The sequence below is a fragment of the Kitasatospora sp. NPDC049258 genome (assembly GCF_040678895.1).
Lineage (GTDB): Bacteria > Actinomycetota > Actinomycetes > Streptomycetales > Streptomycetaceae > Kitasatospora.
The window spans coordinates 1-55,462 of the sequence record NZ_JBFAQT010000044.1 but is presented as its reverse complement, the minus strand read 5'-3'; the positions used below and the strand labels follow the sequence as shown (position 1 = coordinate 55,462).

General features: G+C 72.3%; 56 protein-coding genes and 1 pseudogene. 17 read left to right on the top strand and 40 right to left on the bottom strand.

Annotation, left to right across the window (positions count from 1 at the left end):
• Window positions 1–126: 126 nt before the first annotated feature.
• The 5 genes from folK to AB0K43_RS27100 form a co-directional block, all read right to left on the bottom strand.
• Window positions 127–726: a 2-amino-4-hydroxy-6-hydroxymethyldihydropteridine diphosphokinase gene (folK, locus tag AB0K43_RS27120; RefSeq protein ID WP_363644207.1), complete on the bottom strand. Its 600-nt coding sequence runs from the start codon at window positions 724–726 to the stop codon at window positions 127–129.
• Between the two features lie 61 nt (window positions 727–787).
• Window positions 788–1,147: a dihydroneopterin aldolase gene (folB, locus tag AB0K43_RS27115; RefSeq protein ID WP_363644215.1), complete on the bottom strand. Its 360-nt coding sequence runs from the start codon at window positions 1,145–1,147 to the stop codon at window positions 788–790.
• Between the two features lie 226 nt (window positions 1,148–1,373).
• Complete coding sequence (locus AB0K43_RS27110; protein WP_363644205.1) at window positions 1,374–1,877, bottom strand: nuclear transport factor 2 family protein; 504 nt, start codon at window positions 1,875–1,877, stop codon at window positions 1,374–1,376.
• 3 nt (window positions 1,878–1,880) lie between these two features.
• A complete protein-coding gene (folP, locus tag AB0K43_RS27105; protein ID WP_363644203.1) occupies window positions 1,881–2,738 on the bottom strand; it encodes a dihydropteroate synthase in 858 nt (285 codons plus the stop codon).
• Window positions 2,739–2,860: 122 nt separating this feature from the next.
• Entirely contained in the window at window positions 2,861–4,720 is a 1,860-nt protein-coding gene (locus tag AB0K43_RS27100) for a phosphatidylglycerol lysyltransferase domain-containing protein (RefSeq protein ID WP_363644201.1), read from the bottom strand.
• Between the two features lie 484 nt (window positions 4,721–5,204).
• Here AB0K43_RS27100 and AB0K43_RS27095 point away from each other — a divergent pair, with 484 nt between their 5' ends.
• Entirely contained in the window at window positions 5,205–6,389 is a 1,185-nt protein-coding gene (locus AB0K43_RS27095; protein ID WP_363644199.1) for an alpha/beta hydrolase-fold protein, read from the top strand.
• 69 nt (window positions 6,390–6,458) lie between these two features.
• On the opposite strand, the gene folE is transcribed toward AB0K43_RS27095, so the two are convergent.
• From folE to dacB, 6 genes are all read right to left on the bottom strand, one after another.
• Window positions 6,459–7,064: a GTP cyclohydrolase I FolE gene (gene folE, locus AB0K43_RS27090; protein WP_363644197.1), complete on the bottom strand. Its 606-nt coding sequence runs from the start codon at window positions 7,062–7,064 to the stop codon at window positions 6,459–6,461.
• 122 nt (window positions 7,065–7,186) lie between these two features.
• Window positions 7,187–9,226 carry an ATP-dependent zinc metalloprotease FtsH gene (gene ftsH / locus AB0K43_RS27085; protein WP_363644195.1) on the bottom strand — a complete coding sequence of 680 codons (2,040 nt, stop codon included), beginning with the start codon at window positions 9,224–9,226 and terminating at the stop codon, window positions 7,187–7,189.
• Between the two features lie 220 nt (window positions 9,227–9,446).
• Window positions 9,447–10,001, bottom strand: a complete 555-nt coding sequence (hpt, locus tag AB0K43_RS27080; RefSeq protein WP_363644194.1) for a hypoxanthine phosphoribosyltransferase — start codon at window positions 9,999–10,001, stop codon at window positions 9,447–9,449.
• A 65-nt stretch (window positions 10,002–10,066) separates the two neighbouring features.
• On the bottom strand, window positions 10,067–11,203 hold the full coding sequence (gene tilS / locus AB0K43_RS27075; protein WP_363644192.1) for a tRNA lysidine(34) synthetase TilS: 1,137 nt from the start codon (window positions 11,201–11,203) through the stop codon (window positions 10,067–10,069).
• A 317-nt stretch (window positions 11,204–11,520) separates the two neighbouring features.
• On the bottom strand, window positions 11,521–12,681 hold the full coding sequence (locus AB0K43_RS27070) for a zinc-dependent metalloprotease (RefSeq protein WP_363644190.1): 1,161 nt from the start codon (window positions 12,679–12,681) through the stop codon (window positions 11,521–11,523).
• Window positions 12,682–12,753: 72 nt separating this feature from the next.
• Window positions 12,754–14,193, bottom strand: a complete 1,440-nt coding sequence (dacB, locus tag AB0K43_RS27065; protein WP_363644188.1) for a D-alanyl-D-alanine carboxypeptidase/D-alanyl-D-alanine-endopeptidase — start codon at window positions 14,191–14,193, stop codon at window positions 12,754–12,756.
• A 76-nt stretch (window positions 14,194–14,269) separates the two neighbouring features.
• On the opposite strand from dacB, the gene AB0K43_RS27060 reads away from it, so the two are divergent.
• Both AB0K43_RS27060 and AB0K43_RS27055 read left to right on the top strand, forming a co-directional pair.
• Window positions 14,270–14,761: an inorganic diphosphatase gene (locus AB0K43_RS27060; protein ID WP_350637425.1), complete on the top strand. Its 492-nt coding sequence runs from the start codon at window positions 14,270–14,272 to the stop codon at window positions 14,759–14,761.
• A 197-nt stretch (window positions 14,762–14,958) separates the two neighbouring features.
• A complete protein-coding gene (locus AB0K43_RS27055; protein WP_363644186.1) occupies window positions 14,959–15,630 on the top strand; it encodes a biliverdin-producing heme oxygenase in 672 nt (223 codons plus the stop codon).
• A gap of 147 nt (window positions 15,631–15,777) precedes the next feature.
• Here AB0K43_RS27055 and AB0K43_RS27050 read toward each other — a convergent pair whose 3' ends face one another.
• Window positions 15,778–16,209: an HtaA domain-containing protein gene (locus tag AB0K43_RS27050; protein WP_363644213.1), complete on the bottom strand. Its 432-nt coding sequence runs from the start codon at window positions 16,207–16,209 to the stop codon at window positions 15,778–15,780.
• A gap of 33 nt (window positions 16,210–16,242) precedes the next feature.
• Between AB0K43_RS27050 and AB0K43_RS27045 the strand changes: the two are divergent.
• A pseudogene (locus tag AB0K43_RS27045) lies at window positions 16,243–16,569 on the top strand (hemin ABC transporter ATP-binding protein); the annotation flags it as partial.
• Here AB0K43_RS27045 and AB0K43_RS27040 read toward each other — a convergent pair.
• From AB0K43_RS27040 to AB0K43_RS27030, 3 genes are all read right to left on the bottom strand, one after another.
• The gene (locus AB0K43_RS27040; RefSeq protein ID WP_363644184.1) at window positions 16,524–16,739 is read right to left on the bottom strand and encodes a dodecin; all 216 of its coding nucleotides are present in this window, start codon (window positions 16,737–16,739) and stop codon (window positions 16,524–16,526) included. The pseudogene AB0K43_RS27045 and the gene AB0K43_RS27040 overlap by 46 nt on opposite strands.
• A 104-nt stretch (window positions 16,740–16,843) precedes the next feature.
• On the bottom strand, window positions 16,844–17,794 hold the full coding sequence (locus AB0K43_RS27035) for an asparaginase (RefSeq protein ID WP_363644182.1): 951 nt from the start codon (window positions 17,792–17,794) through the stop codon (window positions 16,844–16,846).
• A 73-nt stretch (window positions 17,795–17,867) separates the two neighbouring features.
• Complete coding sequence (locus AB0K43_RS27030) at window positions 17,868–18,413, bottom strand: ABC transporter substrate-binding protein (protein ID WP_363644180.1); 546 nt, start codon at window positions 18,411–18,413, stop codon at window positions 17,868–17,870.
• Between the two features lie 358 nt (window positions 18,414–18,771).
• On the opposite strand from AB0K43_RS27030, the gene dtd reads away from it, so the two are divergent.
• Window positions 18,772–19,209 (top strand): D-aminoacyl-tRNA deacylase, encoded by a 438-nt coding sequence (gene dtd, locus AB0K43_RS27025; RefSeq protein ID WP_363644178.1) that lies wholly within the window; start codon window positions 18,772–18,774, stop codon window positions 19,207–19,209.
• A gap of 1 nt (window position 19,210) precedes the next feature.
• Here the strand turns inward: dtd and AB0K43_RS27020 are convergent, their stop codons facing one another.
• From AB0K43_RS27020 to AB0K43_RS27010, 3 genes are all read right to left on the bottom strand, one after another.
• Window positions 19,211–20,176 carry a glycine cleavage T C-terminal barrel domain-containing protein gene (locus tag AB0K43_RS27020; RefSeq protein WP_363644176.1) on the bottom strand — a complete coding sequence of 322 codons (966 nt, stop codon included), beginning with the start codon at window positions 20,174–20,176 and terminating at the stop codon, window positions 19,211–19,213.
• A 42-nt stretch (window positions 20,177–20,218) separates the two neighbouring features.
• Window positions 20,219–20,689, bottom strand: coding sequence for a Fur family transcriptional regulator (locus AB0K43_RS27015; RefSeq protein ID WP_363644174.1), 471 nt, complete (start codon window positions 20,687–20,689; stop codon window positions 20,219–20,221).
• A gap of 89 nt (window positions 20,690–20,778) precedes the next feature.
• On the bottom strand, window positions 20,779–21,363 hold the full coding sequence (locus AB0K43_RS27010) for an FABP family protein (protein WP_363644172.1): 585 nt from the start codon (window positions 21,361–21,363) through the stop codon (window positions 20,779–20,781).
• A gap of 272 nt (window positions 21,364–21,635) precedes the next feature.
• On the opposite strand from AB0K43_RS27010, the gene AB0K43_RS27005 reads away from it, so the two are divergent.
• Window positions 21,636–21,998, top strand: coding sequence for a DsrE family protein (locus tag AB0K43_RS27005; RefSeq protein WP_363644170.1), 363 nt, complete (start codon window positions 21,636–21,638; stop codon window positions 21,996–21,998).
• A gap of 41 nt (window positions 21,999–22,039) precedes the next feature.
• Here AB0K43_RS27005 and AB0K43_RS27000 read toward each other — a convergent pair whose 3' ends face one another.
• The 6 genes from AB0K43_RS27000 to AB0K43_RS26975 form a co-directional block, all read right to left on the bottom strand.
• Window positions 22,040–22,312: a DUF3099 domain-containing protein gene (locus tag AB0K43_RS27000; protein WP_363644168.1), complete on the bottom strand. Its 273-nt coding sequence runs from the start codon at window positions 22,310–22,312 to the stop codon at window positions 22,040–22,042.
• Between the two features lie 69 nt (window positions 22,313–22,381).
• Window positions 22,382–22,672, bottom strand: a complete 291-nt coding sequence (locus AB0K43_RS26995; protein ID WP_350637440.1) for a DUF1416 domain-containing protein — start codon at window positions 22,670–22,672, stop codon at window positions 22,382–22,384.
• Between the two features lie 34 nt (window positions 22,673–22,706).
• Window positions 22,707–23,543 carry a sulfurtransferase gene (locus tag AB0K43_RS26990; protein WP_363644166.1) on the bottom strand — a complete coding sequence of 279 codons (837 nt, stop codon included), beginning with the start codon at window positions 23,541–23,543 and terminating at the stop codon, window positions 22,707–22,709.
• A 217-nt stretch (window positions 23,544–23,760) separates the two neighbouring features.
• A complete protein-coding gene (locus AB0K43_RS26985) occupies window positions 23,761–23,841 on the bottom strand; it encodes a putative leader peptide (RefSeq protein WP_350637490.1) in 81 nt (26 codons plus the stop codon).
• A gap of 245 nt (window positions 23,842–24,086) precedes the next feature.
• Window positions 24,087–24,758 carry a DUF2993 domain-containing protein gene (locus AB0K43_RS26980; protein WP_363644164.1) on the bottom strand — a complete coding sequence of 224 codons (672 nt, stop codon included), beginning with the start codon at window positions 24,756–24,758 and terminating at the stop codon, window positions 24,087–24,089.
• A 133-nt stretch (window positions 24,759–24,891) separates the two neighbouring features.
• Window positions 24,892–25,197, bottom strand: coding sequence for a MoaD/ThiS family protein (locus AB0K43_RS26975; RefSeq protein ID WP_363644162.1), 306 nt, complete (start codon window positions 25,195–25,197; stop codon window positions 24,892–24,894).
• A 662-nt stretch (window positions 25,198–25,859) separates the two neighbouring features.
• Here AB0K43_RS26975 and AB0K43_RS26970 point away from each other — a divergent pair.
• The 5 genes from AB0K43_RS26970 (at window position 25,860) to AB0K43_RS26950 (ending at window position 31,460) form a co-directional block, all read left to right on the top strand.
• Window positions 25,860–26,597, top strand: a complete 738-nt coding sequence (locus AB0K43_RS26970) for a response regulator transcription factor (RefSeq protein ID WP_363644160.1) — start codon at window positions 25,860–25,862, stop codon at window positions 26,595–26,597.
• Between the two features lie 133 nt (window positions 26,598–26,730).
• The gene (locus AB0K43_RS26965) at window positions 26,731–27,774 is read left to right on the top strand and encodes a LacI family DNA-binding transcriptional regulator (RefSeq protein ID WP_363644158.1); all 1,044 of its coding nucleotides are present in this window, start codon (window positions 26,731–26,733) and stop codon (window positions 27,772–27,774) included.
• 127 nt (window positions 27,775–27,901) lie between these two features.
• Complete coding sequence (locus AB0K43_RS26960; RefSeq protein WP_363644156.1) at window positions 27,902–29,113, top strand: trypsin-like peptidase domain-containing protein; 1,212 nt, start codon at window positions 27,902–27,904, stop codon at window positions 29,111–29,113.
• Between the two features lie 59 nt (window positions 29,114–29,172).
• Window positions 29,173–29,946, top strand: coding sequence for a response regulator transcription factor (locus AB0K43_RS26955; RefSeq protein WP_363644154.1), 774 nt, complete (start codon window positions 29,173–29,175; stop codon window positions 29,944–29,946).
• Complete coding sequence (locus tag AB0K43_RS26950; protein WP_363644152.1) at window positions 29,943–31,460, top strand: HAMP domain-containing sensor histidine kinase; 1,518 nt, start codon at window positions 29,943–29,945, stop codon at window positions 31,458–31,460. The genes AB0K43_RS26955 and AB0K43_RS26950 overlap by 4 nt, the downstream gene beginning before the upstream one ends.
• Window positions 31,461–31,533: 73 nt before the next feature.
• Here the strand turns inward: AB0K43_RS26950 and AB0K43_RS26945 are convergent, their stop codons facing one another.
• From AB0K43_RS26945 to AB0K43_RS26920, 6 genes are all read right to left on the bottom strand, one after another.
• Window positions 31,534–33,339: a bifunctional metallophosphatase/5'-nucleotidase gene (locus AB0K43_RS26945; RefSeq protein WP_363644150.1), complete on the bottom strand. Its 1,806-nt coding sequence runs from the start codon at window positions 33,337–33,339 to the stop codon at window positions 31,534–31,536.
• Window positions 33,340–33,578: 239 nt separating this feature from the next.
• On the bottom strand, window positions 33,579–34,928 hold the full coding sequence (locus AB0K43_RS26940) for an ATP-binding protein (protein ID WP_363644148.1): 1,350 nt from the start codon (window positions 34,926–34,928) through the stop codon (window positions 33,579–33,581).
• A gap of 18 nt (window positions 34,929–34,946) precedes the next feature.
• Entirely contained in the window at window positions 34,947–36,521 is a 1,575-nt protein-coding gene (locus AB0K43_RS26935; RefSeq protein WP_363644146.1) for an SCO6880 family protein, read from the bottom strand.
• A 7-nt stretch (window positions 36,522–36,528) separates the two neighbouring features.
• Window positions 36,529–37,806, bottom strand: a complete 1,278-nt coding sequence (locus AB0K43_RS26930) for a hypothetical protein (RefSeq protein ID WP_363644144.1) — start codon at window positions 37,804–37,806, stop codon at window positions 36,529–36,531.
• On the bottom strand, window positions 37,796–38,617 hold the full coding sequence (locus tag AB0K43_RS26925; RefSeq protein WP_363644142.1) for a hypothetical protein: 822 nt from the start codon (window positions 38,615–38,617) through the stop codon (window positions 37,796–37,798). Before AB0K43_RS26925 ends, AB0K43_RS26930 begins: the two co-directional genes overlap by 11 nt.
• A 104-nt stretch (window positions 38,618–38,721) precedes the next feature.
• Entirely contained in the window at window positions 38,722–39,072 is a 351-nt protein-coding gene (locus tag AB0K43_RS26920; RefSeq protein WP_350637454.1) for a hypothetical protein, read from the bottom strand.
• Window positions 39,073–39,321: 249 nt separating this feature from the next.
• Here AB0K43_RS26920 and AB0K43_RS26915 point away from each other — a divergent pair, with 249 nt between their 5' ends.
• Window positions 39,322–40,518, top strand: coding sequence for a bifunctional lytic transglycosylase/C40 family peptidase (locus AB0K43_RS26915; RefSeq protein WP_363644139.1), 1,197 nt, complete (start codon window positions 39,322–39,324; stop codon window positions 40,516–40,518).
• A gap of 146 nt (window positions 40,519–40,664) precedes the next feature.
• Window positions 40,665–41,393, top strand: coding sequence for a phosphatase PAP2 family protein (locus tag AB0K43_RS26910; RefSeq protein ID WP_363644137.1), 729 nt, complete (start codon window positions 40,665–40,667; stop codon window positions 41,391–41,393).
• A 12-nt stretch (window positions 41,394–41,405) separates the two neighbouring features.
• On the opposite strand, the gene AB0K43_RS26905 is transcribed toward AB0K43_RS26910, so the two are convergent.
• A complete protein-coding gene (locus AB0K43_RS26905) occupies window positions 41,406–41,612 on the bottom strand; it encodes a hypothetical protein (RefSeq protein ID WP_363644134.1) in 207 nt (68 codons plus the stop codon).
• A 159-nt stretch (window positions 41,613–41,771) separates the two neighbouring features.
• Here AB0K43_RS26905 and AB0K43_RS26900 point away from each other — a divergent pair, with 159 nt between their 5' ends.
• Entirely contained in the window at window positions 41,772–42,638 is an 867-nt protein-coding gene (locus tag AB0K43_RS26900) for a hypothetical protein (protein WP_363644132.1), read from the top strand.
• Window positions 42,639–42,764: 126 nt separating this feature from the next.
• Window positions 42,765–42,962: a hypothetical protein gene (locus AB0K43_RS26895; RefSeq protein WP_363644130.1), complete on the top strand. Its 198-nt coding sequence runs from the start codon at window positions 42,765–42,767 to the stop codon at window positions 42,960–42,962.
• A gap of 31 nt (window positions 42,963–42,993) precedes the next feature.
• Here the strand turns inward: AB0K43_RS26895 and AB0K43_RS26890 are convergent, their stop codons facing one another.
• Window positions 42,994–43,425 (bottom strand): metal-sensitive transcriptional regulator, encoded by a 432-nt coding sequence (locus AB0K43_RS26890; RefSeq protein WP_363644128.1) that lies wholly within the window; start codon window positions 43,423–43,425, stop codon window positions 42,994–42,996.
• A 235-nt stretch (window positions 43,426–43,660) separates the two neighbouring features.
• Here AB0K43_RS26890 and AB0K43_RS26885 point away from each other — a divergent pair, with 235 nt between their 5' ends.
• Together AB0K43_RS26885 and AB0K43_RS26880 are read left to right on the top strand one after the other, a co-directional pair.
• Window positions 43,661–44,281 (top strand): DUF47 family protein, encoded by a 621-nt coding sequence (locus AB0K43_RS26885; protein ID WP_350637459.1) that lies wholly within the window; start codon window positions 43,661–43,663, stop codon window positions 44,279–44,281.
• A gap of 5 nt (window positions 44,282–44,286) precedes the next feature.
• The gene (locus tag AB0K43_RS26880; protein ID WP_363644126.1) at window positions 44,287–45,282 is read left to right on the top strand and encodes an inorganic phosphate transporter; all 996 of its coding nucleotides are present in this window, start codon (window positions 44,287–44,289) and stop codon (window positions 45,280–45,282) included.
• A 169-nt stretch (window positions 45,283–45,451) separates the two neighbouring features.
• Here AB0K43_RS26880 and pstB read toward each other — a convergent pair whose 3' ends face one another.
• The 8 genes from pstB to mshD form a co-directional block, all read right to left on the bottom strand.
• Window positions 45,452–46,228, bottom strand: a complete 777-nt coding sequence (gene pstB / locus AB0K43_RS26875) for a phosphate ABC transporter ATP-binding protein PstB (RefSeq protein WP_363644124.1) — start codon at window positions 46,226–46,228, stop codon at window positions 45,452–45,454.
• A gap of 41 nt (window positions 46,229–46,269) precedes the next feature.
• Window positions 46,270–47,340: a phosphate ABC transporter permease PstA gene (gene pstA / locus AB0K43_RS26870; RefSeq protein WP_363644122.1), complete on the bottom strand. Its 1,071-nt coding sequence runs from the start codon at window positions 47,338–47,340 to the stop codon at window positions 46,270–46,272.
• Entirely contained in the window at window positions 47,337–48,320 is a 984-nt protein-coding gene (pstC, locus tag AB0K43_RS26865; RefSeq protein ID WP_363644120.1) for a phosphate ABC transporter permease subunit PstC, read from the bottom strand. Before pstC ends, pstA begins: the two co-directional genes overlap by 4 nt.
• A 164-nt stretch (window positions 48,321–48,484) precedes the next feature.
• Window positions 48,485–49,618 carry a phosphate ABC transporter substrate-binding protein PstS gene (pstS, locus tag AB0K43_RS26860; protein ID WP_363644118.1) on the bottom strand — a complete coding sequence of 378 codons (1,134 nt, stop codon included), beginning with the start codon at window positions 49,616–49,618 and terminating at the stop codon, window positions 48,485–48,487.
• 261 nt (window positions 49,619–49,879) lie between these two features.
• On the bottom strand, window positions 49,880–50,413 hold the full coding sequence (locus tag AB0K43_RS26855; protein ID WP_363644116.1) for an NUDIX hydrolase: 534 nt from the start codon (window positions 50,411–50,413) through the stop codon (window positions 49,880–49,882).
• Window positions 50,414–51,475: a CHAD domain-containing protein gene (locus tag AB0K43_RS26850; protein ID WP_363644114.1), complete on the bottom strand. Its 1,062-nt coding sequence runs from the start codon at window positions 51,473–51,475 to the stop codon at window positions 50,414–50,416.
• A gap of 94 nt (window positions 51,476–51,569) precedes the next feature.
• The gene (locus AB0K43_RS26845) at window positions 51,570–54,077 is read right to left on the bottom strand and encodes an RNA degradosome polyphosphate kinase (protein WP_363644112.1); all 2,508 of its coding nucleotides are present in this window, start codon (window positions 54,075–54,077) and stop codon (window positions 51,570–51,572) included.
• A gap of 231 nt (window positions 54,078–54,308) precedes the next feature.
• Complete coding sequence (mshD, locus tag AB0K43_RS26840) at window positions 54,309–55,283, bottom strand: mycothiol synthase (RefSeq protein WP_363644110.1); 975 nt, start codon at window positions 55,281–55,283, stop codon at window positions 54,309–54,311.
• Window positions 55,284–55,462: the final 179 nt, after the last annotated feature.

Below are 55,462 nucleotides of genomic sequence, written 5' to 3'. Positions count from 1 at the left end.
GTCCCTTCCCGACAATCGCGGCGGCTGACGGCGGCCAGGACACCGTACCGGGCGGGGCCGCCGCGGTACCTACTCGTACGGCCGTGGCCGGTGGAAGGTTCCCGGCCCCGGCGCCCCGGACCGGTGCTACTCGGGCAGCCGGAGCTGGATGTCCTCGCGGCGCCACACCACCTGGCCGGGCTGCCCGACCAGGACGTCCAGCAGCGCACCGACCGGGCCCTGGCCCGGTACCTCGGCCGCCGGGTCGGCGTCCTGCCAGGGAGCGAGCACGAAGGCCCGCTCGTGCGCCCGCGGGTGCGGCAGCAGCAGCACCGGGTCGTCGCTGGTCACGCCCTCGTAGGAGAGGATGTCGACGTCCAGGGTGCGCGCGCCCCAGCGCACCTCGCGGACCCGGCCGAAGGCGTCCTCGACCGCGTTGGCGCGGTCCAGCAGGTCGCGCGGCGGCAGGCTGGTCCGCAGCACGGCGACGGCGTTGAAGTAGTTCGGCTGCTCGCCGGGGCCGCCGAGGGCCTCGGTCTCGAACACGGCCGAGACGGCGGTGATCCGGATGCCGGGGGTGTCCGCGAGCGCGTCCACCGCGCCCTGCAGGGTCTCCAGCCGGTTGCCGAGGTTGCTGCCGAGGGCGACCACGGCCGAGCGGGTGGTGTGCAGGGTGGATTCGGCGCAGTCCACCCGGCGCTCCAGGTCGAACGTGGTCGGCGAGGCGGTCGGGTCGCTGGTGCTCATCAAAATCCCTCTGCTCGGGGCGGCGGGAGGCTGCGGCCGCTGGACATGGGGGCGGCGCACGTCATGCGCGGCCCCGGTGAATGGTGATGGTGACGTCGTCGAACGGGACGGTGATCGGGGCGTCCGGCTTGTGCACGGTGACCTCGACCTCCTCGACGACCTCGTGGCTGAGGCACTGGTCGGCAATCCGCTGGGCGAGGGTCTCGATCAGGTCGACCGGATCACCGGCGATGACCGCGGTGACCTCCTCGGCGATGATCCCGTAGTGGGCCGTACGCGTGAGGTCGTCGCCCGCGGCGGCCGGCCGGGTGTCCAGATGGAGCACGAGGTCGACGACGAAGGTCTGCCCCTCGATCCGCTCGCGCTCGAAGACGCCGTGGTGGCCGCGGGCACGCAGGCCCCGCAGGGTGACGCGGTCCAGCAAACGAATCACTGCTCCCAGATTCGGTCCCCGCGCGGGGCAGGGTGGTGGCGGGCTCCGTCGCCCGCTGCCCCCGAATCTACCCGCGGGCACCGACACCGCCTGACCGTCTACCCGGCGCGCCCGCGCGCCACGCGCGCCGCTTCGGCGATTGACGTGAACGTTCGGTGCCGTCCGGCGGACATCCGGGCGCCCACCGGGCCCGCGCCCGGGCCGCTCGGCGAGGTCAGTCCTCGTCCTCGTCGTCGCCGCTGGTCAGGACGGGTGAGCCATGGTGCGACCAGAGCCGCCAGCCGTCCGCCGTGCGGCGGAACAGGTTGGTCGAGACGACCTTGCCGCCGACCAGCGGGCCCAGCTCGCCCTCCTCTTCGGCCTCGCCGCCGGAGAGGATGTTCTCGGTGCAGGTGACCAGCGCCACATCACCTTGCACCTCCACCTCGACATCGGTCAGGAAGAACTGGATGTACTCGGTGTTCATCATGATCAACATGTACGAACGGGTGACCTGGGCCCGGCCGCGCAGCACCGGCCAGCCGGGGTGGACGCACACCACGCCGTTCTTGTCGTCCGCGTCCGCCGCGCCCAGCCAGATCGCCTCGACGGCCTCCAGATCCCCGGTCTCCAGCGCCTCGTAGAGGGCCTGGTTGGCGGCCAGCACCGCGTCGCGGTCCAGCTCCGGAGCCGCCGCCGGGTTGTTGCTCCGGTCGTTGCCGCTCACCGCTTCTGCCACGCCTTACCCCCTCTGTGCGGCCTGCTCCCAGGCCGCGACCACTCGGACGGCGTCGGCCGTACCGGCCACGTCGTGCACCCGGACGGCCCAGGCGCCCGCCCGGGCCGAGAGCACCGAGACGGCCGCCGTGGCGTCGTCGCGCTGCCGGGCCGGGCGCGGCTCCCCGGTTTCCGGGTTGGCGAGCAGCGTACCCAGGAAGCGCTTGCGGGATGCGGCGACCAGGACCGGGCGGCCCAGCGCGGTCAGCACGTCGAGGCGGCCCAGCAGCGCCCAGTTGTGCGCGCTGGTCTTCGCGAAGCCGAGACCGGGGTCGAGGATCAGCTGCTCCTCCTTGACCCCGGCGGCCAGCAGGGCGGTCATCCGCGCGGCCAGCTCGGCCGCCACGTCGGCCACCACGTCCCGGTAGACCGCGAGGCGGTCCATGTCGGCGGACTGGCCGCGCCAGTGCATCACCACGAACGGGGCGCCGGTCCCGGCGACCACCTCGGGCATGGCCGGATCGGCGAGGCCGCCCGAGACGTCGTTCACCAGGCGGGCGCCGGCGGCGACGGCCTGCTCGGCCACGCTCGCCCGCATGGTGTCGACGGAGACCACCACACCGGCCGCCGCCAGCTCGCGGACCACCGGGATCACCCGGCGCAGCTCCTCCTCCTCGGTGACCCGCTGCGCGCCGGGGCGGGTGGACTCGCCGCCGACGTCCACCAGGTCCGCCCCGCGGGCCGTCAACGCCAGACCGTGCGCCACCGCGGCGGCGGGATCGAGCCACAGGCCGCCGTCGGAGAAGGAGTCGGGGGTCACGTTGACGACCCCCATCACGGCGCATCGGCCGAGGCTGGGGAGTCCGGGGAGAGGGTTGTTCATGAAGTCATTATCGAGCGGCGAGGGCGGGACCGACGGAAAGCCGATGACGGCTGACAGATTCTGAAATCCGTCAGCCGTCATCGGTCGATCGTCATCGGTCGATCGTCATCGCTCGGCCGCCGTCAGGCCGCCTCGGTCACCGTGCCGACCTTCACCGACTCCGGCATCAGCCCCTGCCGCTGCCGCTTGCGCCCGAACCGCGGCATGCCCAGCGTGATGAAGGCCTCCGCCTGCATCGCCGCGAAGCCGATCCGCGGCAGGTCCCGGGTCGCCGGGTAGACCAGGAACCGCGGCTCCCACTCCGGCTGGAACTTGGCGTTGAACTTGTACAGCGACTCGATCTGGAACCAGCGCGAGAGGAACACCAGCAGCCCGCGCCAGGCGCGCAGCACCGGCCCCGCGCCGATCCGCTCACCGCGCGCCAGCGCCGAGCGGAACATCGCGAAGTTCAGCGACACCCGCCGCACGCCCAGCGCCGGCACCTCCTGGAGGGCCGCCACGATCAGCAGCTCGTTCAGCCCCGGGTCGGCCTCCCGGTCGCGCCGCATCAGCTCCAGCGAGATCCCGTCCGGGCCCCACGGCACGAAGTGCAGCACCGCCTTGAGGTCGTCCCCGGTGCCGGCCGCCTCGTCACCCGCCGCGGCGCCCTCCGGCGCCTTGTGCGCGGTGACCACGACGCACTCGTCGTCACCGATGTCGCCGAACCGCCCGAGCGCCATCGAGAACCCGCGCTCGGTGTCGGTGCCGCGCCAGCGCGCCGCCGCGTCCGCGATCTGCCGCTTCTCGGCCTGGCTCAGGTCGCCGACCCGGCGGACCTTGCAGGAGTAGCCGTTGCGCTCGATCCGCTTGACCATCTGCCGGACGTTGCGCATCGCCCGCCCGGAGAGCGAGAAGGCCGCCGTGTCCACGATCGCCTCGTCGCCCAGCTCCAGCGCGTCCAGCCCGGCCTCCCGGGTCCAGACCTCGCCGCCCACCTCGCTGCAGCCCATCACGGCCGGCACCCAGGCGTGCTCGCGGGCCTCGGCCATGAAGACCTTGATCGCGCCGGGCCAGGCCTCCACGTCGCCGACCGGGTCACCGGAGGCCAGCATCACGCCGGACACCACCCGGTAGGAGATCGCCGCCTTGCCCGAGGGCGAGAACAGCACGCTCTTGTCCCGGCGCAGCGCGAAGTAGCCCAGCGAGTCCCGCTGCCCGTGCCGGGCCAGCAGCTCCCGCACCCGGACCTCGTCCTCGGGGGTCAGCTCGGGCTCCGGCTTCTCCGGGCGCAGCGCCAGGTAGCCGGTGGTGAACGCGGTCAGCAGCCCGAGGGCGCCGAGCGAGTACGCGACCAGGTCGGCGATCCGCTCGCTGCCGTACCGGATCGGCCCGTCGAAGCCGAACAGGCCGTACACCGTCTCCTGCAGGCGCTCGGCCAGGCTGGGGTCGCCCAGCTCCGACTTCGGGTGCACCGAGACGATCAGCAGCCCGAGCCCGAGGCTGACCAGCGACATCGCGACCAGGTTGGCCACCGCCCGCCAGCGGGTGCGCGGGTCGGCCTTGGCGTAGAACTCCCGGCGGTGGATCAGCACCACCACGAACAGCACCAGCGACACCACGCACGGCCCCGGCTGGTGCCAGCGCAGCGCCTGCAGCGCGGCGCCGAGCGGCAGCAGCACGCAGACCGCGCGCCAGGCCCGGCGCTTGCGGCGGCGCAGCGCGTGCGCCAGCAGCACCAGCAGCAGGCCGATCATCAGGGTGCCGACCGCGGCCAGCGTGGTGGTCGCCCCGGGCAGCTGCCCGGCGAAGGTGTGCACCTTGGTGTGGCGCAGCTTGGGGAAGATCGCGCTGCAGATGTCCAGCAGCCCGATCAGCAGGCAGGCGTAGCCCACCGCTCCGGGCAGCCAGGCCCTGGGCACGGCGGCGGCTTGGGTACGGAGCGTCTGCAGACCCCGGCGGCGGGGCTGCTCGGGCGACGGCTCAACGGACACGGGAACGCTCATGGAAGCTCAGCCTAGAGGCTGTCTGGGGCTGTCCTGTCACTCCGGAGGAGGAACTGTGATGGACCTTCATGGCTATTCCTTGGTCTGGCAATCCGCACGTCAAGAAAGCCCCAACGGGCGGCCAAAGCCGCCCGGGGACAGGGGTTCCCTGGGCCGTCGGAGCCTGGGGACGGGTGATGCCGCGGGCCCGTCCGTCCGGCGGGACGGCCTGCCGGACGGGCCGCGGCAGCGGGAGAACAGAGAGACGGGTGCCACCCGCGGAACGAGCGGCACGGGTCCAGCATCGCCGCACCGGCGCTCCAGAACCCCCGCCGACGCGACACACACGGTGGACGCCGCATTCTAGGGCTTCGGTTGCGCCCTCCCCCAGCCGCGGGGCGAACCGGGCCCGACGCCCGGTCAGGCTAGCTCCGCTGGCCGGAGCTGACAGCCCAACGCACGATGAACCCTGGCCCGACAACTTCCCCAGGGAGGGCGACCCCGGATGAAACTGACCAGCAGCGCGCTGGTGTACTCGCTGACCGTGCTGGCCGCCGTCGGGCTGCTCGCCACGCTCTGGCTCTGGCCCAGGCTGGCCCGCCAGCGCCCGCTGCCGGTGCTCGGCCGGCTGGCCCTGCTGAGCGTGGTTCAGGTCGCGGTGCTCTCGGTGCTCGGGCTCACGGTGAACAACTCCTTCGGCTTCTACACCTCCTGGGACGACCTGCTGCGCCCCGGCGGCGCCCCGCTGGCGCTGGCCGCCGCGGCGTCCCCCCGCGGCGCCGCGCCCGACCTCACCAAGCTGGTCCAGCCGACCACCGAGGGCGGCATGGAGACCGTCAAGGACCTGCTCCCCGCCGGCACCCCCCAGGAGGTCGGCAAGGTGGAGTCGATCCGGGTGAACGGGCCCGCCTCCGGCCTGTCCGACCAGGTCTTCGTCTACCTGCCGCCGGAGTACTTCGCCCCGGAGTACGCCAAGATGCGCTTCCCCGCGGTGCTGGCGATCGGCGGCTTCCCCGGCACCTCGCTGCACCTGCTGGACGGGCTGAGGCTGCCGCAGACCGTCACCGAGCTGCACCGGGCCGGCCAGGTCACCCCGTCCGTGATCGTGATGGCCCGGCCGACCGTCGCCCCGCCGCGCAACACCGAGTGCGTGGACGTGCCCGGCGGGCCGCTCACCGAGACCTGGTTCGCCAAGGACCTGCCGAACGCCGTCCGCTCCGCCTACCGGGTGCGCGACTCCGAGAACTCCTGGGGCGTGCTCGGCTACTCCACCGGCGGCAGCTGCGCGCTGCGCCTGGCCCTGCGCTTCCCCGACCGCTTCGCCGCCGCGGCGGCCCTGCACGCGGACTACCAGGTGCCGAACGACTACTCCACCGGCGGCGACCTCTTCCACGGGGACACCGCCCTGGCCAGCCAGTCCGACCTGCTGTGGCGGCTGCGCAACCTGCCGGCCCCGAAGTCATCCCTGCTGGTGGTGAGCACCAGGACGGAGGAGAACTTCAAGGCGACCGAGGACTTCCTGGCCCTCGCCCGGCAGGTGGCGGAGGCCCACCCGGAGTTCAAGGTGGACTCCACCTTCCTGGACGACGGCGGCCACAACTTCGACTCCTGGCAGCGCGAGCTGCCGGCGGCGCTGAAGTGGCTGGGCGACCGGCTGGGCACCTTCGAGTGGGTCAACGACCGCTCCTGACGACCACTCCCGACGGCCTCACCCGGGCCTCTGCCTGGCAGGCCGACGAGCCCGGGTGCGCCGACGCGATCAGCGCCCGATGATGAGGCTCATCGCCTCGGCCCGGGTGGCCGGGTCGCGCAGCTGGCCGCGCACCGCGGAGGTGATGGTCTTGGCGCCGGGCTTGCGGATGCCCCGCATCGACATGCACATGTGCTCGCACTCGATCACCACGATGGCGCCGCGCGGCTCCAGGATCCGCATCAGCGAGTCGGCGACCTGGCTGGTCAGGCGCTCCTGAACCTGGGGGCGGCGGGCGTAGACGTCGACCAGCCGGGCGAGCTTGGACAGACCGGTGATCTTGCCGCTGGTGGACGGGATGTAGCCGACGTGCGCCACGCCCCGGAACGGCACCAGGTGGTGCTCGCAGGTGGAGAACACCTCGATGTCCTTGACCAGCACCATCTCGTCGTGGCCGAGGTCGAAGGTGGTGGTGAGGACGTCCTCCGGCCGCTGCCGGAGCCCCGCGAATATCTCCTGGTAGGCCCGCGCCACCCGGGCCGGGGTCTCCAGCAGACCCTCGCGGTCCGGGTCCTCGCCGACCGCGATCAGCAGCTCGCGGATCGCGTCCTCGGCACGCTTCTGGTCGAAGGGCCCGACGGCGGCTTCACCCTCAAGAGTCACCGGGTCGATCATGCGTGCCTCGCTTGGCTGGCGGAATTGGACGGGGGAACTGCACCGAGCAGCACGAATGCCGCGCCTCCAGGGTACAAACCCCGGTGACGCGGCATCCATTCCGATCGGACGGGCCGGGTGGATCAGCTCTCGGCCGGGCCCTCCGGCAGCTTGCGCACGTCCACCGCGGGGGCGTCGACGGCCGGCACGGCGATGCCGTTGCTGAGCGCGAGCTCCTTCGGGGACTGCACGGGCGGCCGGGTGGACGGAGTGCGCCGGGAGGAGCCCGTCCAGGCCGGACGGTGCGGACGCTTGATCACGTGAGTGAAGATCTCCGCGATCTGCTCCTTGTTCAGCGTCTCCTTCTCCAGCAGCTCCAGGACGAGGTTGTCGAGCACGTCGCGGTTCTCGACCAGGATCTCCCAGGCCTCGTTGTGCGCCGTCTCGATGAGCTTCTTGACCTCCTCGTCCACCAGCCCGGCGACCTCTTCCGAGTAGTCGCGCTGGTGACCCATCTCACGGCCGAGGAACGGCTCGGACTCGCTGGAGCCGAACTTGATCGCGCCGAGGCGCTCGCTCATGCCGTACTGGGTGACCATGGCCCGCGCGGTGGCGGTGGCCTTCTCGATGTCGTTCGAGGCGCCGGTGGTCGGGTCGTGGAAGACCAGCTCCTCCGCCGCCCGGCCGCCCAGCATGTAGGCCAGCTGGTCGAGCATCTCGTTGCGGGTGGTGGAGTACTTGTCCTCGTCCGGCAGCACCATGGTGTAGCCGAGCGCCCGGCCCCGGGACAGGATGGTGATCTTGTGCACCGGGTCGGAGTAGTTGCACGCCGCCGCCACCAGGGCGTGGCCGCCCTCGTGGTACGCGGTGATCTTCTTCTCCTTGTCGGACATGATCCGGCTGCGCTTCTGCGGGCCGGCCACCACACGGTCGATGGCCTCGTCCAGGAGGAAGTTGTCGATCAGCTTCTTGTCCGAGCGGGCGGTCAGCAGGGCGGCCTCGTTGAGGACGTTGCTGAGGTCCGCGCCGGTGAAGCCGGGGGTGCGCTTGGCGACGGCCGAGAGGTCGACGTCGGGCGCGATCGGCTTGCCCTTCTGGTGCACCTTGAGGATGTCCAGCCGGCCCTGGAGGTCGGGGCGGTCGACCGCGATCTGCCGGTCGAACCGGCCCGGGCGCAGCAGCGCCGGGTCCAGGATGTCCGGACGGTTGGTGGCCGCGATCAGGATCACGCCGCCCTTGACGTCGAAGCCGTCCATCTCGACCAGCAGCTGGTTGAGGGTCTGCTCGCGCTCGTCGTGGCCACCGCCGAGACCCGCACCGCGGTGCCGGCCGACGGCGTCGATCTCGTCGACGAAGATGATCGCCGGCGCGTTCGCCTTGGCCTGCTCGAACAGGTCGCGGACCCGGGAGGCACCGACACCGACGAACATCTCGACGAAGTCGGAGCCGGAGATCGAGTAGAACGGCACCCCGGCCTCGCCCGCGACGGCGCGCGCCAGCAGGGTCTTGCCGGTCCCGGGCGGGCCGTAGAGCAGCACACCCTTGGGGATCTTGGCGCCGACGGCCTGGAACTTGGACGGCTCCTGCAGGAACTCCTTGATCTCCTGGAGCTCCTCCACCGCCTCGTCCGCACCGGCCACGTCGGAGAACGTGGTCTTCGGGGTGTCCTTGGTGAGCAGCTTGGCCTTGGACTTGCCGAACTGCATGACCCGCGAGCCGCCGCCCTGCATCTGGTTCATCAGGAACAGGAAGACCAGGACGATGATCACGATCGGCAGCATCGAGAGCAGCAGACTCATGAAGGTCGACTGCTTCTCGGGGCTGATCGTGTAGTTGTCGGGCAGCTGTCCGTCGGCGAACTGCTTCTGCAGCGTGTCCGCGACGTCCTTGGCCTGCGAGTCCGAGACGTAGGACGCCTGGAACTTGCTGCCCGAGGGCTGCTTGCCGGAGCCGTTGGTCGGGAGCTTCTGCCCGTCCTTGAGCTGGATCTTGATCAGGTTCGAGTCACCCGTGGTGATCTCGGCCGACTTCACCTGGGTCTTGTCGATCGCGGCCACGACCTGGCCGGTGTCCACCGTCTTGTAGCCGCCGGAGTCCGAAACGACCTGCATCAGCACAACGACGGCGAGAGCGGCCAGCACGATCCACATGATCGGCGCACGGAAGTATCGCTTGACGTCCATCCATGCGGGGCGTTGCCGCCCCGTCCCTCCTGCCACTCAACGGCGCTGCGCGACTGGGGCCGCGGGCGCATACCGGGTATGTGCTCATGAGAAGAGCGGTTTATTGGACCGTACCGCAGTCCCACCCACCCACGGCGGGAGCACGACGGCACGGCGTATTTTCCTACCCCGGCTCAACGGGCGGGAACGGCGCACCGTTCCCACCCGTAGCCCGAACGGTTCAGCCCCCGTAGACGTGCGGTGCCAGGGTGCCGATGAAGGGCAGGTTGCGCAGTTTCTCGGCGTAGTCCAGGCCGTAGCCGACCACGAACTCGTTGGGGATGTCGAACCCGACGTACTTGACGTCGATGGTGACCTTCGCCGCATCCGGCTTGCGCAGCAGCGTGCAGACCTCCAGCGAGGCCGGGCCGCGCGAACCCAGGTTGCCGAGCAGCCAGGACAGCGTCAGACCGGAGTCGATGATGTCCTCGACGATCAGCACGTCCCGGCCCGCGATGTCGGTGTCGAGGTCCTTGAGGATCCGCACCACACCGGAGGACTTGGTGCCCATCCCGTACGAGGAGACGGCCATCCAGTCCATGGTGACCTGCGAGTGCAGGGCCCGGGCGAGGTCGGCCATCACCATCACGGCGCCCTTGAGCACGCCGACGATCAGCAGGTCCCGACCGGCGTAGTCCTGGTCGATCCGCTGGGCCAGTTCGGCCAGCTTGGCATCGATCTCGTCCTTGCTGATGAGCACCTTCGCCAGGTCGGCGCCCATGTCGTTCTGATCCACCGGGGATACGTCCTCAAACGTTCGGGGTCTGGGTTCGGCGGCGGCCCTGGGACCAGCGGACGGGCTCACGCCCGCTGATCGCCCTGTCGCCGAAAGACCAGCGTGCCACACCGGCGGACGGCTTCCACTCCCCCGGGTAGGTGCAGCGGCCCCTGACCGCGCCAGCCGGTGACCAGCAGGTCGACCGACTCCAGGTGCCGGGCGAACAGGTCACCGGCCGGGCAGCCCGCGCGCAGCGCCGCCCGGCGCAGCACCCGGCGGCGCACCGCGGGCGGCAGACCGGTGAGTTTGGCGACGTCCAGCGCGCCTTCGGCCGTTCGGAGATCGGGCTCGGCCAGCGCGGCCCACTGGTCGAGGGCGTCGGCGTCGTCGCGGAACAGCCGGGCGGTCCTGGCCAGCGCCTCGACCACCCCGCCGCCCAGGTGCTTCTCCAGCACCGGCAGCACCTCGTGGCGCACCCGGGAGCGGGTGTAGGCGGGGTCGGTGTTGTGCGGATCGTCCCAGACCGGGATGGACTGGGCGGTGCAGGCCTGCCGGGTGGCGGCGCGGTCCAGCTCCAGCAGCGGGCGCCGGTAGCGGCCCTTCTGCGCGGGCATCCCGGCCAGCGAGCGGGAGCCGGAGCCGCGGGCCAGGCCCAGCAGCACCGTCTCGGCCTGGTCGTCGCGGGTGTGGCCGAGCAGCACGGCCAGCGCGCCGAGCCGGTCGGCCGCCGCGTCCAGCGCGGCGTAGCGGGCGTCCCGCGCGGCGTTCTCCGGGCCGCCGTCCCGGCCGACCCGGACCCCGATCGCCTCGACCGGGTCGAGGCCGAGCTCGCCGAGCCGCTCGGCGACCTGCTGCGCGCGCTCGGCCGAACCGGCCTGCAGTCCGTGGTCGACGGTGACGGCGCCGACCCGCAGGCCGAGCTTGGGCGCCTCGAAGGCGGTGGCGGTGGCCAGCGCCATCGAGTCCGCGCCGCCGCTGACCGCGACCAGCACCAGCGGGGAGCCCGGCGCCGCCGGGGTGCGGGGCAGGCCCGAGGGGTGGCGCCGGGCGTTGCCGATCAGGGTGGTGGCGCCGGCCAGGGCGGCCTCGGGCGCGGCGGCCGGCCGCAGTCGCGGCGCGCGGACCGGGGAGCCCGGCACGACACCGGCCTCGGCGGCGAGTTCGGCGAGGGTACGGCGGACGGCGAGGCGTATCGCCGCGACAGCAGGATGTGGGCCCACGGGGATGCACTCCTTGGCGGAGGGGGGAACGGGCAGGCCGGAGGCAGCGCCACCGGGTACGGGGAGACACCCGGTCAGCTCTCTGTCACCATGCGCTCACAGATGGTCGCAGAATCCGGCCACCGGCTACGCCACCCGCGCCACCGGTACGACCACCGTCCCACGTACGGGTGAATGGAAAAACGTTCATTCGGGCTCCATCTGTACGGCTGCGCCCACCCGTGCGAGCGTCGGGCGGCCGACCCGCGCCGCCCGGGCCCGCCGCGGGCCCGCCCACCGGACCGGCCGCAGGCCCGCCGCGGACCGGACCCGGCCGGTCAGCCGACCACCCGGGCCACCCAGGCGGCCGGGTCGTGGATCTCGTCCTTGGTCGGCAGGGTGTTCGGCGAGGTCCACACCCGGTTGAAGCCCGCCATCCCGACCCGGTCGACCACGCCGCGCACGAAGACCGCGCCGTCCTGGTACTGGCGCAGCTTGGCGTCCATGCCGAGCAGCCGGCGCAGCACCAGGTCGAGCCGGCCGGCGCCGCGGTCCCGGCGCTGCTGGAACTTCTCCCGGATCTCCGCGACCGAGGGCACCACGGCCGGGCCCACCCCGTCCATCACCACGTCGGCGTGGCCCTCCAGCAGCGACATCACCGCGGTGAGCCGGGCCAGGATCTCGCGCTGCGCGGGCGACTGGACGGCCTCCAGCAGGGTGCTGGGCCCGGAGCCGTCGCCCCGGCCGCCGAGGCCCGGCACGCTGCCCCCGAAGGCCTCCCTGGCCCGCTCCAGCAGCGCGCCCGGGTCGACGTCTGCCTGCACCAGGAAGGCCTGCACCTCGGACTGGATGTGGTCGCGCAGCCACGGCACCGCGGTGAACTGGGTCCGGTGGGTCTCCTCGTGCAGGCAGACCCAGAGCCGGAAGTCGTGCGGGTCGACGTCCAGCTCGCGCTCGACCTGCACGATGTTGGGCGCCACCAGCAGCAGCCGGCCGGGGCCGGGCAGATCGGGGCCGCGGCGCGGCTTGTCGAACAGCCCGGCCGGGCTGTCCGGCGGCGCCGGCAGCTTGGCGGGCGCGAAGGTCTCGTACTGGCCGAGCACCTTGGTGGACAGGAAGGCCAGCACCGCGCCGACCTCGACCCCGGTGGCCTTCTCCCCCAGCGAGCCGAGCACCGCCGAGCCCTCGCCGCGCCGGGCCTGGAGCTTGTCCACCAGCGGCTGCACGATGGTGCGGAACCCCGCCACGTTGGCCCGGACCCAGCCCGGCCGGTCGACCACCAGGACGGGGGTGGCCACCGCCTCGGCCAGGCTGCTGGACTGCATCCGGGTGAACTCCCGGACGTGCTCCTCGGCCTCCAGCGCGTGCCGGCGCAGCTCGGCGACGACCGTGCGGGCCTCCTCCCGGGAGACCTCCGGGCCCGGCCGGACCAGCCGGGTCGCGGTCGCGACCGCGAGATCCCAGTCGACCATGTCTGCCCTGCTGCTCGCGCTCGTCATGCCCTCACGGTACGTGCTCGGACCCGCCTGGGGGAGGGAGTCCGCACCAGGTGGCACGGGGGCCCGTCGCGGTCAGTGGCAGCCGCAGGCGGCGAGCCTGGCGACGATCCGGTCGACCGCGGTCCGGGCCGGATCCGCGGCGGCCGTGGTCTTCGTCATCAGCGCGAAGACCAGCACCCGGCCGTCGGCGTCCACCACGGTGCCGGCCAGGGTGTTGACGCCGGAGAGGGTGCCGGTCTTGGCCCGGACGATGCCGGAGGCCTCCCCCGCCCCCGACCGGGCGCCGAACCGGCTCACCAGGGTGCCGGTGAAGCCGGCGATCGGCAGGCCGGTGAGCACCGGGCGCAGCTCGGGGTGGTCCTTGGCGGCGGCCACCGCGAGCAGCTGGACCAGGGTGCTCGGCGGGATCAGGTTGGCGGTGCTCAGCCCGCTGCCGTCGTTCAGCACCAGGCCGGCGGTCGGGACCCCGAGCTTGCCGACGGTCTCGGTGACGGCCGTGGCGGCGCCCTCGAAGCTGGGGCTGCGGTGGGCGGCGATCGCCACCTGGCGGGCCACCGCCTCGGCGATGGTGTTGTCCGAGTGGGTCAGCAGCCGCTCGACCAGCCGGGCCAGGGTGGGCGAGCGGACGCTGCCCAAGGTCCGGGCGTCGGGCGCCGCGGTGGCGGCGGCGGGGCGGCCCTGGACGGTGACGCCCTGGGCCTTGAGCAGGGCCGTGAAGGCGTCCGCCGCCTGGGCGGCCGGGTCCAGCACCCGGGCCGGTGCGTCGGCCTGCGAGCGGGGCTCGACCTTGCCCTCGTCCACCATCAACGCGGTGACCGGGGCGACGTTGTAGTCGTCGTTCTCCATGTGCCGGACCTGGCCGGTGTAGAGCGAGTTGTCGTAGCCGAGCTTCACGCTGCTCACCCCGGCCGCCTTCAGGGCGGCGGCGGTCTGCGCGGCCAGGTCGGTCATCGAGGCCGGGGCGTTGTCCGGGTCCACGGCGAGGCCGCCGACCTGCACCTGGTCGGCGGGGAGGGCGGTGAGGGTCGGGTCGCCGCCGCCGACCAGGGTGATCTCGCCCGGCGCGGCGCCGGCCACCACCCGGGTCTCGATCCGGCGGTCGGCCGGCAGCAGCGCGAGGGCCGCCACCGAGGTGGCCAGCTTGGTGGTGGAGGCGGGGGTGGCCGGGGTGTTCTCGCCGGAGCCGAACAGCAGCCGGCCGGTGGCGGCGTCCGCGACGGCGAAGTTCAGGGTGCCCAGCGACTTGTCCTGCAGCAGCGGGGCGAGCGCCTGCTGCACGCCCGGCCCGGTGGGCAGGGTGTCGGCGGAGTCCGTCACCGGGGTCAGCACGGCACCGCCCGGCGGCGGGCCGGTCGCCGCGCCGGTGGCCTCACCGCTGCTCTGCCCGGGCGCCGGCGAGGGCGCCGCGAACGCCCGGCCGACCCCCGCCGTCAGACCCGAGGTCGCGAGGGCCGCCCCCAGCACACCCGCGACCGCAGACCTGCGCAGCCGTCCCACCCCTGCACCGTTCACCGACCGGCCCCTTTCCAGAGCACACCTTGCCGTAGGAGACACTTGGATTCTGTCAGTCCCTACCTTGGAGGAACCGTTGGAGTTCGACGTCCTGATCGAGATCCCGAAGGGCTCGCGGAACAAGTACGAGGTCGACCATGAGACCGGCCGCCTCCGTCTGGACCGGATGCTCTTCACCTCGACCCGCTACCCGGCCGACTACGGCTACGTCGAGGGCACCCTGGGCGAGGACGGCGACCCGCTGGACGCGCTGGTCATCCTGGACGAGCCGACCTTCCCCGGCTGCCTGATCAAGTGCCGCGCGATCGGTATGTTCCACATGACCGACGAGGCCGGCGGCGACGACAAGCTGCTCTGCGTCCCGGCGACCGACCCGCGCTGGGAGCACCTGCGGGACATCCACCACGTGTCGGAGTTCGACCGCCTGGAGATCCAGCACTTCTTCGAGGTCTACAAGGACCTCGAGCCCGGCAAGTCCGTCGAGGGCGCCAACTGGGTGGGCCGGGTCGAGGCCGAGGCCGAGATCGTGGCCTCGATCAAGCGGCTGAAGGACCAGGGCGGTCACTGAACCGCCGGCCCCCTCGTTCCCACGAGGTGACCGGAAGGCCGGGACGGGCACTGCGCCCGACCCGGCCTTTCCCATGTCCGGCGGCGGGCCCCACCGGCGGGCAGGTCTTACCGACAGGGTGTCGGCAAGACGTTGACTTAGGTAAGCCTAACCATGAGAATCGGGGAACAGTCGACCCCGACCACGGAGGCCACCGCATGTCCGAGTCCGTGCCGCCCACCGCCTTCTCCACCGTGCTGCGCACGGCCAGCAGCGAGGAGCACGAGGCCGCCGAGCACTCCTCGTTCATGGGCCACCTGCTGAACGGCCGGCTGGGGGTCGACGCCTACGCCCAGCTCTCCGGCCAACTCTGGTTCGTCTACCGCGCGCTGGAGGGCCGGGCGGCCGAGCTCGCGGCGGACCCGGTGGTCGGGCCGCTGATCGACCCGGCGCTGTTCCGTACGGCCGCGCTGGAGCGCGACCTGGCCCACCTGCTCGGCGCCGACTGGCGCTCGGGCCTGCGCCCGCTGCCCGCCACCGCCGCCTACGCGGCCCGGCTGGAGGAGCTCGCCGACACCTGGCCGAACGGCTACCTCGCCCACCACTACACCCGCTACCTGGGCGACCTGTCGGGCGGTCAGATCATCCGCGGCGCGGCCGAGCGGACCTGGGGCTTCGAGCGCAAGGGCGCCGGGGTGGAGTTCTACGTCTTCGCCGAGGTCGCCAACCCCGCCGCGTACAAGCGCGAGTACCGGGAGAAGCTGGACGCGGCCGGTCTCGCGATGGACGAGGTGGAGCGCCGCCGGGTGGTCGAGGAGTGCAAGCGGGCCTTCACCCTGAACGGCGCCGTCTTCGCCGACCTGGACACCCGGTACCCGCTGAGCGCCTGAGTCGCACCCTCCGCCGCACCGCTTCCGAGCCGCCAGGTCGTCACCGACCCGGCGGCTCAGGGCTTTTTGGGTGCTGCCAGGGCCGCCGCGGGCCGCCGGCACGGCGATCCCCGGCGGGCGGGCCGCCGGGGGTCGGGTGGGCTCGGGTCAGCTGTCGCCGGTGGTGCGACGGCGGCGCAGCAAGGCGGTGGTGCCGCCACCCAGCAGGAGCAGTCCGGCCGCGGTGGCGACCAGCGGCACGAACGGGGTGTCGGTGCCCGTGGAGGCCAGCACCCCGTCGGCGCCACCGGTGGTCGAGCCGCTGACGGTGAGGACCGGGCCGGGCTGGCCGGTCGGCGCCGCCGTGGTGGCGGGCGAGGTCGGCCGGCCGGTGACCGGTGCGGTCGGGGTGCCGGACGGCAGCGCCGCGCCCTTCTCGAAGGCCAGCGCGATGGTGACCGGGTCCAGCTCGGCGCCGGCCTGGTAGAAGCCGCCGAAGGCCGGGGCGCCCTGCTCGGTGAGGGTGGCGGGCAGCTCGGCCAGCGTCACCACACCGTTGACCGCGGTGAAGCTCGCCTTGGCGAGGTCGAGCGCGGCCACCGGCACCGCGGTCAGCTCGGTGGTCCTGCCGTCGCGCTCGACCTGCGCCACCAGGAGCTGGTGCTGCGCCTGGCCCGGCAGCGGGCCGCCGCGGGGGACGCGGTGGTGGTGGTGGTGCTGCACGACCTGTCGCTGGCGGCGGCCTACGCCGACCGGGTGGTCCTGCTGGCGGCCGGGCGGGCGGTGGCCGACGGCCCGGTGCGCGAGGTGCTCACCGGGCCGCTGCTGAGCGAGGTCTACGGCCACCCCGTCGAGGTGCTGGACCACCCGCGCACCGGGGTGCCGCTGGTGCTGCCCGACCGGACGGTGGCGGCTCAGCCCTCGTCGTCCAGCCGGAAGCCGACCTTCAGCCCGACCTGAAAGTGCTCGATCCGGCCGTCCGCGATGTGCCCGCGCACCTGGACCACCTCGAACCAGTCCAGGTTGCGCAGGGTCCGGGCGGCCCGGTCGACGCCGTTCCTGATCGCCTGGTCGACGCCCTCGCTGGAGGAGCCGACGATCTCGGTGACGCGGTAGATGTGGTCCGACATGGCACTCTCCTGAACGGTCCGGTACGGCGTGGGCGACGGCCCCCCGGTCCACCGTGCCGCACCCCGCCGGACCCCGCGCGCCGGAGCCGTCCGCCCGGGGACGGTCAGAACGCGGCCCGTACCTCGCCGACCACCGCGCCGCCGCCGTGCAGCGGCTGCGCGCCGATCCGGTCCAGCACCTCGTGCTCGATGCCCAGCCGGCGCAGCGCCTCGGCCAGCACCGGGCCGCTTGCCCGCTCCGTACCGTCCTCGATCTTGAAGGCGAGCGCCCGGCCGTCCGCCAGCGCGACCACCTGGACGGCCTCCGCGCCCATCTTGGACAGCGCCCCGGGCACGGCCCGCATCAGCCAGGTGTCGATCCGGCGGGTGCCGGCCACGTACTCGGGGTGCGCCCGCATCGCGTCGGCCACCCGGCGCGGCGCGGTGCCGGGCTCGGCGAGCAGCAGCGCCCGGTAGCCGCGGGCCAGGCCGGTCAGCGAGACGGCGAGCAGCGGGGCGCCGCAGCCGTCGGTGCCGAGGTGGGTGGGCTGCTCGCCGGTGGCCTCCTGCAGCGCCTCGCGGGCCAGCAGCTGGATCGGGTGGGCCGGGTCGAGGTAGCTCGCGGTGTCCCAGCCGTTGGCGGCGCAGGCGGCCAGCCAGCCGGCGTGCTTGCCGGAGCAGTCCATCAGGATCGGGCTGCGCTCGCCGCCCCGGCGCAGCAGCTGCTCGGCCTCGGTCCGGTCCAGCGGGAGGTCGGCCGGGGTCCTCAGGTCGGCCTCGGTCAGCCCGGCCTCGGCGAGTATTCGCCGCACGGCCTCGAGGTGAAACGTTTCCGCCGAGTGGCTGGAGGCAGCCAGCGCCAGCAGCTCGCCCTCGATCGCCAGCCCGGCCCGCAGGGTGGCCACGGCCTGGAAGGGCTTGGCGGTGGACCGCGGGAAGATCGGCGCGTCCGGGTCGCCGAGGGCGAGGTCGACCGTGCCGTCGGCGGCCAGCAGGACCAGCGAGCCGCGGTGGCGGCTCTCGGTGAAGCCGGAGCGGACGACCTCGGCGAGTACGGGCAGGGTGGACTGCGGCATGGGGTGACTCCAGGGATTCCAGGGGCACAGGGTGAGGGTGGCCCGGCCGCCGCCCCACCCCCGACGGGCACCGTCAGCCCCCGGTGAGCAGGTCGTCGACCCGTGCTTCCCCCTCACGGTACCTGCGGGTGATCTCCGCGCTGCAGTCGTCCGCCGTCCGCTGGAGCAGCTGGCGGCGGCCGGAGACCTCGCGCTCGTGCTCGGCCAGTCGCTCCACGGCCGCCAGCAGCTCGGCGGTGGGGTGCGCGGCCAGATCGGCCAGCTGCACGTCGCCCATCAGCTCGTCGGCCTCCGTCCTGGCCTGCTGGCTGCGCGGCGGGCCGAGGGTGACGTGCCGGGCCGGGCGCCGCACCGAGGAGGGCGCGTCGGCCAGGATGGCCGGCAGCCGGTCCAGCAGCGCGCCGACGTCCAGCAGCACCGGTGCCGCGTCGTCGAGCGGCACCTCACGGCGGTCGAGCTCGGCGCGCAGGATGTCCATCCGGCCGTGCAGCAGCCGGCGCAGGTACGAGAGGTCGGCCTCCTGCTCCTGGGCGTCCCGCCGGAGCGCGCGCAGCTCATCCAGACCCAACCGGCCGATCCCGCCGGCCTGCTCCCGGGCCGTACCGCTCGCGTCCATCATCCAGCCACCTGCCGTGATCCGATCCCGCCCTGAATCCCGTACGGGGTCCGTACGGGAGCACGCCCGGTCCGCCCCGAGGGTTCCCCCGGTCTCCCGCTTCCACCCGCTCGGGCGATGCCGCCCGGTACGGATGTACGAGCCGCCCGCGCCCGGCGGGCCGGCGCACCGTGCGGCGCCGTCCGACAGCGTGCCACCCCGGCCGGGCATGTGCACGCCTCAGCACCCGAACGGCCCCCTGGCGAACGGGGGTGGCTGATACGACCGGCGCAATCCCCTGGCACGCCCGCGCCCGTAGGGGCGCACTGCACGCCACCCCGGCGCGCGCCGAAGCGCTACGCGCCTCCGGCACAATGGCCGCATGCGAGCAGTGGTGCAGCGGGTGGCCGAGGCCGCCGTGACGGTGGACGGCGAGTGCGTCGGGGAGATCTCGGGCCCGGGGCTGTGCGTCCTGGTGGGGGTGACCCACCAGGACACCGCGGCCCAGGCGGCCCAACTGGCCCGGAAACTCTGGACGGTCCGGCTCTTCGCCGCCGCGGACGGGGTGGAGCGGTCCTGCTCCGACCTCGCCGCGCCGCTCCTGGTGATCAGTCAGTTCACGCTGTACGGCGACGCCCGCAAGGGCCGCCGCCCGACCTGGAACGCGGCCGCGCCGGGCCCGGTCGCCGAGCCGCTGGTGGATGCGGTGGTGGCCGAACTGCGGGCGCTGGGCGCCGAGGTGGCCACCGGGCGGTTCGGCGCGGACATGAAGGTGTCGCTGGTGAACGACGGCCCGTTCACCGTCCTGCTGGAGGTCTGACCTACTGCGGGACGACGACGTCCTGCGAGGCCGGCACGGTGCCGGCCAGCAGCACGGCGTCCACCGGTACGTTCCGCTTGACCAGCGCGAGCGCGATCGGCCCGAGCTCGTGGTGGCGGGCCGATGAGGTGACGAAGCCGACCGGGCGGCCCTCGCCGCCGTCGGTGGCCAGCCGGACCTCGGCGCCGTGCGCGGGCAGCTTCTCCTCGGTGCCGTCCAGGTGCAGGAAGACCAGGCGGCGCGGCGGGCGGCCCAGGTTGTGCACCCGGGCGACCGTCTCCTGACCGCGGTAGCAGCCCTTCTGCAGGTGGACGGCGCTGTCCAGCCAGTCCACCTCGTGCGGGATGGTGCGGTGGTCGGTCTCGAAGCCGAGCCGGGGCCGGTGCCCCTCCACCCGGAGCGCCTCGTAGGCCCAGATCCCGGCCGCCGGCCCGTAGCCCGCGGTGCGCCCGGCCAGCTCGGCGCGCGGCAGGAAGAGATCCCGCCCGTAGGGGAGTTCACGCACCGCGGCGGCGCCGTCGGCGGAGGCGGTGGAGCCGGCCGGCAGGTGCACGAGGGCGAAGTCGGCGCTCGCGTCGGTGACCTCGACCCGGTAGAAGAACTTCATGCTCTCCAGGTAGCCGATCAGCGCCTGCTGGGTGCCCGGCTCGACATGCGCCCAGGTGGTGGTCCCGTCGTCGACCAGGTAGAGCGCGTGCTCCACGTGGCCGTTCGGGGAGAGCACCAGCGCCTCGGTGGCCTGCTGCGGGGGCAGCTCGCTGACGTGCTGGGTGAGCAGCAGGTGCAGCCAGGCGAGCCGGTCGTCGCCGGTCACCGTGACCACGCCGCGGTGCGAGAGGTCGACGAAGCCGCGGCCCTCGGCGAGCTCGCGCTGCTCGCGGAAGATGTTGCCGTAGTGGGCGGCGACGCCCTCGTCGGCCCCCTCGGCGGGGACGGCACCGGGCAGGGCAAGCAGCGGGCTCTTCATACCGGCCAGCTTAGACCGACCCGCACCGGGGGCGTCGGGCGGTCAACGGGCGTGGGACTGCTCCCGCTTCGCGGTGCAGTCGGCGCAGCGGCCGAAGATGGCGAAGTGCTTGAGGTCGGTGTCGAAGCCGTGCTCGGCGCGCAGGCTGTCGATCAGCGGGGCGGCGATCGCGGTGTCGGTCTCGGTGATCTTGTCGCAGTCCCGGCAGACCAGGTGCAGGTGGGTGTGCCGGCCGGCCAGGTGGTAGGTGGGGGCGCCGTGGCCGAGGTGGGCGTGCGAGACCAGGCCGAGCTCCTCCAGCAGCTCCAGCGTGCGGTACACGGTGGAGATGTTGACCCCGCTGGCGGTCTTGCGGACCTGGGAGAGGATCTCGTCCGGCGTCGCGTGGTCCAGGGTGTCCACCGCCTCCAGCACCAGCTGCCGCTGCGGGGTGAGCCGGTAGCCGCGCTCGCGCAGGTCGGTCTTCCAGTCGGCGAGGCCCTGGAGCTCTGCGGGGGTGTCGGTCTTGGCCACGGTGTCGTCCCTGCCGGTCGAGGTCGTGAGACAAGTGTAGGGACCGACCGGGCGGTCGGTCCCTCAGCTTGCGGCACAGCGGGAGCGGATCAGCGGAAGAAGGCGATGCCGTCGTCCGGAAGGTCCGCGATGTCCTGGATCAGCTTCGCCGGGTTGAGCACCTTCTTCAGCTGCGCCGACATGTAGGGGCGCAGCGGCACCTCGGGCGCGGTCTTCTCGCCGACCCAGAGCAGCTCCTCGCCGACCAGGCCGAACAGCCGCTTGCCGCCGGTGTACGGGGCCGAGCCCTCGATCCGGGCGACCGCGTCGGTGGCCAGGTCGATCTGCGGCTTGCCGTCGTGCAGGCGGCCGTACCAGATCTCCACGGTGCCGTCGTCGCGGACCGAGGAGACCTCGATCTCGCGCTCGCCGGTGCTGCCGTGCTGGTTGCTGGTGACCCGCCAGAAGGCGTGCTCGTTCTCCAGCGGGCGGACCTTCTCGCCCTGCTCGTTCAGCACCCAGGTGCGGGAGCGGAACTCCAGGAAGGCGCGGCCGTCGTGCCGGAAAACGACCTCCTGGCCGAAATTGCACTTCTCGCTGCCGGGGAAGTCGTGCACACCGGCGCCCTCCCAGGTACCCAGGAGGAAGGCCAGCGGGACGACGTCCTTGTGGAGGTCTGAAGGGATCTCGATCATGTTCCTGGTCACTGTCGTCGGGACGGGTTCGCCATCAACCGTACGGCAGTCGAGGTCAGCGCTGGCCCTGGTACAGCTTCATCACCGAGAAGATCGCGAACCAGGTGATCAGCACGGCCATCAGAGCCAGCAGGCTGTCGAAGAAGATTTCGAGACCGGACACGGGGTGCTCCCATTGACGGCGTTGGCATACAGGGCGGACGCGGCCGAGTCTATCCGGCGGTGATCCCGCGCTCACGGTGAGCCCCACCACGTCGGGCTAGGGTGTCGCCATGTCGAAGAAGCTGGTCATCAAGGTCACCGCCGGGGCGGACGCGCCGGAGCGCTGCTCGCAGGCGTTCACGGTGGCCGCCGTCGCGGTCGCCAGCGGCGTCGAGGTCTCGCTCTGGCTGACCGGGGAGTCGTCCTGGTTCGCGCTGCCCGGCCGGGCGGCGGAGTTCGAGCTGCCGCACGCGGCCCCGCTGCCGGACCTGCTGGAGTCCGTGCTGGCGGCCGGCACGGTGACCCTGTGCACCCAGTGCGCGGCGCGACGCGGGATCGGCGAGCAGGACACCGTCGAGGGCGTCCGGATCGCGGGCGCCCAGGTCTTCGTCAGCGAGATCATGGCCGACGGCGCGCAGGCGCTCGTCTACTGAGCCGGGCGGCCAGGGCTTGTCCGACGCTTGTCGGACAAGCCCTAGCGCCGCTGCTCGTGGTCGGGGTGGTCCCGGTCGTGGCCGGGGTCGTCCCACTTGGGGTCGTCCCAGCGCGGGTCGTTCCACCAGTCGTCCTCGGGGTCGCGCCGGTTGGCGAAGATCGCCGCCAGCGGCGGGATCACCATCGCGACCACGCACATCCCGATCGCGGCGGGCACCGACCAGAACCGCACCACGCCCCAGGCCAGGACGAACAGGCCGAGGCAGACCCCCATCATCACGAAGTAGCGCACGTGGCGCCGGTGTGCCCGCACCTCTCCAGGGTATGACCGAGGGCCCCCACCCGGGCAGGGTGAGGGCCCTCGGCCGTGGATCCGGTCGGGTCAGACCGCGATCGCGATCTCGGTCAGCTCGCCCTGGGCGGCGACCACCACCCGGTCGACGCTCGCGCCGGGGACCAGGGCGCGCAGCGTCCAGGTGCCGGGGCGGGCGAAGAACCGGAACTGCCCGGTGGCCGAGGTGGGCACCTCCGCCGTGAAATCGCCGTTCTGGTCGAGCAGGCGCACGTAGCCGTGCACCGGCTCCTCGTCTCGGGTCACCGAACCCTGAATGATCGTCTCGCTGGCCACGTCAACTCCTGCCAGGTCCGGGCCGCCGGCCTTCGCACCGCACATGTCTGTCTTCCCTCTCTTACGGTGGAGCCGAGGCTCAGTTGTCGCCGAGCGCGATCGGCACGCCCACGAGGCTGCCGTACTCGGTCCAGGAGCCGTCGTAGTTCTTCACGTTCGGCTGCTCGAGCAGCTCGTGCAGCACGAACCAGGTGAGCGCGGAGCGCTCGCCGATCCGGCAGTAGGCGATGGTGTCCTTGGCCAGGTCGACGCCCTCGGCGGTGTAGAGCTCGCGCAGCTCGTCGTCGCTCTTGAAGGTGCCGTCGTCGTTGGCGTTCTTCGCCCACGGGATGTTGCGGGCGCTCGGCACGTGGCCCGGGCGCTGCGACTGCTCCTGCGGCAGGTGGGCCGGGGCGAGCAGGCGGCCGGAGAACTCGTCGGGCGAGCGCACGTCGACCAGGTTCAGGGTGCCGATCGCGTCCAGGACGTCGTCGCGGAAGGCGCGGATCGAGGAGTCCACGGCCTGGGCCCGGTACTCGGTGCGGGCCCGCTCGGGCTGCTCGACGACCAGCTCGCGGGAGTCCAGCTCCCACTTCTTGCGGCCGCCGTCCAGCAGCCGGACGTCGCCGTGGCCGTACAGCTTGAAGTACCAGTAGGCGTACGAGGCGAACCAGTTGTTGTTGCCGCCGTAGAGCACCACGGTGTCGTCGTTGGCGATGCCCTTGGCGCTGAGCAGCGCCTCGAAGCCGGCCTGGTCGATGAAGTCGCGGCGGACCGGGTCCTGGAGGTCCTTCTTCCAGTCGATCCGGACGGCGTTGCGGATGTGGTTCTTGTCGTACGCGGAGGTGTCCTCGTCGACCTCGACGACGACGACCTTCGGGTCGTCCAGGCGGGCCTGGACCCAGTCGGCGTCTACCAGGACGTCGCTGCGGCTCATGGTGGTTTCTCCATCCGGGGGCGGTTGGCGGAAGAGGCTGTTCAGGGGGCGCCGAGCAGCACCCGTCCGGACATCTGTCCGAATACTGGGACAGGGCGGAGCATGGGTGGCCTGGGCCGGTGAGGCTGGAGCTGGAGGTGCGAACGCCGCCCACTATCGCGGGTCGGGCCGTCGCAGCGGGTCGGGCGAGCCGGAGATGCCGGTCAGAACTGCCCGGTCAGCGCATTCGACACAGGCAGGTGGACACGCGGCACAGGTCTACCGCCCGCCGCTTTGTGAGATCCGCCTGTCGCTTCATGACGACGATGCTAGGGACCTTCCGGGGCCGCTGTCATCAGCGTGTCGAATGCTGAGACCAGAACGACCGAATACCGGGATTCTGCCCGATGGCACCCTTGGCGCACCTCGCCGGCCGGGCCGACCGGGCGCCGGACGGGCCCGACAGGAGGGCTGCGCGCACCGACGCTGGACAGCCCGTCTCGCGGAGCGGGACAGCGCGGGGCAGCGGGGAGCCTTGGCGGTCGGAGGGGGAGGGTCGGGCAGTCAGCCGATCAGGCGGACGTCGCTGCCCCGGAAGTCGAGCAGCAGGCCGTCCGGCTCGGGCGTCACCCCGGCGAGGCCCAGACCGGCCGGCAGGTTGCTCAGGGTGAAGCTCCGGGGCGCCAGCAGGTCCTTCACCCGACCGTTCAACGCCGCTGCCATACCGGTGAGTTGGAACCCGTCCGCGATGACGGTGTTGCCCTCGCTGTGCACCTTGCCCTCACCGATCGAGATCCCGGCCAGCGAGGCCTTCACCTTGCCGGGCCCGCCGTAGGAGAAGACCAGCCGGTCCGCCCCCTGCACCAGCTTGGCCGCGTCGGGGTAGGAGATCAGCCCGCTGCCCTTGGCGCTGCGGACGGTCGCGCTGCGATAGGAGCCGCCCACCGTCACCCCGGACAGGTCGGCCTTGAAGGAGTGCACCGCGACCTGCTGCCGACCGTCGCTCACCTGCACGTCGCCGGCCGACAGCCGGACACCGTCGAACTCGCCCGAGATCGCCTGGGTGAGGAACGGGAAGCCGTCGATCGAGACGCTCGGCCGGCTGCTCAGCCGCCCGCTGCTCACCAGCTGGTCGGCGGCCTCGTCCTCGGCCACCCCGACCGCGACCCGGTCCGCCCCGACCAGCAGGCCGGCCAGCACCCCGAGTCCGATCGTCAGCTTCAGCCAGCCCCGCATCTCACTCCCCCATGGATCGTTGCCGCCGGACGGCGCCGCGGTCGAGCATCCTCACAGCAGTACGGAGATACGACGATCTCGCCGGGGGTGATGGTTCCTGAACCCCCCACCACCCGAGGCCGGGCCCGGCCGCTCAGCCGCCGGCGAAGGGCGGCAGCACCTCCACGGTGCCCCCCGCGCGCAGCGGTACCTCGGCGTGGTCCCTGGCGCCCACCGGATCGCCGTCCACCAGGTACGAGCAGACCCCGAGCAGCCGCAGCAGCCCCGGCCGGCCGGCGTGCCGGGCCCGGACCTCGGCCAGCGCCTCGGCCAGCGTGGCGGCCAGGTAGGGCTCCTCGGCGAGGCCCGCCTCGGACTTGGCCGCGGCCCAGAAGCGGACGGTGCCGCTCACTCGTACGGGTGAGCCGGGTGCGGGCCGGGCATCGGTGGTCGCAGTCATGGCAACCCCTTCCAGTGATCCTCGCCCGGTGCGGCGGCCGGCTCCTGTGCCGGGCCACCCACGCCGAAGGTGTACACGTACCGTGCGGCCGGTGCGGCTCCCATGATGACCCCATCACCCGCCCGGGCGGCAACACCCCAGGTCGCACCGGGGGCCGGCGACGCGCCGCCGGGGTGGCGGAGGTCACGGCCCACGGCGCCCGATCGGGCCCGCCCGCGGCCGCTCTCCCCTCCCGCAGCGCGGTGTGGTCGGCTAAGCTCATGGCGTAAGGGATCCGGGCAGAGTCGCCCCCGGGTCCTTTTGTGCTTTCAGGACGCCAGTACGGACGTCCTTGCGAACGGCGCCCCACCCGCGCCGGTGCGTGAGGACCACCCCGCGAACGCGGTACAACGGTGTGCCGCCGCTGCGCCGGGGTGAAGCAATCGGCGTCGGGCCCCCGCCCGGCGCGGGCACAGACCGGAAGGTTCACGGATGGGCAGGGCAGCGGCGGAGCACCAGGGGTTGCGGGACCCCCGGCACCGGCTCCGCACCGCCGTGCGCACCGCCGGACCTCCCGGATCTCACCCTGCGGACGTTCCCCCACCCCGCCACGCAGCAGCGCCGGGCCGCCACCGCCCCCGCCGCCCTGCGCTCGCGACGACCCGGAAAGGGGACTACCGGGTATGAGTTCTCTCCTCCTGCTCACCAACGCCCTGCAGCCGTCCGCCGAGGTGCTGCCGGCCCTCGGGCTGCTGCTGCACAACGTCCGGGTGGCGCCCGCCGAGGGGTCGGCCCTGGTCGACACTCCGAGTGCGGACGTCATCCTGGTCGACGGCCGGCGCGACCTGCCGCAGATCCGCAGCCTGTGCCAGCTGCTGCGGTCCACCGGCATCGGCTGCCCGCTGATCCTGGTGGTCACCGAGGGCGGCCTGGCCGCGGTCACCGCCGAGTGGGGCATCGACGACGTCCTGCTGGACACCGCGGGCCCGGCCGAGGTCGAGGCCCGGTTGCGGCTGGCCATGGGCCGGCTGCAGGTGGTCGCCGACGACAGCCCGATGGAGATCCGCAACGGCGACCTCTCGGTCGACGAGGCCACCTACTCGGCCAAGCTCAAGGGCCGGGTGCTGGACCTCACCTTCAAGGAGTTCGAGCTGCTCAAGTACCTCGCCCAGCACCCCGGCCGGGTCTTCACCCGGGCGCAGCTGCTGCAGGAGGTCTGGGGCTACGACTACTTCGGCGGCACCCGCACCGTGGACGTCCACGTCCGGCGGCTGCGGGCCAAGCTCGGGGTCGAGCACGAGCAGCTGATCGGCACCGTGCGCAACGTCGGCTACCGCTTCGTGGTGCCGGAGAAGGCGGACAAGGGCGAGCGCCCGGGCGGCGAGCCGTCGCGCTCCACGGCGACGGCGCAGCAGGTCTGAGGCGACCGGCCGGCGGGCCGCACCCCGTCGGCCGGAGCGGCTTGCCCCGGTATGACCGGATCGGGTCCGGCCCGCTCGAAAGCAGCGTGACTCCGCTCATGGCGTGGACGTGCGACCCGCGTAGACTCCCTGCGTGGCCAAGGTGACGCGCGACGATGTAGCCCGACTGGCTGGGACCTCGACCGCGGTCGTCAGCTATGTGATCAACAATGGGCCGCGCCCGGTCGCGCCCGCGACCAGGGAGAAGGTCCTCGCGGCGATCGAGCAGCTCGGCTACCGGCCGAACAGCGTCGCCCAGGCGATGGCCTCCCGCCGCACCAACCTGATCGGCATGGTGGTGCCGGACGCCCGGCAGCCGTTCTTCGCCGAGATGGCGCACGCCGTGGAACGGGCCGCCTCCGAGCGCGGCAAGCTGGTCCTGATCGGCAACTCCGACTACGTGGACGACCGCGAGGTGCACTACGTCCGCGCCTTCCTCGGCATGCGGGTGGCCGGCCTGATCCTGGTCAGCCAGGGCCCCTCGCAGCGCGCCGCGGAGGAGTTCGCCGCGATGGAGGGCGCCAAGGTCGTGCTGCTGCACCGGCGCCCCGAGGCGATCGACGACGTCGCGGTGGTCACCGAGGACGTGGTGGGGGCCGAGGTGGCCGTGCGCCACCTGCTGGAGGTGCACGGGCACCCGTACGTGGTCTGCTTCGGCGGCCCGGTGGAGTCCCCCGCGCCCGGCGACCCGGTGATCGACCACGTCGAGGGCTGGCAGCGCGCCATGGAGGCGCACGGGCTGGCCGTCGAGCCCAACCTGGTGGACGCCCCCTTCCACCGCTACGGCGCCTACGAGGTCGCGGTGAAGCTGCTGCGCTCCCCGCAGCGCCCGCCGGCCATCTTCTGCTCCACCGACGACCAGGCGATCGGCGTGCTGCGGGCCGCCCGCGAGGTGGGCCTGCGGGTGCCCGAGGACCTCGCCGTGGCCGGCTTCGACGACATCCCCGAGGCCGCGCTCGCCGACCCGCCGCTGACCACCGTCGCCTCGGACCGGGACGCGATGGCCCGCGCCGCGGTCGACCTGGTGCTGGACGACTCGCTGATGGTCCCCGGCTCCGGCACCGAGCGGGTCCGCAAGTTCCAGTCCCACCTGGTGGTCCGGCGCTCCTGCGGCTGCGGGGCCCCCGACCAGCGGTAATCCCGTTCGCGGGCCGCCCGGCCGCGATCCGTACGCTGACCAGGCTTTATGAGAACCGAACGGGCTTCTCGGGAGGCTCTGACCCGGCTCTCATCGGATCCTCATCATCCGGGCGGACCTTTGCTCCATGAGCGAGCAGCAGCGCGGCAACCCCGGCCAGCAGCACCCCCACGACGCCCACGGCGTCCCCGGCACCCACGGCGTCCCCGGTGACCACGGCGCCCACGGCAGCCACACCGGCCACGGTGCGTACGGCCCGCAGCAGGGGTGGACCCCGCCGCCGCCCGCCGGGCCGCCGACCGCGCACGTCCTGGAGGGCACGGTGTTCCGGGCCGAGGACGGCCCGCACCAGCAGGGCTGGCGCGACGCCCCGGAGCCGCCCACCCCACCCGAGCCGGCCACCGGCACCGCCGCCCCGGCCGGCCGCGGCAGCCACGCCCGGCGCGGCCTGCTCAAGGGCCGGCTCCTGCTGGTCGCCGCGGTGGCGAGCGTCGCCGCGCTGATCGGCGGGGTCACCGGCGGGGTGCTCGCCGAGGCCCGCGACGGCCGGACCACCGCCGCCACCGTGGTCAGCCCGGTATCGGCGAAGTCCGACGGCACCGCGAACGTCGCGGCGGTCGCCGCGGCCGTGTCGCCCAGCGTCGTCCAGATCACCGTGAAGACCACCGGCGGCACCGCCACCGGCACCGGAGTGGTGCTCACCGCCGGCGGGCAGATCCTCACCAACTACCACGTGATCTCCGGCGCGGTCTCGGACGGCGGCCGGATCGGCGTCACCTTCAGCGACGGCAGCACCGCGAGCGCCACCGTCACCGGCACCGACAAGTCCCTGGACGTCGCGGTGATCGACGCCACCGGCGTCGGCGGCCTCACCCCGGCGGTCCTCGGCGACTCCTCCGACGTCCAGGTCGGTGACTCGGTGGTCGCCATCGGCAACCCCGAGGGGCTGACCGGGACGGTCACCTCCGGCATCATCAGTGCCAAGGACCGCAAGGTCTCCGTCCAGGTCGACGAGGGCGCCACCCAGGGCAACGGCGGCTTCGGCTTCCCCAACCTGCCCGGGCTGACCGGCAGCCGCTCCCCCGCCGCCCCCACCGGCGACACCGCCACCTACCAGGCGCTGCAGACCGACGCCGCGCTCAACCCGGGCAACTCCGGCGGCCCGCTGCTCAACGCCAACGGCCAGGTGATCGGGATCAACTCCGCGATGTACTCGGCCAGCGGCTCCAACTCCACCGCCGGCTCCAGCAGCGCGGGCAGCGTCGGCCTCGGCTTCGCCATCCCGATCGACAACGTCAAGCAGGTGCTCGGCAAGATGCAGGCCGGTCAGAACCTCTGAACCGGCCGTCCCCGCAGGACAATGGCCACACCGTACGGACTCAGAAAGGGCCCGAGCCCATGAATCCCCCCGCCGACGACCGCACCCCTGCCGAGGCCGCGGGCCCCACCGCCCGCGTCCTGGTGGTCGACGACGAACCCGCCCTGCGGGACGCCCTGGAGAGCAGCCTGGCCTTCGAGGGCTACGAGGTGGCCACCGCCACCGACGGCTACGAGGCCCTGGAGGCGGTCGAACGCCAGCGGCCCGACCTCGTCCTGCTCGACATCATGATGCCCCGGATGGACGGGCTCACCACCGTGCGCCGGATGCGCTCACGCGGGGACGCCGTCCCGGTGCTGATGCTCACCGCCCGCGACGCGGTCGGCGACCGGGTCACCGGCCTGGACGTTGGCGCCGACGACTACCTGGCCAAGCCCTTCGAGCTGGACGAGCTGCTCGCCCGGGTACGGGCCCTGCTGCGCCGCAACGCCCTGGCCGCCGAGGCCGCGGCCCGGGCCTCGGTCGACACCGACGACAGCGAGGTGCTCGCCTTCGCCGACCTGCGGATGAACCTGGCCACCCGCGAGGTCACCCGCGAGGGCCGGCCGATCGAGCTGACCCGCACCGAGTTCATGCTGCTGGAGATGTTCCTCTCGCACCCCCGGCAGGTGCTGACCCGCGAGCAGATCCTCAAGGCGGTCTGGGGCTTCGACTTCGAACCGTCCTCCAACTCCCTGGACGTGTACGTGATGTACCTGCGGCGCAAGACCGAGCAGGGCGGCATGTCACGCGTCATCCAGACCGTCCGCGGCGTCGGCTACGCCCTGCGGAGCGCCAACGGCGCGGCAGCGTGAGCGAGGCCGCCCCGCCCAAGCCCACCTACCCGCCCGAGCGCCCCCGGCGGCGGCCGCACCCCGTCCGCTGGTACCGCAGCCGCTCGCTGCGCAGCCGGCTGTCCATGCTGACCGCCGCCGCGGTGGCGATCGCGATCGCCCTGTCCGCCCTGGCCTGCTGGTTCCTGGTCCGCGACCGGCTGTACGAGCAGGTCCACAGCAACCTGACGGAGGCGGACTCGCTGTTCTCCGGCCCGGCCCGGCGGGAGAACTCCTTCACCTGCGACGTCACACCGACCGCCGCCCTGGCGGCCGCCCGGCGCTCCCCGGACGGCCTGCCGCTGCGACCGCTGAAGTGGGACGTCGAACTGATCTCCCCCGACGGCTCCGCCTGCTTCCAGCAGGGCGACGCGCACGCCATCCGCACCGAACCGGGTGACCTCTCCGCCCTCGGCGGCCACACCGCCGGCTTCCGGGACGGCGAGTACGCCGACGGGACGCCCGCGATGGTCCGGGTCGTCCCGGTCGATGTCCGCCTGCCCAACCAGACCGTCAAGCAGTACGTCGCACTGGTCGCCCAGCCCATCGAATCCGTGCAGGACTCGCTGAACAACCTCGCGCTGATCCTGCTCGGCGTGGTCGGCGTCGGCACGGTGGGCGCCGGGTTCATCGGCCGTCTGGTCGCCCGGTCGGCGTTGCGGCCGGTCGACCAGCTCACCGACGTGGTCGAGCACATCGCCCGTACCGAGGAGGTCGGCACCACCATCCCGGTGCACGGCAACGACGAGATCGCCCGCCTGTCCACCTCGTTCAACTCCATGTCCACCGCGCTCGCCAACTCCCGCGACCGGCAGACCCGCCTGATCGCGGACGCCGGCCACGAGCTGCGCACCCCCCTCACCTCCCTGCGCACCAACGTCGACCTGCTGATCCGCAGCGACGACACCGGCCGCGCGCTGCCGCCCGCCACCCGGGCGAAGATGCTGGCCAACATGAAGGCGCAGATGCAGGAACTCACCCTGCTGATCGGCGACCTGCTCCAGCTCTCCCGCCCGGACTCCCCCAAGCCGGGCGAGAACCTGAGCGTGGTGGCCCTGCACGAGATCGCCCACCGGGCGGTCGACCGGGCCCGGCTGCGCGGCCCCGGGCTGTCCTTCGTGCTGGACATCGCCCCCTGGTACGTGCACGGCGACGGGCCGGCGCTGGAGCGGGCGGTGATCAACCTGCTGGACAACGCGGTCAAGTACAGCCCGTCCGGCGGAGCCGTCGAGGTGGCGCTGACGGCCGGCCGGCTGACCGTCCGGGACCACGGGCCGGGCATCCCGGCGGAGGAGCTGCCGTACGTCTTCGACCGCTTCTGGCGCTCGCCGTCCTCCCGGCAGCTGCCGGGCTCGGGGCTCGGCCTGTCGATCGTGGCGCAGGCCGTCCGGGACGGCGGCGGCGAGGTCTCGCTCGGCCCGGCCGCGGACGGCGGCCCGGGCGCCCTGGCCACCATCCGCCTCCCCGGCCAGCCGGACCACCCGGCGGCGGACTAGACACGGCCCAGGCCTCGTGACGCCGAAGGGCGGGGCACCCGAGGGTGCCCCGCCCGGTCTGCCGCGGTGCGGGTCAGTCCTGGTCCTGGCCGTTGCCGATGATCTTGATCCGGTTCTGCGCCGGGATCGGCAGCGGGGAGCCGGCCTTGCTGTTGGCGCCCAGGTAGGCGGCGAACAGGTCGAGGTCGGAGACGCCGACCAGCTTGTCGGTGCCGGCCGCGAAGGCCGGGAAGCCGTCGCCGCCGCCGGCCAGGAACTCGTTGGCCGCGACCCGGTACGAGGCGGCCGGGTCGATCGCGGCGCCGTTCAGCTTGACGGAGTCGACCACGATCCGGGCGGCGCCGGTCTTGGTCAGGTCCAGGGTGTAGGTGAAGCCGGCCGAGTTCTGCAGGATCTTCGGCGAGGCCTCGTTGAGGCCGCTGACCTGCTGCTGGAGCAACTGGACGAGCTGGGCCCCGGTGAGGGTCTTGACCTGCATCATGTTGGTGAACGGCTGGACGGTGAACGCCTCGCCGTAGGTCACCACACCGTCGCCCTCGGCGCCGGAGGCCTTGTAGACCAGGTCGGAGCGGATACCGCCAGGGTTCATGAAGGCGACCTGCGCGCCACCCTTGTCCTTGGGCGCGAGACCGGCCAGCTGGGCGTCGGCGATCACGTCACCGAGCGGCTTCTCGAGGTCGGTGGAGCCGCGGCCGTTGATGTCCGCGCCGATGTAGCCGAGCGGGCGGTTGGCGATCGGGGCGGCCAGCTTGTTGTAGTAGTCGATCAGCTTGGTCATGTCCGCGGCCTTGGGCACGTCCCGCCGGACCACGTGGTTGGCGGCGGTCACCGAGGGGCGGACGATCGCACCGGAGCGCTTGTCCAGCTTGAGGTCGATCTCGGTGTACAGCCGGCCGAAGGAGGCGGCGCTGGTCACCGAGCGCGGCACGCCGTTCGGGTCCGGGATGCTGCACGCGTAGGCGTTGTGGGTGTGGCCGGTGACGATCGCGCCGACGGCCGGGTCGATCTTCTTGGCGATGTCCACGATCGGGCCCGAGACGCCGGAGCCGCCCGCGCCGCAGTCGAAGTCATAGACCGGGCTGGCCGGGTAGCCGCCCTCGTGGACCAGGGCCACGATCGAGTTGACGCCCTTGCGCTTGAGCTCCGCGGCGTACTTGTTGATCGTGGTGACCTCGTTGCCGAACTTGAGGCCCTTGACGCCCTCGGCGGTCACGATGTTGGGGGTGCCCTCCAGCGTGACACCGATGAAGCCGACCTTCACGCCGTTCACCTTGGTCACCCAGTACGGGTCCAGGATCGGCTTGTTGGTCTTCTCGTTGGTGACGTTGGCGGCCAGGTACTCGAAGTCGGCGCCCTTGAACCTGCGGCCCTTGACGTAGCAGCCGTCGGTCGGGTGGCAGCCGCCGTTCTGGAGCCGCAGCAGCTCCTTCGAGCCCTCGTCGAACTCGTGGTTGCCGACACTGGTGACGTCGAGGCCGAGCTTGTTCATCGCCTCGATGGTCGGCTCGTCGTGGAACAGGCCGGACATCAGCGGGCTGGCGCCGACGATGTCACCCGCCGCCACCGTCAGCGAGTTGTCGTGCCCCTTGCGGGCCTCGCGCAGTGCGGTGGCCAGGTACTCGATCCCGCCGGCCGGGGTGGACACGGTCTGCTTGGTGACCGGGTCGATCTCCTTGATGGTGCCCGAGGAGCCGGCCGGGGGCTCCAGGTTGCCGTGGAAGTCGTTGATGGCCAGCAGCTGGAGGTCCACGACCCTGGGCTGGTGGTGGCCGTGCGCCTGGGCGACGCCGGGCACGAGCACCGTGCCGAGCAGGCCCGCGGCGGCGGCGACGGCGTACGTCGCCTTGCGGTATCGACCGGTGAGACCGGTGTTGGGCATGAGGGATCCCCTGGACAGTCGGGGCCCCGCTGTGGGACGGGGCCGGGCTGGCGGGTGCGCCATATGATCCAGAGAAGCCTAGGGTCAACGCGCGTAGCTGTCAGGACCCTGGACGTAACGAGAGGGTTTCCTGGACACGTCATGAAGCCGAGCATCCGAGTGCCGGGCAGACGGACTGACGCCCCGCCGGACGGATCCGACGGGGCGTGGGCGCGGCGGCGAGCGGCGCGGGGCGGGCCTCAGCGCCGGGGCTCGGCCGCCAACTGCCGTTCGGCGCGCTGGCGCTCCTCCATCGCGTCCTCGGTCATCGCGCGGTCGGTGTAGACCAGCGGCCGCTCGGCCTCGGTGATGATGTGCTTCACCACCTGGACGTTGCCGTTGACGTCCCAGACCGCGATGCCCGGCGAGAGGGTGGGGATGATCTCGACCGCCCAGCGCGGCAGGCCCAGCACCCGGCCGGTGGCTCTGGCCTCCTCGGCCTTCTGCATGTAGATGGTCCGGGTGGAGGCCATCTTGAGGATCGCCGAGGCCTCCTTGGCCGCCGCCCCGTCCACCACGTCGGAGAGGTGGTGGACCACTGCGACGAAGGACAGTCCGAGCCGCCGGCCGAACTTCAGCAGCCGCTGGAACAGCTGCGCCACGAAGGGGCTGTTGATGATGTGCCAGGCCTCTTCCACCAGGAAGATCCGCTTCACCCGGTCCGGCCGCAGCCAGGTGTGCTCCAGCCAGACACCGACGATCGCCATCAGGATCGGCATCGCGATCGAGTTGCGGTCGATGTGCGAGAGGTCGAAGACGATCAACGGCGCATCCAGGTCGATGCCGTCCGTGGTCGGCCCGTCGAACATGCCGCGCAGGTCGCCGTCGACCAGCCGGTCCAGCACCAGGGCCACGTCCAGGCCCCAGGACTGCACGTCGTCCACGGCGACCCCGAGCGACTCCAGCGAGGAGAGCTCGGGGCTGCGCAGGGTGTTGATGATGTCGTCCAGCACCGGCTGGCGGTCCGTCACCGAGGCCACCACATGGGCGTGCGCGGCCTTCAGCGCGAAGCCCGCCCGCTCGTCCAGCCCGTGCCCCATCGCCACCTCGATGATGGTGCGCAGCAGCGAGAGCTGTCCGGTGGTGGTGATGGACGGATCGAGCGGGTTGAGCCGCACACCGCCGTCCCGGGCCGACATCGGGTCGAGCCGGATCGACTTTATGCCGAGCGCGTTGGCGATCAGGTTCCACTCGCCGACGCCGTCCTCGCCCTGCGCGTCCAGCACCACCACCTGGCGGTCCCGGAAGCGCAGTTGGCGCAGCACATAGGTCTTCTCCAGCGCGGACTTGCCGTTGCCTGACTCGCCCAGCACCAGCCAGTGCGGGGCGGGCAGCTGCTGGCCGTACAGCTGGAACGGGTCGTAGACGTATCCCTTCCCGCTGTACACCTCGCGGCCGATGATCACGCCCGAGTCACCCAGGCCGGGCGCGGCGGTGGGCAGGTAGACGGCCTGGGCCTGGCCGGTGGAGGTGCGGACGGGGAGCCGGGTGGTCTCCACCTTGCCGAACATCAGGCTGGTGAAGGCGTCGGTGAGGTTGCCGATCGCCATGGCGGTGCCTCCGAGGGGTCAGCGGCGGATGCCGGTGGCGAACGGGAGGGTGTTGACGAACGCCCGGTGGTGCTCGCGGTCGCACCACTCCAGCTTCAGGTAGCTCTTGCCGGCCGAGGCCCGGATGGTCCGCTTGTCCCGGGCCAGCGCCTCGGGGTTGCGGGCCGAGACGGTCAGGTAGCCGACCAGGTTGACCCCGGCCGCGCCGGAGGCGAGGTCGTCGCCGCGCTGGTCGACCCGGCCGGTGTGGGCCAGATCGCGCGGGTCGACGGTGCGGTTCATCTTGGCCGCGCGGTTGGCCTCGGCCTCGTCGTTGGTCTTCTCGGTCAGCATCCGCTCGATGGCGACGTCGGTCGGCTCCAGGTCCATGGTGACGGCCACCGTACGGATCACGTCCGGGGTGTGCACCAGCAGCGGGGCGAGGAAGTTGACGCCCACCGGGGTGAGCGGCCACTCCTTGATCCAGGCGGTGGCGTGGCACCAGGGCTCGCGGGTGGCCGACTCCCGGGTCTTGGCCTGCAGCAGCTGCGGGTGGGTGGCGTCCAGCTCGGCCGGCCAGGCGTTGCGCCGGCTCATCGCCTGGAGGTGGTCGATCGGGTGGTCCGGGTCGTACATCGAGTGCACCAGCGAGGCCAGCCGGGCCTGGCCGAGCGGCTGGCGGACCCGGATGTCGGCCTCGGCCAGCCGGGCGCAGATGTCGGTCAGCTCGCGGGCCATCACGGCGGCCAGCCCGTCGTCGTCCTTGGTCCGGCGGCCGGTGGCGTCCCGGCCCATGGCGTGCGCCTCGGCCGCCAGGTCACGGGTGTAGTGCATGCAGGCGACCAGGTAGGCGCGGTGCTGCTCGGAGGAGGTCGACACCATCGACTGGAGCTGGTCGTAGGAGTCCTGGAGCCAGCGCGGGGCGTCCTGGGCGCCGCGCCGCTCGACGTCCTTGGCGTGCGCGTCCGGGTCGGCGGGCAGGGTCCGGGCCAGGATCTGCAGCCTGGTCACGAAGCCGTCCCCGTTGGCCACGTGCTTGAGCAGGGTGCCGAACCGGTCGACCAGGGTCTCCTGGTCCTCCGAGTCGCGCAGGCCGACGCCCGGGCCCTCGATCTCGATCGCGGCGGTGACGGTCCGGCGCTCCAGGTGCATCAGCACCGCGACCTCGTCCGGCCCGAACGGTGCGCTCAGCCAGCGCAGCCGGCCCACCCCGGGCGGCGGCCCGACCTCGATCTCCCGACCGTCCAGCCGGGTGCCCGCGTCGATCACCTCGGACTTCCAGACCGCCCGGCCGCTGCGCAAGGTCCGCCGGTAGGTGCGGTTGATCTCCGCCCACTTGTAGAAGGTGCGCCGCCGGTAGGGCACGTAGACCGCCATGATGGCGAGCAGCGGGAAGCCCACCAGCCCGGCGATCCGCAGCGGCAGGATCGGCAGCAGCAGGCCCCACATCATGCCGAGGAAGGCACCGAAGATGATCAGCGCGATCTCACCGGTCTCCCGGTTGCGTCCGATCGGCGCGTTGGGCCGGGACTTGCCGATCAGGTACGTGCGGCGCTGGTGGACGTACGGCTGGGCGTACTGGGCTCCGTACTGGCCGAGCGGTTCGCTGCTCACCGACCCGTCACCCTCCCTTCGCTGAGTTGCTGTCACGGTTCAGGGGCGGACCCTGCGGCGGCGGTGCGGCCGCGGGGGTGCGGCCGGCGTGCGCGGCGATCCCGGGGGCGACCGAGCCGCCGCCGCTGCCGCCGCCCGCCGAGGCGTTGGCGGTCTGCGGGCCGCCGCGCGAGCCGTGGGTGGAGATGCCCTGCTTCACCAGGTTGGCCGGACCGCTGATCATCGCGGAGCCGGCCGAGACCGCGCTGGCACGGGCCTGGCGGAGCTGGAGCATCTCGTCGCCGAGGCCCGGCACGAAGCGGTAGACGGCGGCGCTGGCGAAGATCGACAGGAACAGGATGGCCAGGCCGGACAGCACCCGGGCGAAGTCGTCGTCGGCCCCGGCGCCGGTGGCGACCGCGCCGGCCAGCCCGAGGATGATCACGACGATCGGCTTGGCCAGGTCGACCGCCAGCATCAGCCCGGCCCAGCGGCGGACGTGCTTCCACAGCTGCTTGTCCACCAGCCCGGCGTACACGGCGGTGCCCAGCAGCGCCCCGACGTAGAGCATCGCGGCCCGCACCAGCAGCTCGATCCAGAGCACGGCGGCGGCCAGCACCGCCACCAGCGAGACGATGATCAGGATCAGCGGACCACCCCCGATCGTGCCCTTCTCCAGGGTGTCGGCGAAGCCGCCCAGATAGGTGCCGGTGTCGGACTTGGTGCCGGCCGCGATCGCGGTGGTCAGCCCGTCGGTCACGCTGACCAGGGTGAACAGGATCAGCGGGGTGAAGGCGGAGGCCACCACGGTCAGCCACAGGAAGCCGATCGCCTCCGCGAAGGCCTGGCCGAGCGGGGCGCCGCGGACCGCCCGCTTGGTGACCGCGAGCAGCCAGAGCACCAGGGTGATGATGGTGGACCCGGCGAAGACCACCGCGTACTGCTGCAGGAAGGCGGCGTTGGTGAAGTCGACCTGGGTGGTGCCGTCGATCGCGCCGGACAGCTTGCGGACCACCCAGGCCGCGGCCTGGGCGCACCCCTTGGCCAGCGAGCCGAGCGGGTCGGTGACGCTGGCCACGCTGCCGCTGCCGGGCACCACGGTGGCCCCGGGCGGGGCGCAGAGCTGGTCCGCCCCGAGCACGGTGGCCTCCTGGCCGGCGCACTTGGAGCCCGAGGGGCTGGGCGAGGGGGTCGGGTCGGCGAAGACCTGCTGGGCCGTCACCAGGGCCGCGAGCTGGAGGGCCGCCATCGCGCCACCGAGGGTGGCCGCGCGGGGCAGCAGGCGCAGTGGGCCGTCAGCGGGCATAGCGGAAGCCTCCGAACTGCCTGACGGCGTTGGTGATGTCCTCGGCGGTGGCCGCCTGCTGGTCGCCGGGCACGGGCGCGGGGCCGGAGGCGCGGGAGAAGTCGGTGACCTTCCAGTCGCTGCCGGTCCAGCGCATGGTGACGGTCAGCGTGTACCAGTCCTGCGAGACCGGCTTGGTCGAGCTCTCGCCGGCCAGGCCGTACAGGCCGGTGCACCAGACCTCGACCTTGGTCGCGGTGTCGGCCGAGTTGGTGGTCCGGGTGCCGACCGGCACGCTGCGGCTGACGAAGGTCAGGCCCTTGGGCGCCTTGCCCTGGGCGTCCAGGCCGAAGCCGGTGACGGTCTCCGGGCCGAAGGCCTTGTCCAGCCGCTCCTGGAGCTGCGGGGTGACGCTCGGGTCGGCGACGGTGGCGACCAGGGGGTGCCGGGTCTCGGCGCGGAACATCTCGGCCGAACCGAGGGCGACCGCGTAGTTGGCCGCGGCGGACTGCGCGCCCTGGTCGGTGTGCGGGAAGCCGTTGGCGACCCCGCCGGCGGTGGTGGTGACCGGCTGCTGGCCGGTGGCCGCGGTCTGCGCCGGGGCCGGGGATCCGCCGGCGGCGGCGGCCCCGTCGGCCGAGGCCGAGGAGCCGCCCGGGTCGGGCTTGCCGCGGTTGGCGATGGAGATCGCCAGCACCAGGAGGGTGACCACCACCAGGACGGCCAGCAGCGTCCGCAGTGGCCGGGGCTGACGGCCGGTCACCTGGTAGGAGGACTGTTCGGCGACCGGTAGCCGCGTACGGGTGTGCGGCTGGTCGTCGGACAACGGCACGGCGGCCCTCCTGGTGCGGGGAGCCCTGGCGGGGCTCCGGTGGTGGAACACGACGGACCCAGCAGACGCGGTAGGACCGGCCCGCCGGGACGACTATCTGACCGTCAGATGGCCATGCCGTAGACAATGGTGAACAGGGTGCCCAGGGAACCGATGATGAACACGCCGGTCAGACCCGCGATGATCAGCCCCTTGCCCTGTTCGGCGCTGAAGGTGTCCCTCATCGCGGTGGCACCGATCCGCTGCTTGGCCGCACCCCAGACCGCCAGGCCCAGACAGGCCAGGATGGCGACGGCCATGACGACCTCCACCATCACCCGGGCCTCGGAGCCCAGGCTGGCGAACGGGCCCCAGTCGGGCGCGATCCCACCGATGATGGTGTCGATATTGGCTTTCTTCGGCGGATCCTCCGCCAGGTACCCGATCACCTTGCTGTCCACGCTGCTCAGGTTCATTTCCATCTCACCGCCCGATCAGGCAAATTCAAGGCCCCGAACCATGGTCGAGCGAAGGGGCCGGTCCTATTCTTGGCCAGATCTGATGTCGACTTGGCTACTTCTCGCGGATTGGTCGTGCGGCACGGGTCACGTACGACAGGATGTCCACCGTACGAAGGATACGGCTCACTCTATGTGTTCGCGATGATTGCGCTGAGCAACGCCTTCCGGGACACTACTGACTGACGCTTCGTCGGGATGGTGCTGATGGTACTCCGCAAGGCAGGCGCTGCCGCCGCCGCTGCGGCAGTTGTGACGGTCGGATTCGTCGGTCTGGTCAGTGTCGGGACGTTCGCCGCGAGCGGCGCCTCCCAACCGGCCGGAAACAACCTCGCGCTCTCCAGCGGCACGGTGCCCGCCGCCTACCAGCCGCTGATCCAGAAATGGGGCACCCTGTGCCCCGAGATCTCCCCCCCGATGCTCGCCGCGCAGCTCTACCAGGAGAGCGGTTTCGACCCGTCGGCCCGCAGCCCCGCCAAGGCCTACGGGATGGCCCAGTTCCTGGAGGGCACCTGGGCCTCCTACGGCACCGACGGGAACAACGACGGCAAGCGGGACATCTGGGACCCTTCCGACGCCATCGCCTCCGCGGCCACCTACGACTGCGCGCTGGCCCGGGACGTCGCCAACGTGCCCGGCGACCGCCAGGCCAACATGCTCGCCGCCTACAACGCCGGCCCGTACGCGGTGATAAGGGCCGGCGGCATCCCCGGGTACCAGGAGACCCAGGGCTACGTCCGCAGCATCCAGTCGCTGGCCCGCAGCTTCACCGCGCCCGCGACCGGCGGCACGGTCAGCCTCTCCCGACAGGCGGCCGGGGCGATCTACTACGCCCAGACCAAGCTCGGCACCCCCTATCTCTGGGGCGGCGAGGGTCTGCCCTCGCAGAACGGCCGATTCGACTGCTCCGGCCTCACCCAGGCCGCGTTCGAGAGCGTGGGCATCAAGCTCCCCCGGGTCGCCAACGACCAGTGGTACGCCGGCGAGCACCCCTCCCGGAGCGAACTGCGCCCCGGCGACCTGGTGTTCTTCGCCAACGACCGGAGCGACCCGCGCTCGATCCACCACGTCGGGATCTACGTGGGCGGCGGCTACATGATCGACGCCCCGCACACCGGCGCGGTGATCCGCTACGACACCATCGACCAGCGGGACTACATCGGCGCGACCCGGGTCACCCAGGACGGCGCCGAGGCGCTGCCGGTCCGCGGCGCGGACGGCAGCATCACCGGTGGCGGCGGCCCCAGCGGCGGCAACCAGGCCACCCCGAGCCCGAGCCCGACCGGCCCGAACCCCGCCGCCGCGGCCGCGGGCCGCCCGGCGCCCACCGGCCCGGCACCGGCCGGCGCCGCATCCACCGGCGCGGGTGCCACCGCCTCCGGCCGCCCACCGACCGGGACCTGACCCGGCGAATCCCGCTCGTGTGCGCGTCAAGTGGACGGTGTGTCAAGTTTCCATAACAGCGGGTCGGACCGGAAACCTGGCAACCGCTTCCGGCGTTCTTGCACGGTGGACCGGGAGTCCACCGTGACGAGAGAGGGAGGTGTGGCGTGTCGACGCTGCTCGCCGACACGGGCAACCCCGACCTCGACCTGTTGCGCGTGATCAACGGCCTGTCCTGGTCAGCCCCCGGCTGGCTGGACGGCCTGGTCTCCTGGGTCGGCGAGTACGGGATCCTGCTCGGCCTCGCCGCCGTCTGCCTGACCGCCTGGCTCCGCGCCCGCAAGGCGCCGGACGCGCCGGTCGCCGTCGCCGGGCTGCTCTGGGCCCCGATCGCGGTCGCCCTGGCCGAGCTGGCCAACCTGCCGATCTCCGCCATCGTCGACCGGCCCAGACCTTTCGTCGACCACCCCGAGCTCAACGTCCTGGTCGAGGGCAAGGAGGGCACGCTCTCCTTCGTCAGCGACCACTCCGCGATGTCCATGGGCATCGCGGTGGCCGTGCTGCTGGTCAACCGCCGGCTCGGGCTGGTCGCCGGGCTGCTCGCGCTGCTCCAGGGCTTCTGCCGGATGTACATGGGCGTGCACTACCCGACCGACGTGATCGGCGGGTACGCGCTGGCCACCGCCGTGGTGCTGCTGCTGGCCCCGATCGCGATGGCGGTGCTGGTCCCGCTCTGCCACGCGCTGACCAGGACGGCCGCGGCGCCGCTGATCGTGGCCCGGTCGCGTCGGGCCGCGCCCTCCGGCCGCCGCCGCCGGCGGCGTGGCGGCGCCCGCAGGCCCGGCCCGACGGTCGGCGCCGAGCCCGGTCCCCAGGAGCGCGACCTCGCGGCCTGAGGCCCCGAGGCGCTAGCCCGCGCGCTCCCCCCGGTGCTCGCCGCGGTGCTCCGCCTGGTGCTCCGCGGCGTCCCGCCTGGCCCGGTCCCTCGATCTGCGCGCCGGGGCGAACCAGCCGCAGCTGCAGCCGGCGAAGGCGAACGAGCCGCGCTCGTCCACCGATACGCGATGGTCCGACGTGGGTACCGCACCGGGCTCGACCGGTCGCTCGCTGTACACCTGCCTCACGGTAGCCCGTGCCGCACCCGGCGCGCGACGAGGTACCCGCGCCCCCAATTGCGTAACCCCTGAGCCGCCGGCTCGTTTGACGGTGAAGAGCTCTGCCCACCCGGGGTGGTGGCTTGCCGGGCACCCGCGCCCGAGGGGGTTGTGTCGACAGTGAAGAAGCCGATCAAGAGCCGCCGGACCGTGCAGCCCGTCCGGTCCGCCGCCGCGGTGGCGGTGCTGGCCGCCGCGCTGAGCGCCTGCGGCGCCGCCGGCCACCCGCGGAGCAGCTCCGCGGACCAGCTCTCCGCCGATCCGCTGACCGCCGTCCGCAGCGCCGCCGACATCACCGGCCGCACCGGCTCCGTGCACGCCACCACCCAGTTGACCACCGAGTCCGCGGACAAGAAGGCCGCCTTCACCGGCACCGGCGGGTACGACTACGTGAAGCGGATCGGCCGGCTGGAGATCACCGTGCCGCCCGGGGCGGCGACCACCGGCACCATCCAGGAGATCGTCCTGCCCGGCACGGTCTACCTGCAGAACACCGGCGCCAAGATCCCGGCCGGCAAGTGGGTCAAGCTGGACGTCCGCCAGCTGCCGGACGGCAACCTGGTCAGCAGCGGGGCCACCGATCCGGCCGGCGCGGCCGGCGCGCTGCGCGGCGTGCAGAGTGCCGAGCTGGTCGGCACCGAGACCGTCGGCGGGGTCGAGCTCAAGCACTACAAGGGCTCCCTCGACCTGGCGAAGGCCGCCGAGGCCACCGGCGGCCGCGGGGCGGACTCGCTGCGGATGGGCGCCCAGACCTTCACCACCAAGGACGTCCCGTACGAGGCCTGGCTGGACGCCCAGGGGCGGCTGCACAAGGTGATCGAGACCTTCAACTTCACCGGGGTGGCCGGGTCCAAGGCCCCGAAGGACCAGGTCAAGGTGGTCTCCACGGTCTCGCTCGGCGACTTCGGCAAGCCGGTGGAGGCGGCCGAGCCCGCCGCGGGCGAGATCTACTCGGTGCAGTCCTCCGAGTCACCCTCCGCGAAGTAGCGGCGGGTCCCACCCGTTTCGGCGGCAGAGATGACCCGTCCGTGCCATGTGGCCGGGCGCCGTCCTGCCTACGCTGGACAGCCGGGGCTGCCGTCCGGACCGGCAGGTGGCGCTGAAGGGGTGGTGGTGCAGGTGGCGTCCGCGGACGGCCGGGCAGGCGGCCACGACAAGACGGCGCTCGACGAGATCGAGCTCGCCGGTGAACTGATGATCGCCGCGTCCACCAGCGCGGCGGAGCGGCTGGCCACCGAGCAGATCGACGAGGTGCTGCTCGACCGGACCGACCAGGTCCCCGACCAGCGCTCGCCGAAGCCCGGCGGCTGACCGGGCCTCAGCGGCCCGGCCCCGGGGGGGCTCAGGAGCGCAGCAGCCGGGCGACCGCCGCAGTGGCCTCCGCCACCTTGGCGTCCAGCTCCGCCCCGCCCTCCTCGGCCGCGGCGGCCACGCAGTGCCGCAGGTGCTCCTCCAGCAGCGCCAGCGCGAAGGACTGCAGCGCCTTCGTCCCGGCCGACACCTGGGTCAGGATGTCGATGCAGTAGACGTCCTCGTCCACCATCCGCTGCAGACCCCGGATCTGGCCCTCGATCCGGCGCAGCCGCTTGAGGTGCTCGCTCTTCTGGGAGCTGTAGCCGTGCGGGCCGTGCCCACCCCGGCCCGGCTCCGCGCCGTGCTGCTCGGCGCCGTGCTGCTCGGCGACCGGCGCACCGGCCTCGCCACCGCCACCGGTACCGCGCCCGCCGTCGCCGTGCGCCGGTACGTCCTCGGTGCGCGTCGGGATCGTGGTCATCCGGCTCGCCTTCCGTCCTTGCTGCTCGCCTGTGCCTGAACCCCCAGTGTCCAACACCCGGGGCCGGTACGGTGTTCCGCCGGACGGGCGGGCGACCGACGGGCAACCGTGCAGACCCGGAGCAAACCGGCCGAGTTTGGGCCACACTGATGGCTCACGTCAACCCCCGTTTGCACAGTTCGGACGGCTTGCGCCTAGCATCGTTCAGTCCCGCCCCCGCACATCGGAGATATCCGTGCGTTTTAGCCTGACCCCGAAGGAGACGAGCTTCTACGACATGTTCGCCGCTGCCGCGGAGAACCTCGTCGTCGGTTCGAAGCTCCTGCTGGAACTGCTGGGAGCAGACGTGTCGGCCCGCGCGGACATCGTCGAGCGCATGCGCGCCGCCGAGCACGCCGGTGACGACACCACCCACGCGGTGTTCCACCAGCTGAACTCCTCGTTCATCACGCCGTTCGACCGTGAGGACATCTACAGCCTGGCGTCCTCGCTGGACGACATCATGGACTTCATGGAGGAGGCGGTCGACCTGGTCGTGCTCTACGACATCGAGACCCTCCCCAAGGGCGTCGAGCAGCAGATCGAGGTGCTGGCGCGGGCGGCCGAGCTGACCGCGGAGGCGATGCCGCACCTGCGCTCGATGGAGAACCTCACCGAGTACTGGATCGAGGTCAACCGGCTGGAGAACCAGGCGGACCAGATCCACCGCAAGCTGCTCGCCCACCTCTTCAGCGGCCAGTACGACGCGATCGAGGTGCTCAAGCTGAAGCAGGTCGTGGACGTCCTCGAGGAGGCCGCCGACGCGTTCGAGCACGTCGCCAACACGGTGGAGACCATCGCGGTCAAGGAGTCCTGACCAGCGTGGACACGGCAGCACTCATCGCCGTCCTCGGCGTGGCGTTCTTCTTCACCTACACCAACGGCTTCCACGACTCCGCGAACGCGATCGCGACCTCGGTCTCCACCCGGGCGCTGACCCCCAGGGTCGCGCTGGCGATGGCGGCCCTGATGAACCTGGCCGGTGCCTTCCTCGGCAGCGGGGTGGCCAAGACGGTCTCCGAGGGCATCATCGAGACCCCGACCGGCCGCCAGGGCATGGTCATCCTGTTCGCCGCCCTGTTCGGCGCGATCACCTGGAACCTGGTCACCTGGTACTTCGGCCTGCCCTCCTCCTCCTCGCACGCGCTGTTCGGCGGGATGGTCGGCGCGGCCCTGGCCGGCGGCACCGCGGTGATCTGGTCCGGCGTGGTCGACAAGATCATCATCCCGATGTTCGTCTCCCCGGTGGTCGGCCTGATCTTCGGCTTCCTGGTGATGCTGGCGATCCTGTGGATCTTCCGGCGGGCCAACCCGCACAAGGCCAAGCGCAACTTCCGGGTCGCGCAGACCGCCTCGGCCGCCGCCATGGCCCTGGCCCACGGCCTGCAGGACGCCCAGAAGACCATGGGTGTGGTGGTGATGGCGCTGACCATCTCGGGCCACCAGAGTGGCAGCGACATCCCGATCTGGGTCAAGATCTCCTGCGCGACGGCACTCTCGCTCGGCACCTACGCGGGCGGCTGGCGGATCATGCGGACGCTCGGCCGCAAGATCATCGAGCTGGACCCGCCGCAGGGCTTCGCGGCCGAGGCCACCGCCTCGACGATCATGTACATCACCTCGTTCGTCTTCAAGGCGCCGATCTCCACCACGCACGTGATCACTTCGGCGATCATGGGTGTGGGCGCGACCAAGCGGATCCGCGCCGTGCGCTGGGGGGTGGCCAAGAACATCGTGCTCGGCTGGTTCATCACCATGCCGGCCGCCGCGATCGTGGCCGCGGTGATCTACTGGATCGCCGACCTGATCTTCGGCTGACACCGCCGCGGCCACCGCGGCCACCCGGTCGCCACGGCCGCCCGGTCACGCAGCAGGCAGACGGAAGGGCCCGCCCCCACAACTCGGGGGCGGGCCCTTCACATACTCCACGGTGGCACCGCCATGCAGCACCGCGGAGCAGACTGTGCGCTCGCGGCAGCGGGTCGGCCTAGCCGAAGCGGCCGGAGATGTAGTCCTCGGTGGCCTGGACCGAGGGGTTGGAGAAGATCCGCTGGGTGTCGTCCAGCTCGATCAGCTTGCCCGGCTGGCCGACGCCGGCCAGGTTGAAGAAGGCCGTGCGGTCGCTGACGCGGGCCGCCTGCTGCATGTTGTGGGTCACGATGACGATCGTGTACTGCGACTTCAGCTCGCCGATCAGGTCCTCGATCGCGAGGGTGGAGATCGGGTCGAGGGCCGAGCAGGGCTCGTCCATCAGCAGCACCTGCGGCTCGACCGCGATGGCGCGGGCGATGCACAGCCGCTGCTGCTGGCCGCCGGAGAGGCCGGCGCCGGGCTTGTTCAGCCGGTCCTTGACCTCGTTCCACAGGTTGGCGCCCTGGAGGGACTTCTCCACCACGCCGTCCAGCACGGACTTCTTCTTGACGCCCGCGAGCTTCAGACCGGCCACCACGTTGTCGTAGATGGACATGGTCGGGAACGGGTTCGGCCGCTGGAACACCATGCCGACCGAGCGCCGGACGGCGACCGGGTCGACGTTGGAGCCGTACAGGTTCTCGTCGTCGAGCATCACCTTGCCCTCGACCCGGGCGCCGGGGATGACCTCGTGCATCCGGTTGAGGGTGCGCAGGAAGGTGGACTTGCCGCAGCCGGAGGGGCCGATGAAGGCCGTCACCGAGCGGGGCTCGACGGTCATCGAGATGTCCTCGATGGCCTTGGTACCGCCGTAGAACGCGGACAGTCCGCTGACGTCGATGCGCTTCGCCATGATCTTTCGTCTTCTCTCGTCTTCTGGAACGTCAGTCGGTGTCAGTGTCCGGCCTTGGGCGAGCGCCAGCGTGCGATGCCCCGCGCGACGAGGTTGAGCCCCATCACGAAGGCGATCAGCACCAGCGCCGCACCCCAGGCACGGGCGTAGCCGTACTCGTTGTTGACCACGGTGTACTGCTGCCAGATGTAGAGCGGCAGTGACTGCTGCGGGTCGTTGAACGGGTCGTTGTTGATGACGTCGCTGCCGAACACCAGCATGAGGACCGGCGCCGTCTCACCCGTGATGCGGGCGACGGCCAGCATCACACCGGTGGTGATACCGCCGATGGCGGTCGGGATGACGATCCGGACGATGGTCTTCCACTTCGGCACACCAAGTGCGTACGAGGCCTCGCGCAGCTCGTTCGGGACGAGCTTGAGCATCTCCTCGGCGGAGCGGACGACGACGGGAATCATCAGGATCGCGAGGGCGACACTGCCGGAGAAGCCGGAGTAGCCCTGCTTGAGCATGGTCCAGAGCGAGAAGACGAACAGACCGGCGACGATGGACGGGACACCCGTCATCACGTCGACGAAGAAGGTGACCGCCTGGGCCAGCCGGCCCCGGCCGTACTCGACCAGGTAGACGGCGGTCAGCAGACCGATCGGGGCGGCCATCAAGGTGGCCAGGGCGACCTGCTCCAGGGTGCCGATGATGGCGTGGTAGATACCGCCGCCGGCGGTGGTGGAGGCCACCACGCCCTTCATCGAGTGGGTCAGGAAGTCGCCGTTGATGGCGCCGATGCCCTGCTGGACGGTGTAGAAGGTCAGCGCGCCGAGCGGCACGACCGCCAGGATGAAGGCGACCCAGATCACCGAGGTGGCGAACCGGTCCTTGGCCTGGCGGCGGCCCTCGACCTTGACCGCGAGGGCGTAGCTGAGGGCGAGGAACAGGCCGGCCGCGATCAGGCCCCACTGGATGTGGCTGGCGAGGCCCGCGCCGGCGCCGATGGCGCAGCCGAGCGCGATCGAGAGCACCGCCACGCCGATCGGCGCCCACCGGGGCAGCCGGCCGCTGGTCAGGTCCCCGCGCAGCAGCGGGGCCGCGGGTGCAGTGGTCGTGGCGCTCATGCGTTGGCCCCCGAGTACTCCTTGCGGCGCGCGATGATCATCCGGGCGGCGCCGTTCACCAGCAGGGTGATCACGAACAGGACGAGACCGGAGGCCATCAGGGCGTCCCGCCCGAAGGGCTGGGCCTCGTTGAACTTCAGGGCGATGTTCTGCGCGAAGGTGCCGCCGCCCGGGTCCAGCAGGTGCAGCGACAGGGTCGGGCTGCTGGAGAGGACGATGGCGACCGCGATGGTCTCGCCGAGCGCGCGGCCGAGGCCGAGCATCGACGCGGAGATGATGCCCGGGCGGCCGAACGGCAGCACCGCGGTGCGGACCATCTCCCAGCGGGTGGCGCCGAGGGCGAGGGCCGCCTCCTCGTGCATCCGCGGGACCTGACGGAAGACCTCACGGGTGACCGCGGTGATGATCGGCAGAATCATGATCGCCAGCAGGATGCCGACCGTGAACAGGTTGCGCGCGGGGGCGCCGTTCTTGGTCTGGTCGAAGAGGTACGTCCAGCCCAGGTACTCGTTCAGCCAGCTGGTCAGGCCCTCCATGTGGGGGACCAGGAAGAGCACGCCCCACAGGCCGTACACGATGCTCGGGACGGCGGCCAGCAGGTCCACCAGGTAGGCGAACGGCTGGGCGATCCGGCGCGGCGCGTAGTGCGAGATGAAGAGCGCGATGCCCACCGCCACCGGCACCGCGATCAGCATCGCGATCAGCGCGCTGACCAGGGTGCCGAAGGTCAGCACGGCGATGCCGAAGACCGGCTTGACGCCGTCCGGGGCCCACTCGAAGGTGGTGAAGAAGTTGCCCTGGTTCTTGCCGAGGGCCAGGGCGGAGCGGTAGGCCAGGAACCCTGCGATGGCGGCCATGATGACCAGCAGGAGGATGCCCGAACCGCGGGAGAAGTTGAAGAAAACCTTGTCGCCGAAGCGGCTGTCTCGCCTGCTCCGGCCGGCCCTGCCCGCGGTGTCGGCAGGGGCTGATGAAGTCATGATCTTTTACTCCGGTCTGGCGGCGCTGCCCCGTGAGGGACGGCACCAATGGCGGCGGTGCCCCGGACGTGTGTGTCGGTGGATCGGTCGTGCGGTACCCGGTACCCGGTGGGGCGGCCCCGCCCCCTCCTACGAGGGCCGCCCCGCCGGTGGTACCGGGGTGATCAGGCCAGGGTCGGGACGACGGCCTGGACCTTGGCGGACAGCTCCTTCGGCAGCGGCACGTAGCCGGACTGGCCGATGGCCTGCTGGCCGTTGTCGCTGATGGTGTAGGTCAGGAAGGACTTCAGCAGGTCGAGCGAGTCGGCCTTGTTGCCCTTGTCGCAGACGATCTCGTAAGTGACCAGGACGATCGGGTAGGCGCCCTCGTCCTTGGTCGCGTAGTCGAGGGTCAGCGCCAGGTCGCTGCCGGTGCCCGCGATCTTCGCCTTGGCGAAGGTGGTGGCGCCGTTGGCGGCGGTGGCCTCGACCGGCTTGCTGGCGCCGGTGCTGATGGCGGCGCTGTTCAGCTTGTTGGTCTGGGCGAACGAGAGCTCGACGTAGCTGATCGAGTTCTTGACCTGCTTCACCTGGGCCGAGACACCGGCGCTGCCGCTGGCGGACTGGCCGCCCTGGCCCGCCCAGGTCTTGGCGGCCGGGTACTTCCAGTTGCCGCCGCCGGCCTTGGCCAGGTACTTGGTCAGGTTCTCGGTGGTGCCCGCGTCGTCCGAGCGGTGGATCGCCTGGATGTCGGCGGCCGGCAGGTTGACACCCGGGTTCAGGGCGGCGATGGCCGGGTCGTTCCACTTGGTGATCTGCGAGTCGAAGATCTTCGCGGTGGTCGGGCCGTCCAGGACGAGCTTGTCGACACCCTCGACGTTGAAGACGATCGAGATCAGGCCGCCGACCATCGGCAGGTTGACACCCTGGCCGCCGGTGCAGACCGCCTTGGAGGCGTCGACCTCGGCCGGCTTCAGGGCCGAGTCGGAGCCCGCGAAGGCGACCTTGCCCTGGTTGAACTGGGTGATGCCGGCGCCGGAGCCGCCGCCACCGTAGGTGATGGTGGTGCCGGAGCACGCGGAGCCGTAGGCGGCCTTCCACACGTCGACGGCGTTGCCCTGCGCGGTCGAGCCGGCACCGAGCAGCTGGCCGCCCTTGGCGCAGGCGATCGCGGCGGCGGAGGTGGCCGCGCCGGAGGAGGAGCCACCGGCGGGCGCGGTGTTGTCGTCGGTACCGCAGGCGGCGAGCGACAGCGAGCTGACGAGCGCCACGGCACCGATGGCGAGGGCCTTGGAGCGGCCGTTCCGCTGGAGCTTCACAGGGTGTCCCTTTCTGAGGCAGCGCCCGCGTCCGGCCGACCCGTCAGGGAGAACGGCGGCGAGGGTTTTGCTGTGGTCCGGGGCCTGTTCGGCCCTCCGGTAGTCCCGAAGTTAGGCCGGGCAGGTGACACGTCAGGCGGTCGCAAGTGAACGAGAAGTGAACCTCGGAGGGATGACAGGAAACTGCGGCCGGTAGTAACGGTTGCGTCACGGGAAGAGCGCAGCGAGATCACCCCTACCGGAAGTACCGAGCCGACCGGCTCAGAGCCTGCGGACGCCCTTGCCCAGGGACTCCAGCAACGCGTCCACCACCTCCCGGTCCCGCGCGTGGGTCAGCCGCTCCCGCGCCTTGCGCGGCGGCAGCCACTCCAACCGGTCCACCTCACGGTTGGGCGCGAACGCACCACCGGTGGGCACCGCCGCCCAGTACCGGACCTCCTTGGGCCGGCCGCTCGCCCGGTAGTGCTGGGCCGGCAACTCGACCCCGAGCAGGCAGTCGAACCCGGTCTCCTCGCGCACCTCGCGCAGCACCGCGGCCCGCCAGCCCTCGCCCGGCTCCAGCTTGCCCTTCGGCAGGCTCCAGTCGTCGTACTTGGGCCGGTGCACCAGCGCGATCCGCGGCTTCTTGCGCCGCAGCCCGTCCTTCGCTACCGGACCGGGCACCCACAGCACCGCCCCGGCCGCCAGGATCGTGGACCCGGCCGGGCCGCGCCGTGCGGGCGTACCCGCACCGGCCCCGGGGTCGTAGCGGTACTCGGGGGCCGCGCGGCGCGCGGGGGTCAGGCGGTCGCCCATTCATGCCATCCGTGGTGCGGGAACACCCTCCCAGCCGGCCAGGCCCGGCGAGAGGTTCGGCCACCGGTGGCCGAAGGCGTACCTGGCCGCCTCCACCTCCAGTCGTTGATCAGCATGCACCACCCCGAGCACATAGGCCGTCGCCGGGGTGATCCGCGGCGTGCGCGCCGCCGTCGAGGCGGTCACCGCCGCGTCCGCCGCCTCCTGGTGCCGGTCCAGCACCCCGTCCAGCTCGTCCAGCGTCGCCACCGGCCGCCCGCACACCTCCAGCGCGTACCGGGCCCGCTTGACCAGGATCCGCACCCGGTGCCACGGCGCGTCGTCGGCGGCCAGCGCCGCGTCCGCGTCCAGCACCGGCCCGCGCGGCTGCGCTGCGGCGGCCAACCGGTGCAGCCCGTCCCCGCCGTACGGGGTGGCTGCCCGGCTCAGCGGCAGCTGCTCCACATCCGCCACCAGGGCGGACAGCGCACCCGCCGCCTGCACCGGCAGCTCCGCCGCCGGCCGGCCCGCCGCCGGCCCGGCCAGCGGGACGTCACCGACCAGCAGCGTCATCCGGTCCGCCAGCGCGTGCAGCCGGGCCGAGCGCAGCTCCTGCAGCAGCGCGGTGTGCGCCCTGGTCCTGGCCAGCGTCAGCTGCCGCTCCAGCAGCGCCCGCGCCTTCGGCGCCCCCGCGTGCCCGGCCAGCATGCCCGGCCCCTCGGCGGCGGTGTCACCCAGCGAGTCCACGGCCGCCAGCAGCCGGGCCGACCTGCGCCGGTACGCGGGCTCCTGGCCCAGCAGGTTCAGCAGCCACCGCAGCTCGGTCCTGGCCTCCTGGGCCCAGCCCGGCTCGAAGGCGGCGCCGAAGGTGTGCAGCACCCCGCCGATCCGCCGGACCGCCCGCAGCAGGTCGTCCGCCGCCGCCGCCGAGGCCGGCAGCGCACCCGGTCTCGAACCGGCCTCCCCCACCGTGGACGGCAGGGCGCGCAGGAACACGCCCGCCTGTCCGGTGAGGTAGCCGGCAAGGACCTCCCCGACGGTCGCCGCGGCGTGCGCGGTGGCCGTGGTCGGCGCTTCGGTCATGGCACTGCTCTCCCCGAGGTGGTCCCGGGCCCACGCCGTGGCGGTGGACCCGGGGCTGGTGTCCGGCGATTGCGCCGACCCGGCCGCGGCCGGATCAGCGGGTACCCGCCGAACTGCGATGGCGGCGGCGCGACTCGATCAGCAGGTCCTGGATGTGCCGCAGCGGCCGGCCGTCCGCGTCCTGCGAGTGCCGGGCCCAGCTGCCGTCCGCGCCCAGGTGCCAGGACTGCGTCTCGTCCGACATCCCCAGGTCCAGCAGACCGGACAGCTCCGCCCGGTGCGCCGGATCGGCCACCCGGACCAGCGCCTCGATCCGGCGGTCCAGGTTGCGGTGCATCATGTCGGCGCTGCCGAACCACACCTCCTGGTCGCCCCCGTTGCCGAACACGAAGACCCGCGAGTGCTCCAGGAACCGGCCCAGGATGCTGCGCACCCGGATGTTCTCGCTCAACCCGGCCACGCCCGGCCGGATCGCGCAGATCCCGCGCACCCACACGTCCACCGGCACCCCGGCCTGCGAGGCCCGGTACAGCGCGTCGATCAGCTGCTCGTCGACGATCGAGTTGACCTTGAGCTTCACGTACGCCGGGCGCCCGGCCTTGCGGTGCGCGATCTCCCCGTTGATCCGCGAGATCAGCCCGTCCCGCAGGCCCCGCGGCGCGGTCAGCAGCCGGCGGTAGGACTCCCGGCGCGAGTAGCCGGACAGCCGGTTGAACAGGTCCGACAGGTCCGCCCCGACCTGCTGGTCGGCGGTCAGCAGCCCCAGGTCCTCGTACAACCGGGCGGTCTTGGGGTGGTAGTTGCCGGTGCCGACGTGCGAGTACCGGCGGAGCGTGTCGCCCTCCTGCCGGACCACCAGCGACAGCTTGCAGTGCGTCTTCAGACCGATCAGCCCGTAGACCACGTGGCAGCCGGCCTCCTCCAACTTGCGGGCCCACTTGATGTTGGCCTGCTCGTCGAACCGCGCCTTGATCTCGACCAGCACCAGGACCTGCTTGCCGGACTCCGCCGCGTCGGTCAGCGCGTCGACGATCGGCGAGTCACCGGAGGTCCGGTACAGCGTCTGCTTGATCGCCAGCACGTGCGGATCCGCCGCGGCCTGCTCCAGGAAGGCCTGCACGGAGGTGGAGAAGCTGTCGTACGGGTGGTGCAGCAGCACGTCCCGCTCGCGCATCGCGGCGAAGATGTCCGGCTGCGAGGCCGACTCGACGTCGGTCAGCCCGCGGGCCGTCCCCGCCACGAACTTCGGGTACTTCAGCTCCGGCCGGTCCAGGTCGGCGATGCCGAACAGCCCGGTCAGATCCAGCGGACCGGGCAGCGGGAAGACCTCCGCCTCGGTGATGTTCAGCTCCCGGATCAGCAGGTCCAGGATGTACGGGTCGATCGACTCCTCGACCTCCAGGCGCACCGGCGGGCCGAAGCGGCGCCGCATCAGCTCCTTCTCCAGCGCCTTGAGGATGTTCTCGGTGTCGTCCTCCTCCACCTCCAGGTCCTCGTTACGAGTGACCCGGAAGGCGTGGTGGGCGAGCACCTCCATCCCCGGGAAGAGCTCCTCCAGGTGCGCCCCCATCACGTCCTCCAGCGGGACGTACCGCTGCGGCGAGGCCTCCAGGAAGCGCGGCAGCGACTGCGGCACCTTCACCCGGGCGAAGTGCTTGTGCCCGGACACCGGGTTGCGCACCACCACCGCCAGGTTGAGGCTCAGCCCCGATATGTACGGGAACGGGTGCGCCGGGTCCACCGCCAGCGGGGTGAGCACCGGGAAGACCTGCTGGCGGAAGAGCGTGTGCAGCCGGGACTGGTCCTTGTCCACCAGCTCCGACCAGCGGACCAGCTCGATGCCCTCGCCCGCCAGATCCGGCAGCACCTCATGCTGGAAGGTCGCCGCGTGCCGCGCCATCAGCTCGCGCGAACGCCGCCAGATCAGGTCCAGCACCTCGCGCGGCTGCAGCCCGGAGGCCGACCGCTGGGCCACCCCGGTGGCGATCCGGCGCTTCAGCCCGGCCACCCGGACCATGAAGAACTCGTCCAGGTTGGACGCGAAGATCGCCAGGAACTTGGCCCGCTCCAGCAGCGGGATGTTCGGGTCCTCCGCCAGTTCCAGCACCCGCTCGTTGAACGCCAGCCAGCTGCGCTCGCGGTCCAGGAAGCGGCCCTCGGGCAGCTCCTCGGGCCCGTGGTCGGCCGCCGTCGCCGCGGCGGCGTTCGCCCGCTGCTCCGCGACCTCGGGCGCCAGCCCGCGGGTCAGCGCGCTGGACACCGCCGGCGCGCCGGACTGCGGCTCGGCCGCCCGCTCGGCGGGCACCGGCCGGCTGCCCGGGCTCGCCTTGCGGGTGGCGGTCTGCTTGGTGGTCACGGTCCGCGTGGCGGGCGCGGCCGCCGTCCGCTTGGCCGTGCCGCGCTTGGCGGGGGCCGCCTTCTTGGCGGCCGCGGCGCGCTTGACCGTACGGGCCGGGGCCACCGGGGCACCCGACTGATCCGCTCCGGCGGCGGCCGCGGCGACCCCGTCGGCCGCGGGGGAAACCGGGAGGGCACCGGCGCCCGCTCCCTGGGTACGGGCCGAGGACGGCAACGAGGCGGGGACGGGCCGAGGGATGCTCATGGTTTCCAGCTCCTCCTGCAGGGCGAAGTCCTGGCCGTGCGACGCACCGACGGCGTTCGCACGGCCCCCGTCCCGCGGCACCGGCGTCCACCCACCCGCGTCGGCCGGCGGATTACCGACCGATCGGGGAGCGGTACGTGGACGAGGCACATCGGGCGTCATCCTGTGATCTTCGCGGTGTCAATTGAATCCACGGTAAACACCGCATGGCCGGGAGGAAAGCTGAGTCGGTCACCCCTGTACCTCCCTCCGGAGGTGCTGGCCGGTGCCGATCGCCGCCGCCTGGACGCGGTACATCAGGTCCACCTCGTGCACGGTGAACCCCAACCTCTCGTATACCCGCAGAGCGGCGGGATTGTCAGCGTCGACGTACAGCAGCACCGCCGGCACCTTCCGTTCGAGCAGCAGGTGCCGCAGCCCGGCGGCGGTCAGGGCACGGCCGAGCCCGCTTCCCTGCTCGCTCGGGGCCACCCCGACGACGTAGACCTCGCCGAGGCCATCCGGGTGGACCTTGGTCCAGTGGAAGCCGACCGGCGCCCCGTCCCTGGTCGCCAGGAAGAACCCGGCCGGGTCGAACCACGGCTCGGCCACCCGGTCGGCCAGGTCGGCGGCGGTCCAGGCGCCCTGCTCCGGGTGGTGGGCGAAGGCCAGCGCGTTCAGCCGCAGCCACGCCTCGTCGTCCTCGCCCGGCCGGAAGGTCCGCAGACCGATCCCGGCCGGCAGCGGCACCTCCTCGGGTGCCTCCCCGGTCCGCCGCAGCTGGCGGAGCTCGCGCACCAGCTCGGCCCCGTACACCTCGGCGAGCCGGCCGGCCGCCGGATGGCCGCCGTGCGCCCAGAAGTCCACCGAGGCGCCGGGCCCCGCCGTGGCCAGCACCTGGTCGACCAGCCGGTGGCCGAGCCCCCTGCCCCGCAGCGCCGGCACCACCGCCAGCTCGGCGGCCGCCGCGGCCTGACCGGTGCTCTCCAGCTGGCCGTACCCCGCGGCGGCGCCCGCGTACGTCTGAACGAGGTGGCGTACGCCCGGACGGGGGCTGTCCGCCTTGATCCGGAGCCGGCCGGCTTCCGACACGGCCTCCCGCCCGTCCTCCCGGGCGGCGGCCGTCAGCACGGCCCGGGCCACGTCGAGCTGTTCCGGGGTGAGTGAGTCCGTCGCCAGGATCCGGCCCTGGTCGTCTGCGAGTGAGGTGTTCTCAGCGGTCTCCATGCGAGCGACCTTACGCCGCATCAGATCCCGGGCAGTGGTCGGCCGGACGGCCGGGCGGCCAGGCGGAGGGACGCTGTGCGGTCAGGACTGTGGCCGGGAATGCGAAAAGCCCCTCCGGGTGACCCGGAGGGGCTTCTCTGAAAGATTGTTCGGCGGCGTCCTACTCTCCCACAGGGTCC

Excerpts from the sequence above, each read along its gene's own strand:
- folK (WP_363644207.1), bottom strand. The coding sequence starts at position 726 with ATGAGCACCAGCGACCCGACCGCCTCGCCGACCACGTTCGACCTGGAG.
- AB0K43_RS27020 (WP_363644176.1), bottom strand. The coding sequence starts at position 20,176 with ATGAAGAGCCCGCTGCTTGCCCTGCCCGGTGCCGTCCCCGCCGAGGGG.
- AB0K43_RS27035 (WP_363644182.1), bottom strand. The coding sequence starts at position 17,794 with ATGCCGCAGTCCACCCTGCCCGTACTCGCCGAGGTCGTCCGCTCCGGC.
- AB0K43_RS27040 (WP_363644184.1), bottom strand. The coding sequence starts at position 16,739 with ATGTCGGACCACATCTACCGCGTCACCGAGATCGTCGGCTCCTCCAGC.
- ftsH (WP_363644195.1), bottom strand. The coding sequence starts at position 9,226 with ATGGACGTCAAGCGATACTTCCGTGCGCCGATCATGTGGATCGTGCTG.
- AB0K43_RS26975 (WP_363644162.1), bottom strand. The coding sequence starts at position 25,197 with ATGACTGCGACCACCGATGCCCGGCCCGCACCCGGCTCACCCGTACGA.
- AB0K43_RS26955 (WP_363644154.1), top strand. The coding sequence starts at position 29,173 with ATGAATCCCCCCGCCGACGACCGCACCCCTGCCGAGGCCGCGGGCCCC.
- folE (WP_363644197.1), bottom strand. The coding sequence starts at position 7,064 with ATGATCGACCCGGTGACTCTTGAGGGTGAAGCCGCCGTCGGGCCCTTC.
- AB0K43_RS26980 (WP_363644164.1), bottom strand. The coding sequence starts at position 24,758 with ATGCGGGGCTGGCTGAAGCTGACGATCGGACTCGGGGTGCTGGCCGGC.
- AB0K43_RS27055 (WP_363644186.1), top strand. The coding sequence starts at position 14,959 with ATGTCCGAGTCCGTGCCGCCCACCGCCTTCTCCACCGTGCTGCGCACG.
- AB0K43_RS26970 (WP_363644160.1), top strand. The coding sequence starts at position 25,860 with ATGAGTTCTCTCCTCCTGCTCACCAACGCCCTGCAGCCGTCCGCCGAG.
- AB0K43_RS26845 (WP_363644112.1), bottom strand. The coding sequence starts at position 54,077 with ATGAGCATCCCTCGGCCCGTCCCCGCCTCGTTGCCGTCCTCGGCCCGT.
- AB0K43_RS27070 (WP_363644190.1), bottom strand. The coding sequence starts at position 12,681 with ATGACGAGCGCGAGCAGCAGGGCAGACATGGTCGACTGGGATCTCGCG.
- mshD (WP_363644110.1), bottom strand. The coding sequence starts at position 55,283 with ATGGAGACCGCTGAGAACACCTCACTCGCAGACGACCAGGGCCGGATC.
- AB0K43_RS27100 (WP_363644201.1), bottom strand. The coding sequence starts at position 4,720 with ATGAGCGTTCCCGTGTCCGTTGAGCCGTCGCCCGAGCAGCCCCGCCGC.
- AB0K43_RS26945 (WP_363644150.1), bottom strand. The coding sequence starts at position 33,339 with ATGCCCAACACCGGTCTCACCGGTCGATACCGCAAGGCGACGTACGCC.
- AB0K43_RS26890 (WP_363644128.1), bottom strand. The coding sequence starts at position 43,425 with ATGACCACGATCCCGACGCGCACCGAGGACGTACCGGCGCACGGCGAC.
- dtd (WP_363644178.1), top strand. The coding sequence starts at position 18,772 with ATGCGAGCAGTGGTGCAGCGGGTGGCCGAGGCCGCCGTGACGGTGGAC.
- pstB (WP_363644124.1), bottom strand. The coding sequence starts at position 46,228 with ATGGCGAAGCGCATCGACGTCAGCGGACTGTCCGCGTTCTACGGCGGT.
- AB0K43_RS26930 (WP_363644144.1), bottom strand. The coding sequence starts at position 37,806 with ATGCCCGCTGACGGCCCACTGCGCCTGCTGCCCCGCGCGGCCACCCTC.
- AB0K43_RS27005 (WP_363644170.1), top strand. The coding sequence starts at position 21,636 with ATGTCGAAGAAGCTGGTCATCAAGGTCACCGCCGGGGCGGACGCGCCG.
- AB0K43_RS27095 (WP_363644199.1), top strand. The coding sequence starts at position 5,205 with ATGAAACTGACCAGCAGCGCGCTGGTGTACTCGCTGACCGTGCTGGCC.
- AB0K43_RS26995 (WP_350637440.1), bottom strand. The coding sequence starts at position 22,672 with ATGTGCGGTGCGAAGGCCGGCGGCCCGGACCTGGCAGGAGTTGACGTG.
- AB0K43_RS26855 (WP_363644116.1), bottom strand. The coding sequence starts at position 50,413 with ATGGGCGACCGCCTGACCCCCGCGCGCCGCGCGGCCCCCGAGTACCGC.
- AB0K43_RS26990 (WP_363644166.1), bottom strand. The coding sequence starts at position 23,543 with ATGAGCCGCAGCGACGTCCTGGTAGACGCCGACTGGGTCCAGGCCCGC.
- AB0K43_RS26850 (WP_363644114.1), bottom strand. The coding sequence starts at position 51,475 with ATGACCGAAGCGCCGACCACGGCCACCGCGCACGCCGCGGCGACCGTC.
- folP (WP_363644203.1), bottom strand. The coding sequence starts at position 2,738 with ATGAACAACCCTCTCCCCGGACTCCCCAGCCTCGGCCGATGCGCCGTG.
- AB0K43_RS27010 (WP_363644172.1), bottom strand. The coding sequence starts at position 21,363 with ATGATCGAGATCCCTTCAGACCTCCACAAGGACGTCGTCCCGCTGGCC.
- AB0K43_RS26915 (WP_363644139.1), top strand. The coding sequence starts at position 39,322 with ATGGTACTCCGCAAGGCAGGCGCTGCCGCCGCCGCTGCGGCAGTTGTG.
- pstA (WP_363644122.1), bottom strand. The coding sequence starts at position 47,340 with ATGAGCGCCACGACCACTGCACCCGCGGCCCCGCTGCTGCGCGGGGAC.
- AB0K43_RS26960 (WP_363644156.1), top strand. The coding sequence starts at position 27,902 with ATGAGCGAGCAGCAGCGCGGCAACCCCGGCCAGCAGCACCCCCACGAC.
- pstC (WP_363644120.1), bottom strand. The coding sequence starts at position 48,320 with ATGACTTCATCAGCCCCTGCCGACACCGCGGGCAGGGCCGGCCGGAGC.
- AB0K43_RS27030 (WP_363644180.1), bottom strand. The coding sequence starts at position 18,413 with ATGATGGACGCGAGCGGTACGGCCCGGGAGCAGGCCGGCGGGATCGGC.
- AB0K43_RS26985 (WP_350637490.1), bottom strand. The coding sequence starts at position 23,841 with ATGAAGCGACAGGCGGATCTCACAAAGCGGCGGGCGGTAGACCTGTGC.
- AB0K43_RS26920 (WP_350637454.1), bottom strand. The coding sequence starts at position 39,072 with ATGAACCTGAGCAGCGTGGACAGCAAGGTGATCGGGTACCTGGCGGAG.
- AB0K43_RS26940 (WP_363644148.1), bottom strand. The coding sequence starts at position 34,928 with ATGGCGATCGGCAACCTCACCGACGCCTTCACCAGCCTGATGTTCGGC.